Here is a 57,671-nt window from a genome sequence, read left to right on the forward strand (position 1 = left end):
TTTTAAAACACGCCCTAGTATTTCAGCTCTTGCTTTGTCATTTGGTATGCTTAATATGCCAATAACAACTATAAGTGCAGCCAATAATAATTTTAATATGTCTCAATATTATATGCAGAGCGACAATATGGAGAAAAAAGCCGACAAGAGTAAGGTCGTAGTAAGGGATGGGGCTGTTACAATAACTGCTACAAAAGAAGCTAACGAAGGGCCTCAATCCATTATTCTTCGTGATATTGTGGTCACAAGTAAGGAACAAAAATACCCTATTACTATTGATGACTCTTTATCTGATATACGTTCACTTGAAGTATCTCCTAACAAAAAATATGTAGCCATAGTAGGAAATGCTATGGATGGATCAAGATTGATCGTTTTAAATCTGACCGATGGCAAGTATAAATTAATCAATAATATTGTGAAAATGTTAAAAAACTCTCCTGATATTCCTTTTTGTAGTTGGTCACCAAATGGAAGTAAACTTGCTTTCACTTATGGAGATCCTGGAATTGGTAGAGTTGCAATTTATAATCTCTCTGATGAGACATTTACTTATATACCTAGGGAAGTAAATCTTATTGGAGCTATCCATATGTTTTGGAGTAAGAAAGGGGATACTCTGGATTATGTAGGCGAATATAAACCATCCCAATATAAACTATATCGTTACTCATTAAATACGAAAAAGGTTAAAACCATAACTCAATTAACAGAAAAAGAAGTCGATAACATTTGGGAATTAAATAAATTTTAATAAATTGTATCTTTATAAAAACACTTTTGAAAAAGATAAGTCAATTTGGAAATGAGGTAGATAGTTTGAATAGTGAAAATAAATTAGCTGAGCGCGCTTTGAAATGGTTTATAGAATCAAGTTATATCCTTATGCTATGTCGCTACAAGGGAGCTTTAGTTGCTTCGGATCTCGTTGAAACTCATCGTTTTGAATCTTTAGTACATCCAATAGTTCAAAGTCATGCTTTTTTTTTACGAAATGGTAAGGCCCCAGAGCGATTCCCAATGGTATTAGGTTTACAAAAGTTAGCTTATTTGAAAGATGATAGCTTGACACTAGAAGATCTGCAACTGACTCATATTGCAATGGAATCCCTTCCTTTTTTAATTGCAAGTGACTATGAAGATTTAAGATCATATGCGTATACTATTTTCGATTTTATGAATGAAGAAGAATATATCGATAGATTTAATGCTCACTTAAATAAACTAAGATGTGTGGAAGAAAGAGAAGGGTATCTCACATATGATCGGTTTAAGCAAATCACTTCACTTTAAATTTATATTAATTGGATTTTTGTTCATAATAAAATTATTATGTAACTTAATGCTTTTTTGGCGTCTCTAAATTGTGTCATATTACATTAAATAGAGGAGAATAAAGAAGATGAAAAAGTTACTTGCATTATTAGGGGTCACGACAACCCTGCTTTGTGGAAGTGCAACTTCAGCCATGGCAGCTTCAGATTATGTGCAGCGACCTATTCCTATAAATGTAAACGGACAATTTGTACAAACAGATGCGAACCCGGAAAAGATTAATAATCGTATTCTCGTGCCTATACGTGCACTCTCTTCCTTAGGACTTGAGTACAATTGGAATGGTGGTACGAAAACCGTTTCGATTACAAATGCAGATAAAAATCAGGTCAAGGTCACTTTAAATAGTAAAACATCATGGAGTAATGAGAAGAAACTTACACTTGATGTACCGGCTCAGATGAGACACGGGCGCGTCTATGTACCGATTCGTTTTGTAAGTGAAGCTTTCGGATCTCACGTTCAGTTGGAGCCGATTCGCCAAATTCTATTTGTCACTTCTGGAAACAACATCAATACAAAAGTGGATGAAGCCGGAAAAGATTTAAAAACAGAACGCCAAGCCGCTATTTCTCTTCCGATTCAAGCCGATTTTAAATTAATTAACTCACCCCAAAAATCATATATTGGAGAAGCGTATACGTTTCCTGCCGGTCAAGCTGATCAGTATACGTACACTGATCAACGTACTGCGACGGTCGTAAAAATTAAAGATGGAAAAGCGATTGCGGTAGGTCAATATTCGTATGGAGCTCTAGCTGATTTTTCAGCAGTAGCAGGAGAAATCAAAACCAATACAGATTCTGCACTTCGTCCATTTATAGCCGATCCAGTCAGTTTTCAAATAGAACCTTCAAACGAAATAAACGCTTTCTATATAGATGAAAAAGGAAATAATACACAGCTAAAAAACGGAATCTCCAAAATTTATACTGATTTGATCGTAACTCTCCCTAATAATAAATAAAAAAAGACTCCTGAGAGATCAGGAGTCTTTGATAAATGGAAAGATTAATTCCAGAAGTCTTATTTATTCTCTTGGGTCAGATCAAGAGTTTGCAGTTCATAGATTTCATAAGCATGTTCATTTACATATCTATCCCAAATTTCTACTTTATTGCCAACTTTAATATTACTAAAGTCTGCTTCTTCACGAACTTTGGTGTATTTTGTACTAGGATCTCCTTCTGTTCCAAAAGGCATCGGCGTATTAATGAAAAATGTAGAATTTTTGGTTACCGCATGACCAGATCCATCATCTAAAGTAATCCAGTAGTATAATTTTGCACCATCTATATTACTGTCTAACTTTTTTATCTTTGTAATCATACCATTATAATAAAGTTGCGCAGTAGAGGGTTTATCATTTTTGAAAAACAGCCAGGTTCCTCCAATAATGAGAGTTCCTATTAATACTGTAATCCATGGTTTATGTTTTGATTTCAACTTGTATTCATCCTTCCAATATATTGTATTTAATGTAAACGTAGAAGAAGAGTGAGAAGTTACATACCATTTAATTCTATTGAAATATCCACTCTTATAGGTAATGCCTACGGCAGTGTCTAAAGCACATGCAAAGTTACTTAATATTAATATGATTCTAAATTTAGAAAGTGTTTTTTTCTAACAATGAGAGTTAAATTAAGGAGATGTATATATGGAAGTAGGAATTTTAGGAGTCGTTCATGATGATGCATTGAGATTCCAGTACGATTTGACGCTTGAAGTAATTAAAGAATTAATTCTAGATTTCGATCCTGATGTAATATGTGGTGAGGTATTACCAACCAGTTTTGAGAAATACAAAGAAGATTCAGATAATAGAGGATACTGGGGTGAACCCCCAAGTGAGTATTATGAATTAATTTTCCCAATATGTAACCAACAAAAAATTAAGTTTGTTCCAATAGATTGGGTAGAATTAGATATATGGAATGATTTTGATCCTCTACGAGACTATAGTGGCCTTGAAAAAGAACATTTAGAAAAAGAATTGGAGATTTGGTGGGAAAAACAAAAGGAAGCAGCCATTAAAGGAGACATTCCATTTAATACAGCTTCCTTTGATACTGTTACTAAGCAAAAGTATCAGTGGTTAAAGAAACTTGATCAAAATTCGCATTTTATTAGATGGGAGTGTAGGCATTTGATTATGTTACAACGCATAAGAAATGCAATAAAAGATAATCCGAATGGGAAAATTTTATGCATTGTAGGAGCTGATCATAACCATATACTTAAGGAAGAATTAAATAATCTAAAAGATGTTCAAATTATATATCCACTGAGATAAAATTCCGTATAGTTGCCGTATCGGTGCAGATGTTCCATAATTCGATAGATAACTACTCTAATATCTGAATACTATGTAATAAAAGCAGAATGTCCCACCTGAAGATGGAGTGGGACATTCTGCTTTTTGGGTTTCTATTCTTATAACAAAGTAAACTTAACCTTGCAAGAATTCAATTAAGGCTGAATTGAATTTTTCATAATGAGTGGCATTAAATCCGTGTGGTCCACCTTCAACAACGACAAGATGGCTACCAGGGATAGATTCATGAGTACGTTGTCCGCTTACTTCCAACGGCACAATAGCATCGGAATCGCCATGGATCACCAATGTTGGAATATTAAATTTTTCCAAATCTTGACGGAAATCGGTTAGAGCAAAGGCAGCGATACAATCCAATGTACCTTTAGGTGAAGCTGCAGCAGCAATATCCCGGTTGTACAAGCGGAATGGTTCACTTACAAGATCAGTACGGTCTCCAGCAGCGAAGAAGTTACTTGTAAACCCATCCAGGAATGCCAGACGATCTGTTTTCACTCCATTTTGGAATTCTGCAATTGTCGCATCATCCAATCCGCCTTGAGGATTATTTTCAGTTATATAGAGATAGGGAGGAACAGCTCCTGCAAATACCGCTTTAGAAATGCGTTCTGTTCCATAGGTTCCTACATAACGTGCTACTTCACCGCCGCCCATAGAAAATCCGACTAATGTAGCATCATGCAGATCAAGATGAAGAATTAGCTTATGTAAATCCGAAGCAAAGGTATCATAGTCATAACCTTCCCAGGGTTGGGAGGACTGACCGAACCCACGCCGATCATACGTAATCACACGATAACCCGCTTCGATCAGTGCAGGAACTTGCTTTTCCCAAGACCGTCCACTTAAAGGCCATCCATGAATTAAAACAACAGGTTTTCCAGCACCATGATCTTCGTAATACAGTTCAATTGGTTGTGCATTTTCTTCGCCTACAGTTAATTTAGCCATTGAAAATCACTCCGTTAGTTGAATTTTTTATTGCCATCGAAGAATACATATCAATCCTGGGGTTATCTTTTATCCTATAAGTTAGGATGTGAATCATCTTCGTCGCTGCAGACAAGGATGATTCAGCTTTCAATAGAATAGCATGAATATTTCAATTACGATACACCGAGATTCGCTGTATAAGATTCGTTAATGTACGTTCAAAAAAAGAGTTGTCATTAAGAGCCCTGCTTAAAAGTAATCCTCCCTGAATGCCAACAATCGCTTCCTCTGAAATCTGATCGGCTTTCTCTTTGGGGACGTCTGCTCGAACGAGAGCTGCGCTTAATGCTTCAATCCATCTTACAAAGTATTGCTGAATAGCAGTAGTGAAGCGATCACGTGTCTCGTCTAAGGCAAATGCACCCATAAGGCATATGCGCTGACCAGATTGAAAATAAGTATCGACCTCTTGCCACATATGATCAATAGCCGACCAGGGTTCACTTTTTTCGAGTGGTTCAAATATATTACTGATAAACCATTGATCTACGTTATCAAGGATTACAGCAGCCATTTCTTCTTTTCCACCAGGGAAGAAGTGATACAAGCTGCCTTTCGATAAGTTGGTACGGGCTGTGATTTTGCTTAGAGATGCACCCTCATAACCCAACTCACGAAATACCTCGGCAACGAGAGGAATGATGTCCGATTTTTCAAAAACGGTACGAGTCATAGATTCAACTCGCTTAGGCTTGGATGGTCAGCAGGACGCGAGCCAAGAGGCCAGTGGAATTTTCGTTCTTCTTCTTGGATTGGCATATCGTTAATAGAAGCAAATCTACGTTGCATCAATCCATCCTCAGCAAATTCCCAATTCTCGTTGCCATATGATCTAAACCAATTACCACTATCGTCACACCATTCGTACGCAAATCTCACGGCAATACAGTTGTCTGTATATGCCCATAGTTCCTTAATAAGTCGATACTCTAGCTCTTTGGCCCATTTTCTAGTTAATAAAGCGACAATTTCTTCACGACCTGTTATAAATTCACTGCGATTTCTCCAAAAACAATCCTTTGTGTAAACAAGTGAGCAGCGCTCAGGATCTCGGCTATTCCAGCTGTCTTCTGCCATGCGTGTTTTTAGAATTGCTGTTTCGCGAGTGAATGGGGGAGTTAAATTGGTCATTACATTTCCTCACTTTCTATACTGTTTGTTTTACTATAAACCGATCGGTTTAGTGATGCAAGTATAAATTGGTATTTTTAAAAGATATATGTATAGATTTGGAGTTTATTAGGTTAAATTAGTTCATAACCATAGTATATTTCAGATCCATTTGATTATAGTTAAAGTACATTATCGCTAACACTATATACGAAGATACAGTATGGGAGAGTATCATGAGTAATTTGAATATCAATCGTAATCTGGGATGCATCCGTGGATCTTCAAAAGATCAAAGTGCAGATCGGTAAAGAGAAAGAACTGTTGCTGCAGATACGAAGACTGGAGTATTTTATTGCTCGCCAGGTAAAATATATCTATAGACGCTTTATAAAAATGTAGAATGCTCTACATAGTACGTTACTGTTAAATCGTCTTCAGTTTATTTTGCAATCAAGATCGGATAAAGAGATTGTAGTTGAAAAAGTAATCAATGAATTTCTAGATTGAATTGATAAATGAAGTAAGAGCGTATAGATAGTATGATCTTAAATTAAATAAAGGAGCATACAACATAGGTTTTTTATCAATAGAGCAGCATATATACATATGTACAAAATACGAGTTTTGTGATTATGTATGAAAGATTTGAAGTCACGTATGTTTTATCTTATTTTATATCTACAGTTATTACTCATATATTGTTTATCCCGTTAGCTTTTTATTATTTAACAATTGCTAATCTTAATTCTTTATTGCCGCTCTTTGATGATTTCAATATCTAAATTAAATAAACCCTGTACATTTTATTTTATCATGCCTACATAAGATTTATTTAATTTTATTGCTTACTACAGTTATTGTATTTGAATACTTATTTATTATTTACTTTAATTCATCTATTGATTCCAGCAAATTATTGATCATTTTTTCGATGATCTCGATTTCTTTATTAGATCGAGATTCTAGTAAAAATTGAAGTTGATTTAGTGCGTTACATTATTCTTTCTCTCTTTTTTTATTGGAAAATAATATCATATTAGACAAAGCTGCATATAGTTGAGCATCGGTTTTGAGGCTATCATTCCCTTTCAGGCGCACTTGTTCCTGATCCAGGTCATTCTCGGTATTCATATGTAATTTATACAAAGACCCCTTGTACGTTCAAAAAATGTACAAGAGGTCTCTCAAAAACTTGATTTAATAATTAGCTTACATCACGCAGTATTCAGACTTTGATTTTGCGACCTTTCCAACTCACGGAACGGAAAACATTTACCCTGATAAAAGAATATAAATAGATGCCTATAAAAAACGCAAACCATATCGGGTAAACAAGAAAAATCACTTTTTTGAAGTCCCCCACCCTACTGGCAAACCATCCTGTCTGAATGACATACAGAACATATAATATCCCGCTCAACAGGATCATAGCAGGATTCCATCCTATCAGAGAAGAAACTAGAGCGGAGGCAGCAATGAAACTGCCGGATATCCATAAGATGACCATCAACATGACAACTGGATGCGTCGATTTGGAACCGACGGCAAAACTTTTGCACCAGCCTTCGATCAGACTGCCAATGCCTTCAGGATACATGCGTAGAGATATAATACCTTTACCCCCTAGGCAGCGTACAGGAAGATTTTGTTCAAGAAACGCCTCTCCCAGTGCCAGATCATCCATGATGGCTCCTTCGATTATTTTATGCCCGCCGGACAAAAAATAATCGTCGCGATTGCATAAAATGCACGGACCGAACGAACCGGCCGTTTTAAACCGAGAACCCCAAACGGTAAATAGATTCATTCCGGTTACAACGATAATGTTAAAAATAACAGACAGATGTTCATACCAGTGCTCTACCGTATGAAAAGGCTGCAGCGCTGTAATACCTCTGGCTCCCTTTTCCTGATAAAACTGCAGCAGATGGTTTAGCCCCTCTGCGCTTTCGAATTTGGTATCCGCGTCCAAAAATAATAACCAGCTTCCTTTAGCCTGTTCGGCGCCGTACCAGCAGGCTGAAGATTTCCCCGCTCCTTCGTTCTGCAGCACCTTTGCGCCGAAACTTTCCGCTACAGCAGCGGTCTTGTCTGATGAATCGTCATCCACAACCAGAATTTCGAATGAAGTAAACCGCTGTTCCTGTAGGGACCGCAGCAAAGGCACAATCCTGCTTTCTTCATTTCTGGCAGGAATAATAATAGACAGAAACGGTAGATTGGTTGCCCCTCTGGCGGAGGCACGGGGCACAGGCAGCGACCAGAACATGAGGAAGCCGACTATCACTGTCCCTAATCCAATCGCCAGTTTGATAATGTCCAAAGCCGTTATAACATTCGCCCCCTTTCTTTATTTCACCGAATAATCAAACAGCTCGCCTGTATCATCCTGGATCAATTCCTGGGCGGCAATTTTGGCAGACAGAAGTACGATTGGAACGCCAGCACCGGGATGTGTACTGCTTCCCGTAAAGTACAAATTTTCGCAATCGCTCGCTTTGCTCTGCGGACGGTAGTGGTTGCTTTGTTTTAAAATAGGCTGCAAACCAAATGAAGCACCATTATACGCATTGAACTTGGAACTAAAATCCAGCGGTGTGATATGCGTTTCGGTCACAATCTCATTATCCACATTTTCAAAACCACGAATCTTTTTCAATTCATTTAAGATGTAACTGCGATAATAAGCAACCGTCTCCTCGTTCCACTCATAATTGGATTCGGCTGCATTGGATACAGGCATCAGAATATACAATCCATCTGTTCCTTCAGGAGCCATGGAAGGATCTGCTTTTGACGCGATATACACGTAAAAAGAAGCATTCGCCAGTTTTTTTCCATCAAAAATATCATTGAGATTCTGGTCCAGATCCTCATTGAAAATAAAATTGTGCACATGGTCCGTTTCTTCATACTTGCGGTTCATACCGAGGTACAGCAAAAAACAGGAGCAAGAATATTTCATGCTGTCGACTTTCTCGTCGGTATACTGTCCTTTGGAAGGCTTGTCTTGTACCAGATGCTTGATCGCATAAGGAAAGTCGGCGTTGCAAACGACATAATCCGAAGATATGTTTTGTCCGTCCACGACAATGCCTTCCGCTTTTTGATTTTGAATAGATATCTGCTGTACATCTTGGCCGTAATGAATGATTCCTCCAAGCTCTTTGAAGAGTCTTTCCATTGACAAAGCCATCGTATACATCCCGCCCTTAATAAACCATACTCCATATAAAAATTGAAGCATCGGAATCATGGTATAAAAAGAAGGGCTAGTTAGAGGTGAGATGCCAATATATAACGTTTGAAAGCTGATCATCTGTCTCAGCCTTTTGTTCTTGATATATCGACCGACAAATTTATCCGCGGTATCGTAAGGTTTTAATTTGATTGCCTTCTTCAGCATCGGGAAGTTATAAAAGTCACTCCTTTTACGGAAAGGTCTGGGAAGAATATAATTTTTAGCAATGATGAATTTTTGATAAATCTCATGCAGATACCGGAAAAAGCCTGCTGTATCTTCTTCACTGATCGCTTCGATCGTTTTGGTCAGCTTGGTCATATCGGAGGAAATGTCAAAAGGCTCATCAGGAATATCACTAAAATAAGCCCGGTAAATCGGATCTAGTTTTTCCATGGGAATATAATCGTCCGGATCGCGGCCGCATACTTCGAATAGTTCCCGATAGATTTCGGGCATCATCACGATGCTAGGTCCCAAATCGAATTTGTATCCTCCGTCCAGTTCGATCCGGTTCATTTTACCACCGGGTGTTGAACCTTTTTCGTAGATCTCTACTTGGTAGCCAGCAGCCTGAAGCCTGATGGCAGAGGCAAGACCCGCCACCCCGCTTCCGATGACAATTACCTTTTTACTCATACAAAATCCTCATTTCCGCATCCTGTTTCTTTGTTCCGATACTGGTCGTTTAAAGAATCCGCTTTCTCAACTTTTTCAAAGCTTTCATGTTTCGTTCCGAATAAGGCGGGAATTTGCCTGAAAAGCGTAGATAGTGATACGTTCGAACGCTCGTTTTTTCATAGCTAAAAGCCAAAAACCCGGCTTTGCCATGGTAAGCGCCATATCCGCTTTGGCCAACTCCGCCAAACGCAATATGAGGACTCGCCGCATGATGGATCACTTGATTGACACTAATCGTCGAGGAGCGCATGTATTCATTAAATTGCTCAATTCGATGTTTGTCAGTGCTGAATATGTATCCAGTAAGGGCATCGCGCTGAAGACTGCCGCTGGATAATAACGAATTCAAATCGGTATAGGGAATAACGGGAAGAACTGGACCGAAAATTTCTTCTTCCAGAACGGAACTTCCCGGTTCAATATCCGTCAACACGGTTGGAGCGATAAACCGGTCGGCTTGATCATACATACCGCCATACTCAACTGTGCCCTGTTCGATAAAATGGATCACCTTTTGAAAATGGGCTTCGGTACAGATTCGTCCATAATCTTCGCTTGTCTGAGGCTGCTCCCCATAGAAATCAGCAAGCACCGTAGAAATTTCCGCCAGCGTTTTTTCGTAAACGGAGCGCTGTACAAAAAGGGTATCCGGCGCAATACAAGTTTGGCCGGCATTGATGAATTTCCCCCATACAATGTCCTTAACAGCGGCTGGCGAAAAGCCCGTTTCGTCAAGGATACATGGGTTTTTCCCGCCGAGTTCCAGAATTACCGGCGTAAGCTGCTTGGCTGCCTGATCCGCCACCCGCTTACCGGTTTGCCCGCTGCCTGTGAAAAAAATCAAATCAAACGGTGATGCAGTCAGCTGGCTGGCGATTTGCGAATCTCCTGTGACCACGTGCAGTTGTTCAAGCGGAAATGCCTGATTGATGATTTCTTTTAGCAGCTCGGCCACTGCCGGCGCATATTCGGACGGCTTGATAATACAAGAGTTTCCTCCGGCGATAGCTCCGATCACAGGCATTAGGGTAAGCTGGACCGGATAATTCCATGAACCGATAACCAGTACGCTTCCGTACGGATGTCTCTTTTTCCGGAGTGATTCGATATAGCCTAATTTCAAGTGCCGGGAACGCCGGGTACGATTCCATTTAGCGATATGCTTGCAGACGTAATCGATTTCGTTCAACAGAACGGCAATCTCCGATGAAAAAGATTCAAATGCCGGTTTACCCAGATCGGAATACAGGGCATCCGTTAATTCTTTTTCGCGTTTCACCAGAATATTTTTCAGCTTTAAAAGCTGGTTTTTACGCATCTCGTTTGAAGAGCTGCCTTGGCGCAGTAATTCTTCACGCTGCTTTTCAGGCAAGGTCTTCAGAAAAGGATTTTCATTGTCCGGCATGTGCAACATCCCTCTGCACAATTTTTTTGCTGACCAGCTGGCCGCTTAACGTAACCATCGGCATTCCACCGCCCGGGTTTACCGTTCCACCTACAAAATAGAGATTGTTATAGCGTTCGCTTTGTTTGGCATGCTTGAATCCTTTATTTTTTTTGCGATTGGATACCGTTCCATAAATAGCACCGCGGTCAGAGCCATACGTCTTTCTGATATCTTCTGGTGTCCACATATCTCTAGTTACGATATTGGCTCGCAAATCATCTAAGCCCATTTTTTCCAGTTTGATCAGAACTCGTTCAGCAAATTGCTCATAGTCCTGCTGAGTGAACGGTTTCTGATCCCGTATGTAAGGAATATGGGGTAGTACTTTAATATTTTCATGTCCTTCAGGAGCCTGCGACGGATCGGTTTTATTCACGTTAACCAAATAAATGACTGGATCCTCCGGCAGGGTATGTTCATGGAAAATGGACTGCATTTGCTGCTTCATGTTTTCCGCGAAAAAGAAATTATGATGGCGAAGCTGAGGATAGCTTTTTTTCACGCCCAAATGCAGCACAAGACCCGAACTGGCCGGTTCGAATTTTTTCTTTAATTTGTCTACAAAGCGGTTGTCTTCTTCCAATAAACGTTCGTAAACCGGGATGACCTCCATATTGGAAACGTAATAATCTGCAGTCAGCTTTGTTCCGTCTTCCAAAAAGGCGCCCGTGATTTCGTCGTTGTTTTTTTCGAGTTTGACGATGGGTGTACCGAGATGGAAATGAACTCCCACTTCCTCGGCCAGCTTCACTAAACCATCTGCCAGTTTATTCAATCCGCCAGGTACGTACCATAGTCCCTGATCATGTTGCATATAAATCATCATATTCAAAACAGCCGGTGCGTCGTAAGGCGACGAACCCACATATTTGATAAAGTAGGACAGCATATCGCGCAGCTGTTTATTGCTGATCCGCTTGTCAATCGCTCCATGAACAGTAGAAAACAAATCGAAATTTTTTAACGCACCAAACAGGCTCGTATGCTTCATAATTTCTCTTGTGCTATCTACACCATGCTTAAAATAGGTTTTGTCCGTCATATTGTAGATTTTTTTGGAATATTCAAGCAGATTCTGATACTCGCGCATATCTTTTTCACTCAGGGAGTCGTTTTTCTCCTTCATGTCCTGCAGATTTTCATATAGATCGATGATATTTCCGTCAGGGAAAAAGGAACGCCATTGATGGTTCAGCTTTTCGATCGGAACATAGTCCTGCATGGATTTACCGCTGGCATTAAACAAATGTTCAAACACTCGGGGCATTGTCAGAATAGATGGGCCCAAATCAAAACCGAAACCATCCTGGTCCAGTCGGTTCAATTTCCCTCCGATGTGATTGTTTTTTTCATATAAAGATACCTCGTATCCTGCCTGTGCCAGCGAAATTGCAGCTGACAGTCCTCCGAGTCCGCCTCCGATAACCACTACGTTTTTATTTGTCGTTTTCACTTGTCTTGTTTCTCCTTCCATCAATCAAGAATGGTGTTCATTGTGGCTCTAAGCCGGCATATGCCTTACTTTATTCTGCATACCGCTCATTCGCCGTTTCTTTGATTTTACGTGCAATCATTTCCCAGGCTTCCTCCGCTTTTTCTTTTGGACCCAGGTGGGTAAAAGCGTGTTTGCAGTCTTTGAATACTTTTTCCTCAATATGTACCCTAGCTTCCTTTAATTTCTCCGCATAATATTCCGCTTCCGGTCTGAAAGCATCATGTTCTGCGATGAGAATAAGGGCAGGTGCCAAATGTTCGCTGACGACAGCGCGAACCGGAGAAGCAAGAGGATGTTCTGCTTGACCTTTTTCCGGGACGTAGCACATGTTCAAAAAGTGAGCGGCCTGGGGATATCGTGCCCGCCATTTGTCCGTTTCCGGCTTGTTGGCATGCGGAGTCGCAAAATCCAGCATCGGGCATGACAGCACTTGAAGCAGCGGTTGCTTTTCCTTTTTTTCCTCCAAATAGAGACAGAGCGCAGCGGCCAGATTGGCTCCCGAACTTTGTCCGCCGACCATTATTTTTTCCGTGTCGATGTTCAAATCGTCGGCTCTACTCTGAATCCATCGAAACACTTCATAGACCTGTTCGACTGGATTGGGAAAAGGGTACTCCGGCGCTTTTGCATACTCTACATTCGCAATGATGCATGCTGTCCGGTTAGCCAGGTAACGGCAGTACGGATCGTCCATCTCCTTTTCGTGCATGATGAACGCTCCCCCGTGAAAATTAATATACAGCGGGAATTTTTTCAGTTTGGATTCCGAGGGATAGTAGAAGGAAATATCCGTGAGTTTTACAGACGTCTCTACTTTCATCTCTTTTTTTTCCTTCACTGGCTCGAAGGGGAGCATGGGCGTCTTTTTCGCCTGATTAGGGAAAAGACGGAGTAACCTTGCAGCCATAAGGGTGAACATTAGGATAACCTCACTTTTTAACCGTTTAAACTGAAAATGAATCGTTTCTAGCATTAGTTCTCTAATGCTATTACCCTTTTTTCCTTTAAATGTACTAACTTTAAAAAAAAAGCGTCAAATACTGATTAATCAGCGTTTGACGTGACATTTTTGTGAAGAATATCTCATATTTATATTACGCATATGAGTTCTCCATTCAATCCCTATTTAGAAAACTTTATTTCCCGAAATAATACCCTTTCTTTATCTCGTCCAGCAGACCCGGGTGCTTCGCCTTCCATCCTAGCCTTTCACTTGTAAGTGTCGAGGATACAGGATTGTCTGCAGCAGCAAATGAACTCAGCCAACCGAAATGGTCTGCAGCTTGATCCGCTTTAATCGATTGGATCGGCAGACCGCTTTCCAAGCCGATCCATTCTGCAATATCCGCAAAAGGAATTCCTTCATCAGCAATTGCATGAAATCGGGATCCTGGAGTTCCTTGTTCTACAGCCAGTCTGAATAACCGGGCTGCATCGAGCCGGTGCACGGAAGGCCAGCGGTTGGCACCTTTCTCGATAAAAACGGACTTCTTTTTGGAACGTGCGATTTTAATGAGTGAAGGTAGCAGTCCGCCCTGATCTCCTTCTCCGTATACGATCGGCGGTAAGCGCACTATGGAAGCGCGAATCCCCTTTTCCGTCTGAATCAGCAGCGCTTTCTCCGAAGCCAATCGGCCGCCACCGACCGAATAGGGATCACCATCGTCTTCTTCCCTCGCCAATCTTCCCGCAGTAAGCGTCATCGTCGGCATAGCAATGACGAGCGCCCCTTGTTTTGCGGATAGTGCTGCGCCGAACGTTTCGATCGCGCGTTGCTCCATACGGATAGCCGCAGCCATGAACCGAGTAGACGCCTGACGGGGAGCCCCTCCAAGTGCAATACGCAGACGTGTCGACAGTCCGGCATGCGAAAATTTATGAAAAAACGCTGTATGGATTACCGTATCTGCTTTGTCTGCGGCTTTGCGCAAAAGTGCGGTATCCTCGACAGAACCTCGAATCGCTATTGTACCGATCGAAGTCAGGCGTTCGGCCGCCTCCTGCGAACGAACAAGACCAATCGTTTCGTGTCCATTCTCGATCAGTTCGCGAATAACAGCTGAACCGATAAATCCACTTGCTCCCGTTACTAGAATACGCATCATATTTCCTCCTTGTATGGTAACGCTTTTTCGATTGAACCCTTCGATTTATTGGAGTCTTTTGTGCTGGAACATTCCCTATCCTCCTGCTGAAGCTGCAAATTCTGAATACGGTACATGTTATTTACTATTTTAGAAAGAAAGCCGATAGAAAGTTTGACTATTTCACGCTTCTTCTTGCCTGATTCGAGATGTTTGAACGAATCGAGCGGTTAACCGTATTGGCTGCGCAAAAAGACCTGACACCCAAAGGGCAGCAGGTCTTTTTAAAGCAACCGACAAGATCTATAGAAGGTGATACGTTTAGGGAACCCTTTCTGTCCTTAGGCGAATACTTATAAGCTAAGCTGACAAATAGTCTCTACTGTCTCCATTTGGCGATGTCTCGACTCGGCGGACTACCGAAAAAACGGCTGTAATCACGGCTGAACTGCGAATCGCTCACATAACCGACCAACCGGCAGGCGGTAATCGCATCCCGTTCCCCGGAGAGCATCAGCCGCCTGGCTTCCTGTAGACGGAGTGCTTTCTGATACTGCAGTGGACTTACGGCGGTGACCGACTTGAAATGTTCTCGGAACGATGACTCGCTAAGATGGACCATATCCGCCAGCTCAGCAATTTTGAACGACTCCGTAAAATGATTCCTCAGCCAGTCAATTGCTTTAGCAACGCGCTGTATGCTCGATCCGGATAGTACCGTTTCTGCTACGTAGACCCCGATTGGACTGCGTAGCAGACGAATAAAAACTTCGTCTTCGGCCAGCGAGAGCAGCAGTCCGTTATCATCGAAATCGTCCAGGCATGCTACCAAGCGAGACATGGAAGCGATCAACGCTGGTTCGGCTTCCAATACATAGGCAGCACTCCGGTTTTCCATTATAGGCAGTCCGTCCGGGTAAACTTTCGGGACGAGCGCGGCAATTTTATCCGGATCAAGATAAATGCCTACACCCAGGAAAGGTTCGAATGGACTTGCCTGCACTGTCCGGATCGCTACAGGCAAGGCTACCGGAATGACCAGCAATTGGGCGCCAAAGTATTCGGCCGTTTCCTCGCCGATTCTAATGATTTTTTTGCCCTGTGCTGCGATTCCTATGGTTGGCCAATACATGGTATGCATGTAATCAGACGGTTCCGGCTGCGAATAACGGTTGAAATATAATCCAGGAATGCGCGCGGCAGAGGTTCCGTCCCGCGTCATATGTAGATCAATCAGTCGGGCCAAACGGGCCGTTTCCTCACGTGCCTGCTCTTGCTTGTGTCCCGGCGAATGCTCGCTCCATTTGTTCATGAACCAGTATGCAGCTCCTATCGGATAGATTTGATTTTCATCTTACCATATGAGGTGATTTAATTCCGTTCAAAAGAATAAGAGGCAAAAAAGAAAGCTCTTTAAAGGCTCTCTTTTGCCTCTATATTTTAAATGCCATAGAAAAAGATAAACGTAGAAAGCTTGTATTTATAATACTCAGTCCCTGCTTTGGGTACGAAAATATATGCAGGACGAACGGGCCTTCCGGGAAAGTAATACATTTGATCTTTGTAGGGTCCTTCCCCTTCCGTGAATTTGGTTAACGTCGATGTACCGATATCTACCGTATCAACGTACGCCCATTTTTGCCCGTACGCTTCGATTTCTGGTACGTGCGCTGCCCACCGCTTGACGGTAGAATATATCGTTGGTTTCACCTGGTACATCAGGAAAAGTTCTGTACCAATGTAAATAATGAATAGTGCTCCGATCGCCACTATCCATTTCAGCGCTTGTTTGCGCATATTCACACCTCTATTTCTGTATTAATTTTCGTTGCTATATACATGCGTTATGACATTTGTGTTCCGTGTCCCCCATTTGATATGAAAATCATCCAGATCTGAGTCCCAGTTCTTTTTAACAACGAGATATTTGGAGTTTGTTTCGAGTATTTTGCGAACATACTCTCTATATCCTATAACCGTAACAATAGTTCTCTTCCGAACTATTAGGTATTTCGGACGTTATGCCATGATCCGGATTAATGCATGTCAAAATAAAGGAACAAAACAGATTCGTCTCTGCTTTGTTCCTTTTAAATACGTATAAAGAAAAATCCTCTTGATTCTATTGAATCGAGAAAACTTCTTTCTTTAACAAGCCTTCCGGTTTCTTGCCGATCGGGTCCTTATGGAAGTAATCACGAATGACTCCATCTTGCAGATAATTGGCAATTGATACCATAATCATCCCTTGATCAAGTGCCAAGTAAGCTTTGGCCAGTTCGCCGGTCTCTACATTGACCGAGTCATAAAATCCGTACTTGCCAGCCATTTTCAATTTTTGCAGTGCTTTGATATTCTTCTGCGCTGCTTCTGGCGCATATTCCAGAGCCAGGAATGTAGCATGTGCTGTCACCGTGGAACTGTCCTTGTATCCTGAAGTTCCAAGCGGTGTCGCTGCAAATTCGCTGTATCCTGTCGGCGTTGCCGAAGGCGAAAATCCCCATGCAGGATAGCCCTTTTCTTTGGCATATTCAATCTGCAATTGGACATGTCTTTTATTATTCAATCCCAGCGCTTTGGTGCCCAGTTCTTTTTCATTTATGACGATACCCGGCATAAGCGCTTCGAACATGCTGCCTCCCCAGCTGGGTACGAACTTCTTGCCTTTGTATATATAACTTCCTTCAAACACCTCTACCCCATCGTAATTGACCACCTTACCTTGAGGAATCTGTGATTGCCAGTCGTATTCTGCTGGCATGGTACGATACATTTTCCACCAGTGTTCCTGTGGTACGTCTCCCTTACCGATTGCAATATAGCTTCCTACACGCGGTTCTGTATAGAACATGCCATAATGATGATCGGTTAGTGTCCCTTTGGCGACGTCATAGCCTCCCCGGAATTGACCCACTTCCGGATCGTACAATGTTGTGTAGTTCATATTGTCGACCATTTTGCTTGTTTGTCCATGCAGCTCCGGATACGCTTGACCAACGACGATTAGACCGGCTGACAACCAACCATTGTCTACCTGGGAGATGAACTGTCCCCAGTCTTTTTTGAGTGATCCGTCATCCGTGTTATACCAGTTATAGAACAGCCCGTTCCATTTATCCAGCTTCTCCAGTGTACCGATAGTTGTCTGCAGACGTGATACTGCCTCCTTCTTACTAATCAGCCCCATTTGCTGCGCAGATACAGTACTCATCATGTACATGGCAATATTGGTAGGCGAAGTACGTTTGGCTTCTTCGGTCCCTTTATCCGTAGTTCTGACCTCGTCGTAAGTGAGCCCAGTATCAGGATCTGTATAATCGGTAAAGTATTTATATGTCTTTTTTGCAATCGCTTTCAATTCTTTGCTGAATCCGGATGCTCTTTTGGAATCCTGACCTGCTGCAAAGCCAGACGTAGATATCAGATTAGCTAGTAAAGCAAAAGCTAACATTAGACTGAGTATTCGTACTTTTCTCATGATATTGCCTCCTTTTCATCTATTCGAAACGTTTCGACATTATGATAGCATGAATTTTCCAATCCGGTAAAGATCGAATAGTAAAAGCTTACAATTATGAAGAAAGAGCAAGCAAGTTATCTGTTATTCATAAAACAGCTATCTTGCTTACTCCCACGAAATCGGTTGTAATTACCTTTTCTATATACTCAAGGATTAACACGAAAGGTCAACAATGAAGTATATAGAACCAGTCAAAACATCAAAACTCAAATAGTTCGCTTTAGCATGCCCTTTACTCCCTAATCCGACAATCTCCCATAACTTCAGGTTGATAACGCATACTGTCTGACTCGGTAATGGTTCGGATCACTTTACATGGAACTCCAGCTGCCAAGGAATGAGCTGGAATATCTCGTGTCACTACACTTCCTGCGCCGATTACACATCCGTCGCCAATAGTCACGCCACCACATACCGTTACATTGGCAGACAGCCACACATTATTGCCGATCGTCACCGGTTTGGCATAACATAATGAATTGACTTCTCCATGCTGATCAATCATCTGCTGGCGTTCCGAAGCAATCAACGGATGCACCGGAGTAACGATAGTAACATTCGGTCCGAAGCTCGTATAATTGCCTATTTTTACCCTGGCGTCATCCTGAATCGTTAAGTTGTAATTGGCAAAAAAGGAACTGCCAATCTCGGTGTGAGTCCCATAGTGAAAGAAAATAGGACCCTGCAAAAAGCACTTTTCTCCTCGTGCACCCAGTAGCTGCTGAAGAATCTCTTCTCGTTCCTCCACTTGATCCTCGAACGTAAGACTATATTGATGGCTAAGCTTGTGCGCTTTGGCTTTGATTTTTCGCAGATCGGCATGACCTGGATTGAACAATAACCCATCAAAAATTCGTTGTTCTTCCGTCATCGTGCACCGCCTTTTCAAAGGTTGAATCAATTGGTATGGCTCCGAATATACGTATCCAGATAAGCATTGCTGAATTTCCCGGTAGGATCATACTTGTGAATCAATTCCTGAAATGCCGGTAGCTGATCAAACTGCTGCTGCAATGTCGCCGCTGGAACAGTGAACAGCTTGCCCCAGTGCGGACGCGCATGAAATGGTGCGAGTGCCTTTTCAAGCAGTGGCAGTACACGTTCCACACCCTCCCAATCGTCTTTCCAGGTAAAGTGAAACGCGACCGATGGCTGATTGTAAAACGGACTCATCCACAGATCATCTGCAGCGATTGTACGTACTTCACTCACAAATAATACTGGTGCCAGATGCTCTCTCAGTTCATGCACAGCCAAGCTCGCTTCGTACATATGCGCACGAGCCATCAAATACTCGCTCTGCAGCTCCTTGCCGGCACTTGGTGTAAACTCCATTTTGAAATGGGCAAGCCGCTCATGCCACATTCCTGGCTTGCCCAGCTGCTCGGTACAGTTCTCGGCATGCATATCCGGGAGCGGATGCAAGGGAACCGTCGCAGGTACTGCCCCATAAAAGTCGGCACGTCCTTCGTAACTTGGTCCGTCTTCCTCTCTGCTTTTGGTCCATACCTGGTGAAAGCGCAACTGCTGCCAATCGGTGAACAAACTGACACTGTAGGCGCTTGCAAAGATCTTTTCACCATTATGCTGAAGCTCGGATACCGGCAGATTCTCATATACAAACTGCCTTACCTTATAAGTAGGCACTACCTTCAGCGTGAGCTTGGTAATGATGCCAAGAGCGCCCAGATGGATAACGACACCGGCAAACTCCTCGTCCCCTCGGTTAAACGTATGCAGCTGACCGTTTGCGTCAATCAGTTCAATCCCTTCGACAGCCGCTGCCAGGCTGACATTGCTGCTACCCGATCCATGGGTCGATGTCGCTATCGCGCCTGCAATAGTGATATGCGGCAAAGATGCCAAATTATGCAGCGCGTAACCGGTCTCACTAAGCTGCGCACAAAGATCTCCATAGGTAGCACCGGCTTCTACCGTTACTGTACTGCGTTCTTCGTTCAATTCCAGCATACGGTTCCAATGACGCAACGATACGAATACACCGTCTGTATCGGTAACCGAGTTGAACGTATGACCGCTGCCCAGTACTTTGATCTTTTTATGATTTTGGATCAATTGCTGCAGCTGGTCGATACTTTCAGGATAGATCATTTCAGTAGCACCGTATGTATAGTTACCGGCCCAGTTTTGATAACTCACTATAAATCCTCCCTTATTCCCCAATATGAGGTTGCCATGTTGATTCCTCTAATATAGCAAACTTCCTGTCTATAAATCCAGAACTCATACAGATTAACAATGGGCTTATTTAATTGCATAATCGTATAAAATTCAGTCCAAGCGAAAAAAGTAGGGTCCATTTAATCCATTAATTCTAAACCGGTGTTCATCCAGCCACTGCGGACTTCTATCATCGAATATCTCTTTATCAGAGTAGTTGGAATCCTCCGGTACAGTAATCGTAATAACATGATCGCTTAACCTTTTCATCAAAAATCCATGTTTTTGTTGAAATAATCTATAGTGCGATATTCTCGCTTCCCACAAATCCTTTCGCTTTTCTATGATAATGCCATTCTTGTGAGAAGGAGAGTATTGGTATACAAACTCATAAGGATGAAAAAGTGCAGTGGCTGAACCCTGGATAAACAAAATAAAACTGATGATAATGAATACAATCAGCCGTCTGCGTTTGGTCGAATTTTCTTTTGCAATAATATAAAGAATAAAATGATATTGGCTCCAATCAGCGGGAGATAATAGGTCTCCCGCAGCCAGATAATATGATCCCCTCCCAATAATAAATACAAAACAGCCGCATCGAGAGTGAAAATTGTAATTTGAACGTATAGCAGGATTTTTTGCATCTTTGAGTATATATTTTCCAGGGTACTCCCTTGTGAATAAGATCTATCCTTTTGGATAGATCTTATTCTAACGGCTATATGGAGTTATTTGGAATTTAGGGGTACTTCCTCGATCAACTCTGCATTATGATTGGCCACATTGCCGACGGATTTGGAAACCGGATATTTTATCATCTCCTTATCCGGATACGCGACCAAAAGCTTTTGCAGATGGTCTTTGTCTATCATCTCCGGGTCGAGCCAGGTATTCAGCGCCTTGGCGGTTAAAATGACCGGCATCCGGTTATGTACCTCGGCAGCCATCGTATTGGGCTCTGTCGTAATAATCGTACAGCTGCGGATTCGTTCCCCATCCTCCGGAGATTCCCATTCGTCATACAATCCGGCAAAAGCAAAAGGTTCCTTCGATTGCAGTTGAAAACGGTACGGCTGCTTTTCTTTGCCTTCTTTTTTCCACTCGTAGTATCCATCCGCTATAATAGCTACCCGGTGTCTTGCAATCAGCGAGCGAAAGGAAGCCTTGGTGCTCAGTGTTTCTGCCCGGGCATTGATCATTTTGTAGCCGATCTTGGCTTCTTTGGCCCAGGAAGGAATCAGACCCCAGCGGAAACCCTCCAGGCTACGCTTTTCATTGTCCTGATGCAGAACAGCAATATCTTGCCCGGGAGCAATATTGGTTCGTGCCTGTAGATCGTATTGAACGCTGGTAATATGAAAGGCTTGCTGGATCTGATCGAGATCTGACAGCAATGTAAATCGTCCGCACATCAAAATGACCTCCTTAAGAAATGGTATAAAAATGAATACCCTCTCCTACCATTCAATCAACCACTGCCTGTCGTATAGGATCAAATGTATCTCATATATGCCTGTAAATAAGAGGCTGAAAAACATAAAATAGTCGTACTTTATAATATGTAGTATATTTTTACAAATAAGGATATTAATGAGGTGTAAACTGGTATATACTCTAGTTGTGTTCCACTATATTATCCTGCATCAGGAACCTTTTACATACATACTTATGAATGTGGGATGTGGATACTCAAAATGTATAGCACTTCTGCTGTTCACGTATTACCGCACGATCATAACTGATATGGGAGGTTTTTTTATGTTCAAATGGTCTACCTTTATGTTGTCCGCGTCCCTTCTTGCTGTGACTGCAAGTTCATCATCCGTATACGCGGCTGAGGTCGAGAAGTCTAGCTCTGTCTCTTCTACCGTTCCAAGTAGCTATGAGGCTGCAGCCGTGCAGTCTTCGGGTTATCAAGGGGTTGAGAATTATCACAGCGTTCGGTTCTCTATTGATTTTATGGATACGATCATGGCAGGAGGCAGTGAGCCGCGGGGACGGTTTTATCAGGCGCTTCAAGAAGCTATTGGTGCACGGGTCATTTTTTATGACTTCTGGAGTGACCATATTATCATCAAGGTTATCGACAAGGAATTGACTCCCGAAGAAGCCAAGGTAGTCAAAGACAAGATGAATAGCCTGCAATGGCTGCATGAGACCTACGGTGTTCCGATGGATCAAGAAATTATTACCGATATTTACTGGTTTGACCGCTGGGCATAATGATCCCAAGCGTCTGCATGTAACTCTACCAAACAAGCCCCAAACGACCCTGTATATTTTTCAGGATTGTTTGGGGCTTATTACATTACAGGTGAATTGGATAATTGAACGTCCAGCTTAGTAAATCGAAGATTCCGAATACATGAATCCACTCTCTACAGCATAAGCCATTAATTTGCTAATATACTCTCTATCCGGTACGGGATAGGTAAAGCCGATCCTTTTCAGCACGGCCAGCGTACGCTCTACATCAATACGAATATTCACTGGCTCATCCGATTCAAACAAAGTCGTTACAATCCCCGCCAGCATCTCATCGGTAGACTGTAGCTTTTGCTGCTGGCTCTTCATTTCTTCCGAGCTCATGATCTTTGGCTTGAATCCATAGGGTGTCCAGGACGTACAAATCTCCCCATAGCTCACATAATGCGGATTATGCAAATGAAATACTCTTTCCTGTACGCCTGGAGTATGGATCAGCCGGACAATGGCCGCCGCGCAGATATCGACCGGCGTCAGATCAACCATTTCCTGCATAACAGCAGATTTGGCTCCTTCCATAAGAGCCAGTGCTTTGAGCGAAAGATAGAACATATTGTCCTGTATGTTCTCCTGAAACTGACCATCTGCATAACGACCGGTCAGATTACCTACCCGGTAAATAGATACGTCAAGTCCGGAGTGCATCTCCTCTATTAGCAGCGCTTCGGCTTCAAATTTACTGCGCAGATATACGTTGGACTGATAGTCCTGACCGATATACAGATCCCTTTCTGTAAATACCAGGTTCTCGCTGCTCTCCGGCGCATAGGATCCAGATACACTGAGTGTAGATACATAATGAAGCGGCAAATGAAACTGCTGGCAAAACTCAGCTGCATAACGAGTTCCCTGAACATTCACACGTTCGAACTCTTCGTAGAATCCATAATGCTTCACTAGCGCTGCCATATGGATTACTGCGTCTATCGATTCGCCCAGCGACTGCATTTCCTTACTGCTTAATCCCCATTGATGCTCGGTCATATCTCCATGACGAACCTCTACCCGATTCATCCACTGAGCCAGCTTGCTGTTATCATATCGGGATGACCAGTAAAATTGCAGCTTCCGGTTCAATCGATCCTTCGCCTGCTGTTCATCTTCAGCACGAATCAGACAGATAATCCGAGCGGTGGTTGTAGCCAGCAGTTCATGCAGAATATGAATACCGAGGAAGCCGGTTGCTCCCAGCAGCAAAATCGATTCCGGTGGAACCATTCTGTCCTGAATAGGTACATCGGGAATCGGTACAGGGTTACCCGGGGTGAACATTGGTTTTGACACTTCTTCGTCCCTGGAATCCAACTCTCCGGCATCTATTTTATAGGCTAATTCGGCAAAGGAACGGTAAATATAGAAGTCCTTCATTTCCAGCTTCCAGCCGATCGTATGGGATTTGCCAATCATTTTCAGAATGCTGAGCGAATGACCGCCAATATCAAATAAATTATCATTCATACTGATCTGTTCCGGTTGCATCTCCATCACTTCCGCTACCAACTGGATCAGGCTTGTTTCGGTAATTGTATGCGGAGCAATCATCTCCCGGTCCCCATCTGTATGAGGGACAGGCAGTGCCCGTTTGTCTACTTTACCATTGGGTGTAAGTGGTATCTGGTCGAGCGCAATGAAACGGGAAGGAATCATATAATCCGGTATGCGTACCCCCAGATGAGACCGCAGTTCACTGATCGTCCATTCTTCGTTGGCTATGATATAAGCACACAGACTGGAATAAGCATGATCTTTTTGAAGAGCGATAACGACAGTCTCCTGGATAGACGGATGTTCCAGCAGTGCTGCTTCAATCTCGCCCAGCTCGATCCGGTTGCCACGGATCTTGACCTGCTCATCAATTCGTCCCTTATAATCCACATTGCCATCCGGGAGCCAGCGGGCCAGATCCCCTGAGCGGTACATGCGCGTCCCGGGTATCCATGGGTTATCGATAAATCGCTCTGCTGTAAGTTCCGGACGCCGCAGATATCCCAACGATACGCCTTCCCCACCGATCCAGAGTTCGCCGGTAATACCGACCGGCTGTGGCTGCCCGGATGCATTCAGGATATACAGGGATGTATTATGAATCGGTCGACCGATCGGCAGCTGTCCCTGATCCAGTAGCATCTGATTCACCGGCCATACTGCTGCACATACAGTCGTTTCTGTAGGTCCGTAGACGTTGATCAACACATCCTCTCCCAGTGTACGGATCGCTTTGTCCACATGGGCACGTGAAGCCTGCTCGCCTCCAAATAGCAGCTTGCGCAGACCGGTTAGACCATTCAGGTTCACTTCTACAAGGGTATTGAACAGCGCAATGGTCATTAGGGTTACCGAAATCTGCTGGCTGCGCATGTAATCGATCAGGGATACCGGATGAAGCAACTGTTCACGGGTGACCAGTACCAGTGCTGCACCATGGAGAAGAGTTCCATACAGATCAAATGTAGAACCGTCAAAAGCATAATTGGACAGCTGCAAAACCCGATCCTGTGGTGTAATATCCAGGAAACCATTGTTGATCACGGTTTTTACAATATTCCGGTGCGTAACCATAACTCCTTTGGGTTGTCCGGTCGAACCTGAGGTATACATAACATATGCCAGCTGCTCCGGCTGTGTCATGATAGGCGGAGAATATACCGGTTCTGCCTGACCCGGCTGATCCGATAGATACAATACCTCACCATCATAGCGATTGGAATCCGTCCACAGCTCACGATGCTGTGAAATTACATAAGATGCTTCACTGTCAGACAGCATACGCAGGATGCGCTCTGCCGGATGCGTCGGATCGATCGGCAGATACGCAGCACCTGCTTTGAGAATAGCCAGAATAGCAATAATCATCTCCGGTGAACGTTCAGAGAGCAGACCGATGATCTGATTCTTACCTGGGTGGTATCCTGCGCCGCGGCGGATCAGCGTATGGGCAAGCTGATTGGCTTGCTGGTTCAGTTGATCATATGTCAGCTGCCGCTCTCCCATGATGACTGCCGGACGATCCGGATGTAGTCTGCACTGCTGCTCGAACAGCTCTTGAATACATTGCTCTTTCGGATACTGGGCAGCTGTCTGGTTGAATGTGATTGTCAGCTGCTCATACTCGGCAGAACTCAGCATATGGAGTTCGGCATGACTTTGCTGCGGATGAGCTACAATCTGTCTCAGCAGCTCGGTATAATGTTCCGCCATCCGTACAATCGTAGAAGATTGGAACAGGCTGGTACTGTACTCTACAGTAATTTCCAGCATCTCCCCTTCCAGTACGGTCCAGTTCATCGCGAACTTGGATGGATTCCAGTCCGGATCGACAGAAAGGATATCCAGACCCGGCAGACGAAACTCGGGTTTGGTAAAATTCTGCACGGTAAACAGTACATCAAACAGCGGATGCCGACTTACATCGCGCTGAAGTCCAAGCTGTTCTACCAGTTCTTCAAAGGGATAATCCGAATGGGTATATGCCTCCAGGATCGTCTCTCTGCACTGTGCCAGATAATCGGTAAATACCAGTTCCGGTGCAGGGCGTGTCCGCAATGCCAGCATATTGACGAACATTCCCGGGATGGACTGTACATCCGCATGAGAACGGCCGGCGATCGGAGCACCGGTGATGATATCCTGCTGATTGGTATATTTGGATAGCATCAGCTGGAATACAGCGAGCATCAGCATATGCAGAGTGACTCCCTGATTCAGACAGAGCTGCTGCATCTGGCTATGCAGCTCTTTATCTATATGGAATTTCCATAGGGCACCACTATAATCCTGAATAGCAGGACGCGGATAATCAGTGGGTAGCTCCATAACTGGTAGTTCTCCGTTCAACTGCTGCATCCAGTACTGCTTGTGTTCTTCCCACTTCAACCTGCCCATCTCCGATTGTTGCCAGACAGCGTAGTCCTTGTACTGAAGCGCGAGTTCGGGCAACACTTCCCCCTGGTACAGCTTCAGCAAGTCCTCAAACAGGATGCTTGTGGATACCCCATCCGAGATAATATGATGCATATCCAGCAGGAGCAGATGATGATCCTGTCCGAAGCGGAATAGACCTGCGCGGATCAGCGGAGCCCCGGATAACTCAAATGGACGGATAAAAGACGGCAACATCATCTGCTGTTCAGCTGCTGCAGTCTCATGAATCTCCATTTCCCACGATATATCCTCATGAATATGCTGCATCAGCTGCCCGTCAATCATATGAAAAGAAGTCCGCAGACTCTCATGCCGAGCGATCAATCTTTGCAATGCGCTATTAAGTCTTGCGGGGTCCAGATGTCCCTTCATTTCGAAAAGGAGTGGGATATTATAAGCTGTAGTCGCTGTATCCTGAATATGCTGAACCATATACATACGCCGCTGCGCGGATGAGACCGGGTAATAGGTTTGCTCTGGCGCCCGCGGGATGCTGCGGAATAGATTGTGTTCGGCTTGGTCCATAAAATCGGCAAGCTCGTGTACAGTCGGTCTTAAAAAGATTTCATTCAGCGGAATATCAATATTCATTTCCCTGTGAATTCTGGATACCAGTGTCATCGCTTTGAGAGAGTGACCTCCTCGTTCAAAAAAGTGATCATGAATGCCGATTTGCCGAACACCCAGTATCTGTTCGAAGAGGACAGCAAGTGCCATCTCGTTATCGGTTACCGGAGGCGCGAAAGAAGCGGACGAATAGGCTGGCGGATCGGGCAGCGCCGATTTGTTTACTTTGCCATTGGCAGTTAGCGGCAGCTGATCGATCTGTATAAAATAGGCAGGAATCATATACTCCGGTAATGCACGAAGGATATGTTCACGCAGTTCGGTCGTTGTCCATGCTCTATCGGAGACGATGTATGCGCAGAGATAGGCATATCCTTCTTGATCCTGCTTGGCAATGGTGAGCGATTCACGAACAGCTGGATGCTGCATTAGCTGAACATCGATTTCGCCGGGTTCAATACGATAACCACGGATTTTGACCTGTTCATCTTTTCTACCTTTATATTCAATCTGCCCATCCGGCAGCCAGCATGCCAAATCTCCGGTATGATAGATTCGCTCTTCGAGGAACAAGGGATGACGGGTGAATTGCTCTGCCGTCAACTCCGGACGATACAAATATCCGCGTGCCAGCCCGCTTCCAGATACACACAGCTCTCCCGTTACACCAACAGGCTGCATCTGTCCGGCATGATCCAGGATCCATACCTGATGATTGCTGACCGGTCTGCCAATCGTAAGTACAGGAGAATCCGCATCCAGCGAACCACTGGTCGTTACCACCGTATTCTCGGTAGGTCCATAATTGTTAATCACTTGATACGACTGCGGCTTGAACTGCTGGATGCGCTCTCCTCCAATCAGCAGCAGACGCAGACCAGGATGATCCAGCTCCATAAATTGAACAGCCAGCTGGGTAGGCAGAAAAGCAATCGTAATATCATGCTCTGCAAAATACGATTGCAGTGCGTAAATATCACCGCGTATTCTCTCGTCGATAATATGTACCGTCATACCAGCCAGCAGAGTCGGAAATGTCTCCCATACCGAAGCATCAAATCCAAAGCCTGCCAGCTTGGTACTGCGATCCGCTGGAGAAGTCTGAAAAGCCTGATTATGCCAGCTGCACAGATTCACAAGTGCCTGATGCTCGATCATTACCCCTTTGGGCTGTCCCGTGGAACCGGATGTATAAATGACATATGCCAGATGGTGATCTTCATGCAGCGACTCGATGTTATGGTCTTCTTCCTTTTCCCATACCGAAGGGTCAAGCAGGATGGTCGTTCCTGTATAAGACTCGGGAAGAGCCAGATCCGGCTGAATTAACAGCTGCGTCGTAAGGCTGTCTTCCAGCATATAAGATACTCGCTGTACCGGATACGAAGGGTCTATAGGCAGATACGCAGCACCGGACTTGATAATGCCCAGTACACCAATGAACATCTCCAGTGAATGATGGGCCATAATGCCAATAATCTGCTCCGGTCCCGCTCCTCTCCTGCGCAAAATACGTGCCAATTGATTCGCTCTGGCATTCAGTTGCCTGTAGGTAAAGGATTGTCCGTTACAGACAATCGCTACAGCATCCGGCTGCAGCTGGACACATTCCTCGAAAAGTTCATGTACTGTCTTGTCTGCAGGCAGGTCTATAGTTTGTCCACGGAATGTATGCATAAGTTGATACTGCTCTGCTGCAGTCAGCATGGAGAAAGTATGCACAGGCAGATGGGGATGCTTCATAACTGCCTCGGCAATCTGGGAGATGTGCTGACAGACCGCCTGCACACGATCACGATCATATACGGCAGGATTGTATGAAAAAGAGATATGCAGGGTCCGATCCAGACGGATATGGATGCTGTAGTGAAGATGCTCCTCTTCTGAACCTGAATCCACAAAGTAAGATTTATCAGGATGGTTTCTTGTAGATGATGAAGATGATGCTATCTCGTTCTTGCTGTCTGCCGAATAAGCAGTATCTAGCATGTCATGCTCAAATACAAGCACATGATTAATCAGCGGATGAGAAATATCCGCAATCTCCTGAAGTTCTATCGGGTTATATAATGGTTGGTTGATTATCAATGCCCAGGATTGCTGAACTTCCCGGCAAAACTCGTGGAAAGTTGTGGTACGGGAAGTCTTTATGCGAAGTGGAAGAATACGACGCTCCGGTACAGCAAATGAACCCTGTTCCTGATTGCTGCCGGAAAATTGCATGCCCAATACAGCCTCTTCGCTGTTATTGTATTTCTGCAGTACAATGCCCCAGATCGTCTGCAGCAGTGTAGTCAGCGCGATTTCGCTGCTGCTGGCGTATTCCATCAGGGAAGCAGTGAGATCCTGACCAAATGAGTAGACTACCTGCTCATACTGCTCGGGAATGGAGGCATAGGTATCCCGATTTTGCTCTATACTGGTGAAGCGCTGCGGCAGAATAGAAGCTTCTGTAATCCCTCTCAAATATTCTTGCCAGAACTGCCGGGACTCTTTCTCATTTTCCGCATGGTTGTGTCTGCTCGTCATTATATAGAGCTCCCTTCGCCTGTACTTGATTGGATGGTATGGATAATATTTATTTCCTTGTATTTCTTAAAATTCTTTTTATTACCAACACAGCATCTTTACCAGTATACAATGGAAAAGAATAACGTGCTAAGCACACATGATTAGAGATGGGAATACGAAAAAAAGCAGCCACCGGAGCAGCTGCTTCTTAATTTGAACTTTCTAAAGGGAGAACGTAATCATCTACATATCTTTCAGAACTCTTTTGAAAAACCAAAAATATTTTAGAGCGAAATCTGTTCGATAGCTTGGCTGATATCATAATCCTCGATTGTAATATCCAGGTCCATCTCCAGCGCCAGCTTGGCAAGCTGACTGCCCAGATATGGCCCTGCCGTCAGACCGGATGCTCCGAGCCCATTGGCCGCCAGCAGACCTTTCCAGCCAGGTATCCTGCCGATCACAGGCAGAAATCCTGGTGTGAATGGACGGAATCCTACCCGTACTTCCTGAAAAGTACTGTCCATCAGTCCCGGTGCCAGCTCCAGGCCTTTGTTGAGTACCTCCTGCATGCCCCCAGCTGTAATTCGGGTGTCATATCCTTCTACATCATTCTCATGAGTAGCTCCGATCACGATCTTCTGATCATCAAAAGCCAGCAGATACTGATCCGTAGGCGGAATTACCACCGGCCAGCTGCCGGTATCGGACTGATTCGTCGTCTGTAGATGCATAATCTGTGCTTTTTGGAAGCTGACTTTGAAATCAATACCCAGTGGTCGCAGCAGCGAATGGGCCCAGGCTCCTGCGCAGACAGCAACTTCATCTGCCGCATACCTATCCGTTCCAACCTGAACTCCAGTAATACGATTCGCTTCCCATTGCAAGACTGCGTCTCCTTGAATAAATGCAGCTCCATTTCGCATGGCTGACCGAATCAGCGCATCCCGCAAAGCACGTCCATCGATACGAGCTGCGCCGCTGATATGTACAGCCTGATAACCTTCCTGTAGTAGCGGGAACTGCTGACGGGTCTGCTCTTCATCGAGTATAGTGATCTCCCCGATCTCCGGCGCATTATCTCTGCGCGAGCGCGCCCGTTCTTCCATTTTGCCGATTTTACCGGTATCGGTATGAATACTGAGTGCGCCTACCTGCGCATACCCGGTATCGGTCTCTCCCTCATTTTCGAGCTCCTGGATCAGCTCCGGATAGAACTGTGCTCCGCCTCTTGCAAGACGATACCAGGCCTGATTACGACGCTGGGACAGCCACGGGCAGATAATGCCGGCTGCCGCATCGGTAGCTTGCCCCTGATCCTGCCGATCGATCAAAAGCACCTCTGCTCCGGACTGGGCGAGCTGATACGCTGTCGAAGCGCCCAGAATTCCTGCTCCGATTACAATTACTTTCTTCATTGCTGTATTTCCTTTCCTGTCTTCTCTATGGTTACACGCTATACTATCTTAGCATGAGTGGCAATGAAGTCCATGCCGAATTCCCGGGAAACATTTACAAGATAGCAACAAGTTCGATACGATATAGATACGATGAACTGGCATAATGAATAAAGTTTATGTAGAGGATAGGATTTATTGCACACACTGCAATGCGGCTATCATCCGCGCCGTATGCAGACGAGATGCTTTTGGAAAAGGAGAATAACAAATGATAAACAAAAAAGGAATTGTGATGGCAGCGATCAGTACGATCTGCCTGTTGTCTGCCTGCAGCAGCAATAGTACGAACGCACAGCAGCCATATAGCCCAGTTTCTACTCCGGTACATACCGCCACGGCTCCTCTCGCTAAAACACCGAGAGAGTCCGCCAATACAGTCAACACTTCCGCTTCGCCCGTCTCGCTCCGTCCGACAGCCAGTACCGGTACGGCGATGAAGACGGTTACTCAGCCGGAAGCAATTGATGTACTGGTTAACAAGCAGAATAAACTGCCGGAAAAGTATACGCCAGCAGATCTGGTGTATGCCGATGTACGATTTACATTTAAAGAGAAGATCGAAAAGCGCAAAATGCGCAAAGAAGCAGCCGCTGCGCTGAAGCAAATGTTTGCTGCAGCTGATCAGGACCATGTGCCGCTGGCCGGCGTCTCTGCGTATCGTTCCCATGCTCGTCAGAAAGCGATCTTTGAAGCTTATGTACGCCGGGATGGTGAAGCCAAAGCTCGTACCTACAGTGCGTATCCAGGTACCAGTGAACACGAGACCGGACTTGCTATCGATGTAAGCGGATCGAACGGCCGCTGCGCAGCCACCGGCTGTTTTGCCGGAACCAAGGAAGCCAAATGGCTTGCTCAACATGCCTCTTCCTATGGATTCATTATCCGTTATCCCAAAGGCAAGGAAAGTATTACCGGCTACACCTACGAGCCATGGCATCTGCGCTATGTTGGTAAAACAATAGCAGGTGAGATCACGAGCAAGCAGCTGACGCTGGAAGAATATAAACAGCAACAACAAGCTTCCTCTTCCTGATTGCAACCTGACGCTGTCTGCATATTCTGGCTGTGGGCGTGTAACCTATACCTGAATGCAGGAAGATAAAACCTTCCGGCAACGAAGGGCAATTTACAAATGATTATGGATACCAACGATACAGAATAATCAACTCTATTATGGATCAAATATGGATATATTCCGTGCCGACTATAACAATAAAGACCTTCTTTCCTTGGCGGAAGAAGGTCTTTATTGTTATAGTCATATCTTTGTCTGGAATAGCCTGATCGTATATAGAGCCATACATCATAGTACTGCTCAGGATAGTCGACCATACATAACCAAATGCAATGGAATCAAATTAATTAATTCCCAGCTTGGAAGGCCAGTTGCCATACCATGCATAACCGGTACGTCTCTCCTGATCAATATCCTTAAGCTGATATTTCACTACACCATCACGACCAACAAAGATTGGTTTGTTGGTGTTCAGTTCGTAGAAGCGTGCCCAGATCGGTGTAGTTACACTTGGATCGCTAACTACCGTTACATCAGAGCTTGTTTTTACAACGCGGATGCCGGTAATTTTGACTGCTTTGAACCAGTCTTCCGCTGCTTTGATCGATGCTGTGATCTGGGAAGTAGCAGGTCTTGTTTTCAGAAAGGCTACGATACCCGAACTTTCGCTTGCACTCAGAGAAGGTACTTCATAGATACGAGCGCCTGCCGGTTTCAGCGTAACAGAGTCATGTTGTTGTCCCCATGCAGTTAGTTTACCGCCGGATACAACCTGTGTTTTCAGGATGCAGTCGATACCTTTGTCTACAGCCTGCTTGCTTTTGCCAGCCAGGGTATTGTCGATAAAGGAAAAGTCGCCTTTTTTGTTGGCTACTTCATCCAGCAGCGTCATTACACTGACCATTGCATTGTCGTTATATGTGATGTGCTGATGATAGCCGGAAGCTTTGTATACCTGAGGCCAGCCGCCGTTGGCATACTGCATAGTCAAGAGGAAGTTGATACCTTTGATAGCTGCAGCCGAGTACTGGCTATTACGGGTTTTGGTGTATTCGGCAGCCAGTCGGCGAATTTCCGTATATGTAGCCTTATTGTCGATCGTTGACTTGGCCCAGTCTCCGCTGTTTTCGTCATAGTATTTTTTCCATCCGCCATCCGCCTGCTGATTTTTCAGAATGTCAGATATGCTGGCTGTGGTACCGTCACCATCAGCAGCATGAACCGTAGAGAAGGTTGGCAGTACAAGTGCCATAATCGCTGCCAGACTTACAATTTGAAGCAGCAGCCAGAGTTTGTTTTTTTGCATAATCATTTCTCCTCGTCAAATGGATTGTATTACAAAATACATGTCTGATTCCGGCATTCTGCAATGTATTTTCCAAATGGTTAAATACAATGCATTATTATGTAAACGCAATCAAACATGTGGTAATTTTACATATTATGCATTTTTGTGTCAATGATTTTGATTCTCTTTTTGTGTAATTACATATATAATAATCAGGAATTACTACATAAAAAACCTCCAGCTTCATGGGTATGAGCTGGAGGTTAAGTAAGCGAGAAAATGGCAATCCAAAAACACAATTTGTATATCAAATTATAATACCTATTTGCTTATAGATAGGATTAAACGCTAGGCAGGTCTTAATTTCTGATTCACGCGTTCTGCAAATAGCAGCATAAGCAGAATGTAAGCAAGAACAACGAACGGGAACCATCCTACATGTACGTAAGCAGCAATCAATCCGAATAAAGGCGGCAAAATAGTAATACCCACATACGCCATAGCCAGCTGATAACCCATTAGCCGAGCAGCATTCTTTTCTCCAAAACGGGCAGGTGTCTCATGCAGCAGTCCCGGGAAGATTGGGGCAAATCCGATACCAATCAGAATCAGACCGCTCATTAGTAGAACCGGCGGTAGGGGCATAAGCAGCAGAATTCCACCTGCAACGGCAGCCAGCTGCCCAATCAGGATTAGCTTGCGGTTACTCATACGCAGTGTCAGGAAGCCTGTGATTAGTCGTCCCAGTGTAATACCGGCAAAATACAACGACACCCAGCCTGCAGCCATTTCGGGAGTCACTCCCCGCGCTCCAACGAAGAAGCTGGCTCCCCATAATCCTACTGTTGCTTCTGCTCCGCAGTAGAACAGAAACGTCAGCAGTGTAAAATTCACGCCAGGGATTCGCAATAAATTCACTTTGGTGGCAGGCGTAGCGGAAGAAAGATCGGTATCCGATATTGAATCTGTTGTATGTAACTCGGAGTCAGATTGGGTTTGCTTCTCACGCTGCTTGGCTTCCTGCTGAATCGAGGCTACTTTTTTCCAGAGCGGCAGCGTGAACAGTAGGATAACAACCAGCACCATCTGTATAATGGCTACGGCCTGATAACCGCCTCTCCATGAACTTTCCGTCCCCATATAGTAGGCCATAATAATAGGTCCTGTAGTGGCTCCTACACCCCAAAAGCAGTGCAACCAGCTCATATGATGGGCTTTATAATTGGAGGCTACATAATGGTTCAGCCCGGAATCGACCGCACCTGCACCAATTCCGAGCGGAATTGCCAGTACTGCCAGCCAGGTCAGCGACGGAACAAAAGCAAAACCGAGCAGTGCTCCGGCAGTCAGGCAGCAGCTGATCAGGGTGACCAGTCCGGTGCCCAGCTTGTTCAGCAGGGTCCCACTGACTAGACTGGACAGGATAGTACCTACCGATGCGATAATCGATAATGTACCCGCTGCTCCAAATGGCGCCCGAATATCCAGATGCATCACCGGCCAGGCTGCTCCCAGCATGGAATCGGGAATTCCCAGGCTGATAAAGGATAAATAGATGACAATCAGAAACAGTGTAGCCATAGGTGCAATAACCTCCATCTTTGGAATATCTGCTGATTCAGCATCTATCATATCATCAGAGCAGAACTTTTTAAAACATTTATTAAAAGTAATTTCATTTCATCGCATCTACGGTCTGATACCTGCTGTCAGAACACGCTGAATCGCGTCTTCGATAGTCAACTGCTCACGTATACCCGTGCTGCGCTCCATGTACTCTACTTCGCCTGCAGCAGCTCCTTTGCCGATAATAAGGCGTATTGGGATGCCGATCAGATCGGAATCTTTGAACTTGACGCCGGCTCGTTCTTCCCGATCATCCAGAAGTACGTCATGATGAGCCTGGATCAGTCTCTTATACAGCTGGAGAGCTACACTCATCTGCTGCTCATCCTTGGTAGAGATCGGAATCAGATGTACCTGATAGGGAGCTATCGCAGCAGGCCAGCATATCCCCTGCTCATCATGATGCTGCTCTACGATCGCAGCGACCAGTCTGGATACACCAATGCCATAGCAGCCCATTTGTATAAATTGATCCTGACCGGATGAATCCGTATAGGTAGCATTCATCGCAGCGCTGTATTTATCTCCCAGCTGAAACACATGTCCCACTTCGATCCCACGCTGAAAATGAATATGTCCTTCCTGACAGCGCGGACAACTGTCCCCGGTACGAACATTGCGGAAATCGCCGATATGCAGGAGGTTAAGGTCACGTTCCACATTGATATGACGATAATGATAGTCCTCTTCATTGCCTCCGGCGATAGCATCCTGCAGCGGGAGGATGGAGTAATCAGCCAGCCAGGTCAAATCGTTAGATACAAGCCCATAGGGTCCGACAAATCCAACCGGAGCGCCTGTTATACGTTGAATCGTGTCTGCATCAGCCAGAATCAATTCATCCACCTGCAGATAATTCTGGACTTTGATTGCATTAATCTCTTCATCTCCACGAATCAATACAGCAATTGGCTGTTGATCCGCCAGGAAAATGACTGTTTTGATGATGTGATCTGCTGTAATTGATAATGCCTGGGTCAGCTCAGTGATCGTTCGCCAACCTGGAGTATGAAACTTCTCAGGCTGTAATCCATTCCCGACTTCAGTTGTCTTTGCAGTCAAATGGGACACATGGATTGGAGTGATCTCTGTATCTGCATCTGCTTCATGCGACAAGACTGCTATGGCTGTAGCATTGGTATCGAACCCAGCAACCGATGGGATTACCGCAGATTCTGCCTTTTCCAGATTGGCAGCATAATCACAATGGGTACAGACAGCAATCGTGTCTTCTCCAGCCTCGGTCATAACCATAAACTCATGTGTATTGCCCTGTCCTCCGATCGATCCTGCATCTGCTTCCACAGCGCGGAAGTCCAGTCCGCAGCGCTGTAAAATACGATGATAGGCATCATACATTATTTTGTAGGACTGCTGCATAGTGACTTCATCCATGGCAAAAGAATAGGCATCTTTCATCAGGAATTCTCTTCCGCGAAGCAGACCGGATCGTGGACGGCGCTCATCCCTGAACTTGGTCTGAATCTGATACAGGGTAACCGGCAACTGACGATAGGAACCGATCTCGCTACGAATCAGGTCGGTTATGACTTCTTCATGCGTAGGTCCGAGCACAAAATCCCGCTCGTGTCGATCCTGAAGACGGAGCAGTTCTCTACCATACCGATCATAGCGGCCGGACTCCTGCCATAGTTCGGCAGGCTGTATCGCTGGCAATAGCACTTCCTGGGCACCACTCTGATCCATCTCTTCGCGGATCAGTTGCTCCAACTTGCGCAGCACCATGCGTCCAAGTGGCAGATACGTATAAATACCTGCTGCAAGCTGGCGAATATAGCCTGCCCGCAGCAATAAACGGTGACTTGCTGCTTCTGCATCTCCAGGAGATTCACGCAGCGTGACGGCTAGCAGTTGACTCTGTTTCATACCTGAATTCCTCCCTAATCAATGTATGGAAAAACAAAAAAGACACATCCGTCAGGGACGAATGTGTCGTGGTACCACCCTAATTTCGATTACCAATCAGCAGCAACATGATTCTGCAGCAAGCAGAATACATACGATACGTCTGCGATTATGTAATCCTTCAGCCGTTAACGGAGGCAGCCGGCAATAATAATACAGTTCAGAGGTAGCATTCTCTGCCTGCATATTGCAGCTCACAGGATAGGGGCCGGATTCAATCGCAGCGGGAAACCTTGCAGCCGGTGGATTTCCTCTCTGTACAGCGATGGAAGAACCAAGGGGTCCTGATCATAGCTATTGATGATTAGCAAGATGAAGTATAGTGCATACCATATTTGCTAAAATAAGTTAGTATAGAGATTACTCGATCTGCTGCGAACCTGTCAAGAGTGATTCGCCTGGTTTGGATTTACTGGCATACGATTCCATCAGCTCAATTTTTTGTTCCTGGAGATCAATCTGCCGGGCCAATTCCTGCTGACCTGCAGCGGAATCTTCTGCCGAATTTCTAAGCATGTCCAGTTCTTGCTGCAGTCGTTTGGCTTCCTGGTTGAGTATACGAATCTGCTCTTCATGTTGAATCTGCTGATGCATGGGAAGCAGGATCAATTCATATACAGCGGCTCCCTCCCGTTCTCGTATTCTCGCATTGATCAGAAATGGAACTTCGGTACCGTCTCCTGACTTGATCGCCAACTGAAGAGCTTCAATATTGGTATTCAGACGAATTCTTGGAATAAAATACATCTGGTAGAAAATACGACTGGCCCGGGTAAGAATCGATTCAAAATGACAGCCATAAAGTCCGTTCTGATTATAACCCAGCAGCTCCAGCAGCGTTTCATTTGCAGCTGTAATAAGATGCCCGGAAGATAATGACATATAGCCACAGAACACCTGGTCCAATCGTTTATTCATCAGCGTGACATCTCCATTCCCGTAACTGACTGAGTCAGATATTCCTCAATCAGGGAAATTGTCTCGTCCGGATGACTCATATGGGGACAATGTCCTGTCGCTTCCATTAGCTGAAAGATGCTGTGCGGGATCTGCTGATGCATATAAGCCCCTACTTCCAGAGGGGCAATATAGTCCTGATCACACTGTAAAATAAGTGCCGGTGCTGTCACATGCCGGAGTTCGGAACGATAATCCGACATAAAGGTAATCTCGGCAAATTGTTGTATAATGACTGGATCGGACAAGCAAAAACTCTCATGCAATTCAGCAGTCAGCTCCGGCTGATCCGGATTTCCCATAGCGATTGGTGCGAGAAAGCTTGCCCAACCCAAATGGTTTTGCTGCATTAATGAGAGGAGTTCTTCAATATCCTTTTGTTCAAAACCGCCTATGTAATCGGGTAAATCATTGATGTATCGCGGTGAAGGTGCAATCAGGATCAGATTTTTGAAATAACCCGGCCTCGATAGTGAAGCGAGCAGACCGATCATCCCGCTGACCGAATGGCCAATAAATATGGGACTTTCCAGCCGAAGCTCATCACAAATCTGGAGCATATCCTCCGCATAACCGGTAAGCCGATTATGATGGTCGGCATCATATGCCTGAAGATCGGATTTTCCGGAGCCTATATGATCAAATAAGATAATCTTGTAATTTTCTTCAAATGCAGGGGCAACAAATCGCCACATACTTTGATCGCATCCAAAACCATGAGCAAAAACAATGGGCTGACTTCCTTTCCCTGTAACTCTTACATTATTTCGACTCAGGATGGTAGACATATCAAGCTCCTTTCTTGAAGCTGCCATATAGACTATAGACTATAGACTTCAGTATATCTTAAATATCAAATATATTGCATAAAATTTTAATTAATACATTAGATTGAGTATTCTATACCCATCCGGATTTGTAATGATAAAGCTGATGCAATCGGGTTATTATGCAAAATAGAGAATCGAATGCCTGCCTTTTACTGAGCCGTTACATATAAATAGGGACAACAGCTTCATGGGCTGCTGTCCCTATTTATTATTGATCAGCGAAGCAGATTGGTCTTGGCCAGATCAATCAGTTCATCGCCACGTCCGTTCATAATGGCTCTCGCCATCCAGAGGGAGAATCCTTTGGCTTGCTGCAAGGTAATGGTTGGTGGCATGGACAGTTCCTGACGATTGACCACTACATCGATCAGGGTAGGACCATCATGTGCCAGCGCACGCTGCACTGCATCCTCCAGTTCTTCAGGATCTTCGACACGAATACCCAGAATACCAAGGGCGTTTGCTACCGCTGCAAAATCGGTCTGATGCAGATCCGTACCGGATTCCAGGTAGCCTCCCGCTTTCATTTCCAATTCCACAAAGCTCAGTGCACTGTTATTGAAAACAACCACATTTACCGGCAGATTATGCTGCTTGAGTGTAATCAGATCGCCCATCAGCATGCTGAGACCTCCATCACCCGAGAGTGAAATGATCTGGCGTTCCCGCTCTGCTGCCTGCAGTCCGATCGCCTGTGGTAGTGCATTAGCCATCGTACCATGGTTAAAGGAACCAATCAGTCGGCGTTGTTCACTCATTTCCAGATAACGGGCTGCCCAGACGGTAGGTGTGCCCACATCACAAGTAAAGATAGCATCTTCTGCAGCGGCATCACTGACGACTTTGGCCAGATACTGGGGATGCATTCCTTTGCGTCCGGTACGTCCTTTGACTGCCATCTCGTCGAGTTCTTCACGTACTTTGGCATAACGGTCCGCAGATTTGCGTAAATGACCGGAATCATGCTCCGTGGTCAGACGCGGCAGGATCTGCTGTACAGTGGATTTGACATCTCCACATAGGCCGAGTGTGATATTGGTTCGTCTGCCCAGACGGGAAGGATCAATATCCAGCTGGATAATCGTTGCATCTTCCGGATAGAACTGCCGATAAGGGAAATCGGTTCCGAGCATTAACAGCAGATCGCAATCCATCATCGCATGATAACCCGAGGAATAACCGATCAGTCCGGTCAGTCCGGCAAAATAAGGATTGTTATACTCCAGATGTTCCTTCCCGCGCAGAGCAATAACCATTGGAGATTGAAGCTTCTCACACAGCTCCATCAGCTCGGCATGAGCGCCTTTGCAGCCTGCCCCACAAAGCAGAGTGATTTTTTTGCCCTCATTCAGATATTGGGCTAGTGTCTGCAGTTCTTCTTCCGAAGGCAATACGACTGGCTTGGCTGCATGGTAGACCTGCTCCGGAATAGGATGAGTCGATTCATCCAGACTGGCAATATCCCCCGGAAGAACAACAACAGATACGGTAGAACCAGCAATAGCTGTCTGAATCGCCATGGTCAGTGTACGTGGCATCTGCTTCTCGGTCATAATAACTTCACAGAAATCACTGCACTCCTGAAAAATAAGTTCGGGATGCGTAGCCTGAAAATAACCGCTGCCGATCTCGTCACTCGGGATATGGGCTGCAATCGCCAGTACCGGCACCCGGTTACGATAACAATCATACAATCCGTTAATCAAATGAAGATTACCCGGTCCGCTGCTGCCTGCACAGACTGCGATCGTACCGTTCAATTCGGCTTCGGCGCCTGCTGCAAACGCAGCTACTTCTTCATGCCGAACATGAATCCATTCAATTTTACCGGAGCGCCGTACAGCATCAATAATCGCATTCAGCGAATCGCCTGTAATACCAAAAATGCGCTTCACCCCGGCTTTCACTAGCGTCTCTACAACGGAATCTGCAATTGTCTTTTTCAAAATCTCTACCTCCCGTATCCATTGGCTCGTATTTTACAACAATTCTCTACAAATTTTGCGTACTTCTCTCTGTCTCTTTACCCCTATTCACCTTACACTTAACAACCGACCAATAAATTAATTATCTTATTTATTATGTAACTATAATTATATAAATCTTCCTTTCACCGCGATTAAAAGAGATATCATTTCGTGTACTGGTAATACTGTATGCATAAGAAAAGCGCCTGGACATCATCCAGGCGTTTGGCATAGAACCTCAATCTGTATATCTAGATCATCTGCGGCTCAATTAGACGCTTAATAGCGCATCCATACATCTTCGTATTGGGAATGACGCTTGAATTGGGCCAATGCATAGGAACATGTTGGCAGAATTTTTTTATTTTCTGCTCTGGCTGCTTGAACGACCTGATCCAGTAATCCCTGTGCAATTTTGCCGCCCCGGTACTCTGGATTTACATACGTATGGTTCAGTGTCCATGTATCACTTTCCGGTCCGGGAATATAAGTGATTTCTCCAACGATTTCTTCTCCTTTTTTCAGGAAAAAGGCAGTACCTTCCTTGATCAACTGTCCACCTTCAATTAGTTCTGCTCCCGGATTCTCATACGCTGGCGTAATCGCGGTAGCTTGCGGTGGCTGCATGGCAGGAAGTTGACTGTCCGAAGATGGTAAAGTTCTGGATGCGCTAAGACGGTTACTCCCTGTTTGCTTCGTCTGCTCTTCATCTGCTGCAAATCCGCCGCCGGGTGTATTGAATTCTTCTTTGACAATCGTAACGCTCTGCTTCACATCCTGTGTTGCCGAAGACAGATTATTACGGGTATCCTGTACCGCCGTTTTGCTGTTCTGGATTCCACTTTTGAGCTGATCAGTGGAGGCTTTAGCTTCTTGAGAAGTTTCTTTGGCATGCTCCATAGTATGCTGCAAATTTTGCTTGGCTTCATCAACGTCGCTTTTCACATCATTGAGTGTAGCCTTGATTCCATCCATCGCCTGTTTGGCTTCGTTAATGCTATCTTTAATGCCCTTTAATTCTTTAATTGGATTTTTCATTATTTATTCCTCCATTCCTTGCTGCATGCCAGTCATCCGGCATAGAACAGCTGTCTATTTGGATAGATGAGTATGTACTGCTCTACCTCATCCTCTTTTGTTATATAGTTATTACCCAATCTCTAGAGCTTTTCTCTTGCGTCCGCATTTTTACTTTTTTTTTACATAGATGATCTTTTTATTTGGTGGATGTAAACGGGAGAAGGTATATAAATACAGGATAAAAAGGATAGTTTGAGCTGCCTTTTCACCGTTTTATAACGAAATAACTAAGAAAAAGAAGGAAAAAGCTGGAATTCAGAGCATGCATGATATATTTTATCCTCATGCGATTTTACACTCGCTTAATCAATTTTATAGCGTTTTCATTTTTGGAACATCGGGAGTATGATGTAGTCATCACCAACAAGCAACAACAAACAACGCTTCAACATCAAGCATTAACGGCGTTGTCAGGTGATTCCCTCCAATTCTTTTTATCAGGAAAGGAGAGATCGTCCAATGGAGTAGGTTAGCAAAGCATACTGGTTCAACTGCAGAACAATCTGGCATCCGTGAAAATGCCCATGATCGCAGATTGCAGGTATGCGGGACATCAATCTAGCTCATTAGACGAAGCAAGAAGGAACAAGCTTTTTCAAGCAAGCATCAACTACTTGCGGGAAAGGAGCAGGATTCCGTTGGAAAAAGGTAGCGAAGCATACTAGCACAATTTCACGCTAGGAAAGCGTAGTGACAGCGTTTTTCGTGGATATTGGAGTATGCGGGAAGCAATCGGCGGTACAGAGTCAAATTACGACAGAAAGTAGGCTCGGAATGAACTGTTTTCAAGCAAGAATGACCAATACTTGCTAAGAAGGGAGCAGGATTCCAATGCAATAACGTAAGCGAAGCATATTATAATCGGCTGCACACCGGAAGGTGTACGTGAAAACATCTTTCGCAGTTCGTGGATATGTGGGAACTCATGGAGATTGATCTACAACGAATTTATGTATGAAGCAGTAAAGTCAAGGAAATGAAAAAAGCTGTACCTGCATTAAAGAAATGATTGCAAGTGTATGAAATGGATTCGATATTGAATGGTATGATGCAAAGTAAGAATTTTTAAAACGTTTTAAGCTTTTAAATGTTCAGTAAATGCTAAGGATTTAAATTTTTAAAATGCTTTAAATCTCTACTGTTACGCTTTAATCTTTATCTGTTAAAATGAATAATTTGTAGAACGAATGAAAGTATGTTCTTCATTTTGAATATGATGAAAGGCTGTGAACAGAGGAAAATGCTATTTTCGAACAATGTTGAATTGACTTGTTAGGAAGGGAGCAGGATTCCAATGAAACAGGTTAGCGAAGCATACTAGATCGGTCTCACGCGGGAAAAGCGTCAGTGAAAACGTTTTTCGTGATATCGTGGTATGTGGGAACTCATCCCATATGCAAGGACATGGATGATTCATTGTAAATGTGCGGACGAACTTTCTTCACCGTAAATCAGGTGAAAACCCATGAACCGTCTATTGAGCCCGTCGAAAAGGGAAATAACGGACATGCGAAGCTTTTCGGATAAAGCTTCTCCAAAATGAAATCGATGAACAATCGCTAAACGATTGTCTGCGACTGCAGAGCTTGGACAATCGGCAGCATGGATCGGTGCAAGTCTATACCATGTCAAGCATGTGGATTGTTGTATAGGAGGATAGGTTACAATTGAATATTGCTACTAACGATTAAACCCCCACAGCCTTGTTAATTCAAGTATGTGGGGGATTTATATTTGTGTACATATACAGATAAAATGCATACGAAAGACCTGGGCAGCTGCTCCCCAGGTCTTTCGTATCGTCCAATTTACACGCTTACACGCCGAGTACTTTGTTAATAGCAATTTCTACACGGTCTTTTTGAAATGGCTTGACGATAAAGTCTTTGGCACCGGCTTGAATAGCATCTACGATCATTGCCTGCTGGCCCATTGCGGAGCACATGATAATTTTGGCACCAGGGTCCGAACTGCGGATAGAACGTACAGCTTCGATTCCATCCATCTCCGGCATGGTGATATCCATCGTCACCAGATCGGGCTTGTTAGCTTCATACGCTTTGACTGCTTCCAGTCCATTCCCCGCTTCTGCTACAATATCATGTCCCAGCCCAGCCAACATATCCTTTAGCATCATTCTCATAAATGCAGCGTCATCCACTACCATAATTTTAGCCATTTGTTTATTCCTCCAATAATTATCATTCATTTAGACATCCATTTGATATACCTGTCTGAGTCGTGCAGCAGCCTGGCGAATCGCTTCCTGTGTCCGATCCAGTTGACTCATTGTGACAAAGCCATGAATCATGCCATCATAACAGAGATATTCGACTTCTACGCCTTCTTCTTGCAGCCTGCGGGCATATTCGGCACCACTATCCCGCAGTGGATCATATTCTGCTGTAATGATCATCGCTGGCGGTAATCCGTTAAGGTCACTGCTCAGCACGGGTGAAGCATAAGGATGATTTTCATCATCCGGCTGTTCAAAATAACATTTGCGAAACCAATTCATCATATCGGCTGTCAGCAGATAGCCCTGACTGTTTTCCCGATAGGAACGTGTATCTGTCCCATTTCCTGTCGAAGGATAAAACAGCAGTTGATAACAGACAGAAGGTCCGCTTTTATCCCGGGCAATTATACAGGCAACGGTTGCCAGGTTCCCACCGGCACTATCTCCGCCTACTGCAATCTGCTCCGCATCAATACCATACTCTCCCGCATGTTCTGCAATATAATGCAGAGAGTCATACGCATCCCATACAGCTGCCGGAAAAGGGTGTTCCGGAGCCAGTCGGTAATCGACAGAGATGACGACACATTCCGCTTCACGAGCAAGCTTCCTGCATAATTCATCATGGGAATCCAGACTTCCCAACACCCAGCCTCCTCCATGGTAAAAAACAAGGGCAGGATGAACTTCAGCATCTGTCGGTGTATACAGGCGAACCGGAATCTGCCGGTCCTCTAGAGGAATAGTCCGATCCTCTACCCGGTATATATCGGTTTGGGAAGCGATTTGTTGTAGAGCTGAATTTTGTTCCATGGCACGAATCATTTTTGGATCGATGGAATCGAGAGCAGGCATCTGATACTGGTTATACATATTCAGGAAATCTTTGACTTGTGGATCAAGTGGCATAAGCTTCTCCTCTCCCTTTGATGATCAGATTTATGTGGGTTCTATACGGTCTATTCCCCATTTTTGCCGAATGACACGAGCAATCTCAGCCAGACAATCTTCTGCCTGCGGATAATAACCGAGTTTATCTACAAATGCGTGGTCCACCCCTTGATAGTGGAGCACAATGATCCTTTTATAAAAAAGGCAGACATTCTCTACTTGCCATAGAGTTATGCCTGCCTCGTATCAATCATAAGTACTTACATATGGTATTACTTCATCTTCTCGATGTAGTCACTCACGCGTTCTACTACTTCATCAATGGACATGCCTTCAATGCTTACAACCGGGAAATCATACAGATCCGTATCTCCATCATTCTGAACACGGATTACACCAAGGTCATAACCGGTCAGCTCCTGATCACTCTCTACCAGATCGACCTGATGTCCCTTTTCTTCCAGTGCTTCCTTTACATCATCAAACGGTTTTTCGACGGCGATTTTAGCCATAATAATAACCTCCCAAGATTCGATATGATTGTTTCGCTCTTTCTTTGCTTCCCCAACTTTGGCGATAATGAAACGAATACAGGAACTTGATAGTCGATATGAATGCTTGTATGCATGCATAGCATACGATGTGATGCCGTTAATTAAAGTACGTGCAATATCGAATCTAGGAGGTGCATCATACTATTAGCAATAAGATTTCATATTATTCGATCTGGATAGTCAATCTCATAGGGGCTTCCATATGATTACTAAAGTTTATTACTCATCAAATCCTTCCACTCCGTTCAGTATGAATTTAATCTTTTATCGGCACTTAGTTTACATATAAATTATTATGTAAACCAAAGAGATTATTATTTATCTTTTATCGCATTACATTATGCTTATTCGAGCTAAGAAAGCTGAACGACAGCCAAAAACCGTACCCCTGATTTGGCGGTACGGTTTTGTAGAATAATTTCCCGAATAATGTAGACTACGTTAGCAAATTTATTTATTACCGGCTTTACGCGAAGCGTAGAACTCGGCAGCTTTTTGCAGCATTTGCTGGAGCGAGCTGAATTGCGTATTCTGGCTCAGTTGATTATCCATTTTATCTTTGGGAACCAGCATTACCTGGGTAGCTGAATCATTATTGGAGCCAAGCCCCATCTTTTGCAGCATTTCACCTACTGATTTAAAGGATGTATACTTTTGCATAAATTCGGGAGTGAGCAGCTTCTCCAGGGGAAGTTTCTGAATAATCTTGTCCAGAGGCAGTTTGTTCAGCAGATCGATGATTCCGCTGCCACCTGACCCCTGACTTCCTTTGGTTTTTGTATCCAACAGCCCTTTTAGATTGTGTAAATTGAATCCCATTATAATTCCTCCTTTAGAATAATATTTATATGTTAAAAAAAGTAATATCGAAATAAATGCATTTTAGTTTACATAATTATTATTATGTAATTATGTTGCGCATTTTCCATTTAGATAAATTCCAGTATATTCTCCCAGGAATTAAGATAATCCAATTCTTGTTCGATCTGCTGTTGTTCAGCCTCTGCAGCTTCAGCAGTACAGCAATAATGCTGAAGACAAGATTCAGTGATTGGCTCTGCTGACGGCATCAGGGATAACGACTCCATATAAAAATAGTGTTCGGTCGTCTGTGTGATCGTAAACGTATTACCATGTTCCTCATTATTCATACATTTCATCCTGACCCTCTCCTTGTAATACAGGAATTATCTATCTGCTATCATGTTATTACAATTCGCTACTCTACAAATCAGCTTGAAGGATGAATTGTTTTCGGCGTTTCCTCCGCCTAGAGGTTGACTCTTCAGAAGACAAACATAGCAAAAAGCGCAATCTCCCTATTTTCAGGTTCGGAGATTGCGCTTTTAGGCTTATATGTGATTACTGAGAAGTGCCGGTTAACTGGTTCAACAGTCGCTGAATGATAGCGGCGCTCTCGGCACGGGTAAGATTTTTGGTGGGTTGGAATTGCCCTTTGGCATTGCCATTGAGCAGTCCCGAAGCGCTCAGATGATCAATCGCCGGTCTCGCCCAGGCGGCTGCCTTCGCGGTATCGGCAGGAGGACTACTGGAGACGGTGGCGTTCGCTGCTCCTGTATAATGCAATGCGCGCTCCATCATGACAGCCATCTCCTGCCGCGTTATTGTAGCATTCGGACGAAAACGTTCGCTGACATCGCCCTGGATCAGGCCCGCATGAGCAGCAGTACGCACGCTATCTTCATACCATGCCGAATTATCGATATCACGGAATGAGGTACTGCCGTTCTCTACGCCAGACAGACCCAGTGCTCTTACCAGAAGAGCAGCCATCTCGGCCCGGGTCACAGCAGCATCCGGGCGGAAAGAACCTTGTACCGTTCCTGTAATTACCCGCTGATCTGCCAGTCGGCTAATATCTGCCTGTGCCCAATGGCCGGATACATCATTCAATTGAACTGCTGAATTTAGAACAGCATACGTACTGTTGCTGCGGCTAAATAGAGTGACTGCTCCGTCCTTGGTATTGAAAGGTACCGGAGTATAGGTAGTACGGCCGTTAGTATCTGTCTCCACCCGTACAACAGCAATCCGGGCGGCAGGCACCAGACCAGCCACTTGCAGGGTGCGCCGGATATAACGATCCATCTGCTGGATCGGTTGTTTGTTCTCATTGGCATCCAGCGTATACAGATTGTATTGTACAGCGCTGCGTACTTGATAACCGCTGTCTTCTGCTTGCTGCATAGCGGCCGGGTCTGCTGACATTTCCAATACCAGACGCTTGGAAGCGCTATTGGAAGCTTGCAGCCAGTTGACTGGTATATCATAACTGCCTATCGGCGTTGTGACCGTGATTTGCTTAATACGATCCTGTTCGGTTAACAGCTGCTGCGCTTCAGGCTGCCATTGCAACCGATAGGTATCGGTAGCCTGTGTGGACTGCAGCCGGACATTCAGTGTCTGTGCTTCTCCTGATTGGGTGAGCATGGCTGCGGTGGCATCTGCGCTTAGTCCAGCTGCAGCTACTGCAGCCTCACCGTCTGTACTTTTAACAATTGGAAGCGACCAGCTGGAGACTGTACCATCTGTTGATGCACCAGCTGCAATTGGCATGGAATCGACTGCAGCTGGCGGAGTTGGAGTTACCGGCGGCGTACTGCCACCCGCTCCTGAATTTCCATTATTGCCTGAGCTGGTACCATTTCCAGGGATGCGACCCGGATGATCTTTGTCATCGTTCTTGTCGTTATTGGAACGGTTGGAGAAGTCAATCCGTGCCAGTAGCGGATCATGGTCACTTACTCGTCCATCGGCTTCCATGAAATCAGCATTGAGATGTACGATGTCCAGCTGTGCACGAGCTGCCAGACCACCAGTCATCAGAATATGATCCAGTGTCTGGGAGTTACCCTCATATACATAGGAATATCGTTCATTTTCCGGCAATGTATCTACCAGATTGGTTAGTACATTCCCTTTGAGAATCTGCAGGGTATTGGAGAATTGATAATCATTAAAGTCGCCGACCAGCACGATATTCGCGCTGCTGTTCTGCGCGAGCGTATCCTGAACGAAACGGTTGAGCAGCGTAGCCTGCTTGGCGCGCTGTACTTCACTGATTCGCTGAGGCGGCTGTGCAGCACCATATAGCGCCTGATCGCCTCCTTTGGAATTGAAGTGATTGGCTACTACAATAACCTGCCGTCCATGGAAGACGAACTGGGCAGCCAGCGATTTGCGGGAATTGGCAAATGCTTCGTTGCCCGGCTCTATCCTTCCCGGATTGTAGGTAAGTCCTTGCGGACCGTAGGTGACTGCTGTGACCGAATCTCCTTTTCCTCCAGCAGCCTCTGCCAGGGTTACACGAGCGGGATTATACAGGAAGCCGACACGGATATTGCCGCCGGGTGCTCCGCCGTCCTCATTATTTTGTGGAGCAATACTCGTATACCGATATTCCGGACCGCCAGCTGCGCGAATCTCGCGAATCAGCGCGTTGAAGCTGGTCTGGGCATCGGCAGTTCCATCATCTTTCTCTCCGTTATTATCCTGAACTTCCATCAGTCCGATAATATCCGGCGTATGCAGATTCTGAACGACATTCTGTGCGATTCGCCGGGTCTTCTCCTGATTAGCGGGATCATCCCAGAAGTTCTCCACGTTAAAAGAAGCAATGGTTAGCTGCTCAGTACCGTTATGCAGCGCTGACACTTCACGTTTTAGTCCACCGCTGACGATAGAAGGCAACCCTTTTTCCGGCAGGATTTTGAAATTACTATAGCTGTAGCTCATGATTCCATAGAGAGGGCCTTCGAATCGGTCGCCTGTCTTCACCGGCTGCTTGGGCTTCTCCCCGATCAGCAGACGGTTTGGATTAAACTGATTATTGGCGATTACAAGGCCTCCTGCAGGAGTTACATTGGGGCCGGCCTGCATATCCACCGTAACCGGAATCTCATACGTATAGGGTCCGATAATACTGGCATTATTCAATTGAACGCGCATGCCCTCCAGACTCTCATACAGATCTATACTGTAAGATGCCGGGTCAAAGGAAGCCAAACCTTCTGCAGAAGCAATCTGTCCCGGAATAATGCGACCGCCCTGCCCGATAATCGTAGACTGCGGTAGCGGCTGATTCTCGGCGAGACGATTGATTGACGAAGCTGCGATCTCGGTAGTCGTCAGATCACTGGCATCGCTATAGCCAGTCTCCTTGTACTCCTTCACCACACCATCTACACTGACCCGATCGCCTACTTTCATGCCATGAGCGGATTTGTATACCATAATGGCTTCGGAAGTACGATCATCCTGATCGGCCAGTGCATCTTCGGTCTGCATATAAAAGGTAGTTTTTCCTTTGACCATGGTAACGATTCCCTCTACTTCGCGTACTTCACGTCCTTCATAGGGAGAGCGCTGGGCTGTGCCCTGAATATCATGAATCGATAGTTGGATCGGTGGCTCGACTACCGGCGGAACTGCACCGGCAATATCCTCGACAGACCGTGGAATCAGCTGGATGCTGTCATTATACCGGGACAATACTCCTGTAACCGAGTCATAAGATTCTCCGGCAGTCAGCCATGGACTTTTACTATATACCGTAAAGCTGCCGCTGCTGTCCTCAAGTGTATAGTTATTACTGCTTTTGCCGGTTACGATGACTTTATTAATCCGGATAAGCTGTCCTTCATAGGGAGTATCCGCTGTAAAGTCTGCGGCTGTAATCGTACGTGCAGACACAGTCTGAGGCGTCTGTACCCGGATGTAGGTATCTGCTGCACTCGCTTCAATCTGCAGCAACTTGCGGTATTCGCTCAGCTTGCCGGTCGTCTCAATCTCCTGTCCCGGTTCGCCAGGCAAATTCTGTCCGCGGATCACGATGCCGGCACTTCCATCTTGAATGTATAGATTACTGTAATTACTTCCTGTGTCTTCTCTGTATGTAATCCATCCCCGGGCTGTTACCCTGCTGCCTGTACTTTGCTTCCGAATCTCTGATAACGCATATGTATTTGCACTGACAGAGACTGAATGAGCTGCCTGCTCTACAGATATTGGAGCTTTCTGCAGAGCAGGAGCAACCTCTGTCTGCAACTGTTCTGCGTAGATGCTGCTCGTTATTGTTCCTGCGGGAGCGATAGCCGAGGCTACCATAATGGCGGCTGCACTCAGACTGACCTTTTTCTTCCACTGCTTCATATGTATGATCCTCCAGTTCGGTAGTCAAAATCTTGATCGCTCCTAACATATCATATCAATGTAAAAATAAAAGCCTTTCTCTGTAAAAATCATACTTCTTCTCAAATACCTTGATTATTCCATACTTCACATACAAGAGTTCCTTATGATGAGAAATAGGCATTTATTGTTTTTAAAGTGAATATGTAGTACATTGTTAACGGTAGCTGTCCACTTATAGAAGCGAACTATATTTTTGTGAATCATATTAAGTTCATGACAACGAGAATAAGACAGCTTACCTTATTCTATGGATCTGGAGGGATTATATTGATAAAATGGTCGGTCACCCGCAAATGGAGTATACTCGGCATGATTGCCACCCTAAGTCTGGTATGGTTCGCTCTGCCAGCATCAGCTGCCTGGAATGATACATATAAAGGCTATGCGACTTATACCGGTTCCGGTTATTCAGGCGGAGCTGTGCTGCTTGATCCGATTCCTGCCAATATGGAAATTACTGCACTCAATCCGGCACAAATGAATTATGGCGGTGTCAAAGCAGCACTTGCCGGTGCCTATCTGGAAGTACAAGGTCCCAAAGGGAAAACGGTCGTCTATGTCACTGATCTGTATCCGGATGGTGCCAGCGGTGCACTAGATCTGTCTCCCAACGCTTTTGCCAAAATCGGAGAAGTAAGCAAAGGTAAAGTAGATATTCAGTGGAAAGTGGTCAAAGCGCCGATTAGTGGCAACTTTAGCTATCGCATTAAAGAAGGCAGTTCACGCTGGTGGGCAGCTATTCAGGTCAGAAACCATAAATACCCGGTTATAAAGCTGGAAGTGCAAAAAAATGGCAGCTGGGTAAGCCTGCCGAAGATGGATTACAATCATTTTGTCGGTGAACAATTGGGAAACAAGACGCTTCAGGTACGTATTACCGATATCCGCGGTAAAGTAGTAACAGATACGATTCCTGCACTTCCGGAAAGCGGTACTTCCAACGCTTATATTGTAGCTGGTCACACCCAGTTTCCTAATTAATATTGATTGTAATCACAAAATAGATCGACTAGGTATAAGGAAATATTCCGGAGTTCTTCGGTACACAGTAAGGCGGCTGCCTCTATAAAGAGACAGCCGCCTTTTACAATTCTGTGTTTTTTATAGATCAGATAATAAATTCGATGCTAAAAGCAAGTGATTTCTGGAATTATGAAATTATTGTCCACCTTTGCGGGCGGCATAGAATTCGGCTGCTTTTTGCAGCATCTGCTGCAAGGAACCAAACTGCGTATTCTGGCTAACCTGGCTATCGACCTGGTCGGTAGGCAGCTCTTTCACTTTCTCTGGTGAGTCAGTATTTGAGCCCAACCCTGTTTTTTGCAGCAGCTCGCCTATCGATTGAAACGGTGTATGTTTTTGCATGAATTCCGGAGTCAGCAGTTTGTCGAGCGGAAGCTTCTGAATAATCTGGTCCAGTGGAAGCTTGCTGATCATGTCCATGATTCCACCCGATGAACCATTATTGTTACCGTCTCCTTTATTGTTAAGCAGACCTTTCAAATTATCAAGATTAAAACCCATAATCTATTCCTCCCTATCTCATCTCGTTGCTATAGTATTGCTGCTCTGTTACAGGAACAAAAGCAGTCGTTCTTACTTCTTACCCGTAATTCAGGCAACTGATAGCCCGGAATGATAGGAACTACACGTGCTACTGTTCATGGCTGACTATGAATCCCATTGCTTTTGCAGCCTGACGCAAAGTCTTGTCGGCTATCATCGAAGCTTGCTCTGCTCCGCGTCGCAATATCTGATCCAGCTCACTGCTGCCGATAATCTCCGAGAAACGCTGTTGAATGGGTACCAGCTTCGCTACAACCACTTCAGTTAATTCCTTTTTGAATACACCGTATCCCTGCCCTGTGTAGCGTTGTTCAATCTCTTCTACCGGTTCACCCGAGAAGACAGCATAGATCTCGATCAGATTACTGATTGCCGGCTTTTGTTCCCAGTCGTAGCGTACCAGTCCTTCCGAATCGGTAACTGCGCGGGCTAGTTTTTTGCGGATACTTTCGGGTGAATCTTGCAACAGAATGTAGCTATTCTGGTTGGGATTGCTTTTACTCATTTTGCGAGAAGGATCATCCAGACTCATAATACGGCTGCCGATCTCGGTAATAATAGGTTCAGGCAGAGTAAATGTATGCCCATATCGGTTGTTGAACCGCTGAGCCAAGTCGCGGGTTAGCTCCAGATGCTGCTTCTGATCATCTCCGACAGGTACATGGGTCGCTTGATATAACAGGATATCAGCTGCCATAAGCGCTGGATAGGTAAATAACGCAGAACTGACGCTATCCTGGCTGTCTGTCTTTTCTTTGAATTGGGTCATTCTGCCGAGTTCCCCATAGTGTGCCTGCGTCTCCATCAACCATCCCATCTGGGCATGAGCACTTACCTGGGATTGCAGGAAAATAGGTGATTTATCATGATCAATACCGGCAGCGATGTAATAAGCCGCGATCTCCCTGGATCGTTCGTGCAGTTCTCGCGGATCCTGATATACCGTAACAGCATGCAGATCGGGTATAAAGAAATAGCTCTCGTATTCATGCTGATACTTTACAAACTGACTCAGTGCTCCTCCATAACCTCCAATATTCAAATCACCGCTGGGTTTGATGCCTGACAAAATCCGTTTCATTCCAATTCCTCCTTCATGAATATTATTCGTCTCCTGTAACAAGCGCCCGGAACGCCAAAAAGCACTTCATCCCTATCAACAAGGGACGAAGTGCTTGATTCTCCGCGGTACCACCCGAATACGGCCATATGGCCGCTCTCTATCCTGTCACAACGACTAACAGGTCTCCCCGAGATAACGGAGGGATGCCGTCAACGCCTACTAACCATCTGGGATCGTGTTCGGATTGAAGCGAATAGACCCATTCACTCAGCTTCCATGTACCGGACCTCTCACCAATCGCCGGCTCGCTTGGACAATTCTGCTAAGTTACTCCTTCTATTCATAGCTTTGATATGGGTGACGTATAATTGATCTTATTTTAGCGAATGATATCGTAATCGGCAAGATTTATTTTATATGAAGCAGTGAAATGGTAATAAAATAATAGAGAGTGTAGTGAAATAAAATACAGATTAAGAATGCGAAATCATTTTAGTTTACATAATAATAATTATGTGAATAATAAAAGAGAAAATTTTATCATAGTAAAATAATAGCCAGCAAATCGATAATTGATTTGCTGGCAAGATAACATCTGTATGATGCAAAAAGTATAGTATGGAAGGACAATCTAATAACATAGGGTTCCTTTGGTTTGTTTTAACGATCTTTCTGCTTTTGCTCTGCGACCAACTGCCCCTTTTGCTCCCAATGAAGTGGTATTTTGATGGTAGTGCTTTTTCGTTTGGGAGATATGGCATCAGATGTCCCATCAGAAGCTATTTTCGGTGGGTCGTTGAATATAATTTTTATATATTTGGGATGAGGATTCTGAAGTGTAAAAGGGTCAAATCCTCTAATTATTTCTCCCGATGATCCTCCCCCACCTGCTGGTGCCAATACATGGCCCTGGTCATCCATTACTTGAATCATAGGTTCCCAGTAAGAAGACAGCGAATCTCCTGTAATAGTAATCTGATTGGATACGGGACCCAGTATTAATTTTTTCACTTTTAGTGTACGTCCATTCATTGTAAAAGGTAGATCAGGATACATGGTCTGGGTGTAAGGTTTACTTTTTTGCAGAGAAATAGGGATCGTTAACTTCCAATCCCCTCTCACATCCGTGATCCGCTCACAGAAAAGAGTAACATTCATCTTATCGGGAAGACTGTCATCAATAAAACTGATGATAGCCACACCTTCGAGGTGATTCGAATCAATCAATGTATTTGTAGGTTCGGTCATCGCTCCATTACGATTGGCTCCATGAAAGTCATAGTCCAACCACGGCCCCGGATTACTTCCCTTGATCCGCTGCTTGCCTTCCTTGTCGATCACTTCATAGCTAATCAGGATATTGACCCCATCATAAAACACATCATTTACCGTCAAAGAAATCCCCTGGTCTGTCACGGAATCATTGAGGGAATCGGCAAGCTGCTTCTGTTCAATACGTTGATATTCCGGATTCGTCAAACCACTCTGATATAAGCGGTTAACAAAGGATATACTGCGTAACGCTTCACCAATCGAAGGGAATAATGCGGCTGTGAATAGTACTCCCACACCAAGTATAAGTGTACATAGAATAGCGATTTGCCATTTAGGGCGATTCCTGAGCTTGGCATATCGAGCTTCCTTTTTGGAGTTGGAAGTATGATATTCTGACCAGATCCGTTCAAAAGAAAGCGATGTTTTCCATTCCTGTTCGGATGAGGTGATCTCGCTCTGAATACTTGCTTCTAATTCCTCTAATTCCCGATTGGAGAGCTTATCATGTCTTGGGTGATTCATGATCGATCCTCCTTTATAACAGGTTTTGTAGAGCTGTTTTTATTGGAGTAAAGTATTTCTTCGTCCAAGGCCAATTCTCTTAATTCATGACATTTTCTTAGTTTACACAGACCGGCGTGAAGTCTGGATTTGCAAGTACCGGGAGAGATATGGAGAGCTTCCGCAGCTTCGACCAGTGATAATTCGGCATAATAATGAAGTACAATGACTTCACGTTGTTTGAGAGAGAGCCGCGAGACGGCCGTCCATAACATATGTCCTCTTTCCTTTTGCAAAATGATCTGGTCGGTATAGTCTTCTCCTGTTTGTTCAGGTAATCGACCTAATAGCACCTGCCACTTCCTTTTACGATAATAGCCACGAATCAAATTTACTGTTATTCGCGCAATCCATGGACGGATAGGCTGGTCGTTATTATATAGATGATATTTGCGAAATAGCTGAATAAAAACTTCCTGCGTCATATCGTCGGCTAATATACGGGAGCGGGTCATAACCAAAGCAATACGGAATATGTAGTGAGAATGCTCTTCAAATAAATGCTGCGCTTGCTCTTGAGATAGAGACTCATTCAACGGTTCATCCTCCTTTTTGTATATATATGCTTTTAAAAGCCAAAGTGTTCGGTATTTACAATAAATTAGTATATAAAGCATGGTGGCACATATATTTTTCTTTCTTACAATTGAAAACAAATAATGGGTCATTCTAATGTATTTCTAATTTTGGTTACGTAACAATAATTATGTAAACTAATTTGAATTGTGTTTGCCAGAACAAAATATAAGCTTGTAACGTCTATATATTTATACCAAATTTATCTTTAAGGAGTACTTAGATGAAAAACAAATTCACAACTTTACAGAAAATATCTCTTCCACTCCTGTTTGCGTTGACAATAGGGGCGGTGCCGTTCATTTATGCTCACGGAACGCCTGCGTATGCTGCAGATCAACTCGGTGATCCAGCACCAACGGGTTCTACCTTTCAACAATTAACTCCAGACTGGGAGAAAACAATTCGCAAACCTCAATATGGTTTTGATGCAGAAATAAGTACCTATGCAAATGGACGCGTGTACTACAAATTAAAAGAGCAAATTGCCGCTGCTGAAGTAACAAGCGGGAAAACAAAATGGACGGTTCCGGTCACTATGGCTGCCCCTCCGGTAGCGGATACGACCGCGCTGTATGTGATCAATAAGCAGAATCTGCTATACAAGCTAGATCAGAAAACCGGTAAAGTATTGTGGAAATCGACGATCCCTCATCCTGAAACGAAAAAGAACCCTGTGCCAGTAAACGTTCTTGTACAAGGGAATCTCGTTATTACTAGCGACTCGCATACATTAAGTGCTTTTGACCGTGTCAGCGGGAAATTGAAATGGCAGGACAGTAAAACGTCTAATGCAGGTTACCGGGTGGAACAAAGTGGTAATACAGTCATTCTGGCTATGCCGGATCGCCCTAACTGGCAGCGCGGTAATCCTTTTTATGCATATGACAGTCGCACAGGTCGGCTTCTCTGGAAAACAGCAGCTCGATATAATAAAGCAATCACCGTCCAGGATGGGTATGTATATAGTCAAAAATACAAAACCGAAGAAACTCCCGGTTACACAGTCAACATAGACAAAATCGATCTGCAGACCGGTAAAGTGGTTCAGACTTTTGGATATCTCATCGATAAGGAAGCTTGGTCCGGTTGGGGCGCTTCTGTTGATTATTATGATGGAGATTTTTACGTTATACGCACCATCAGTTATGAAGATCGTCAATGGGGATTGTTCCGTATTCCTTTAGGTACACTTTCCGGTTCCAAACCAGTAGCATCGTATAGTTTCTACACACCGATCTACCAGGTTAATTGTAGCGGAAATGTATTGGCAGTTGCTCTCATGGACGAGCATGTATATTTTCTGAATCGGCAAAATGGTCAGCAGCTCGGTGTCTCTATTTTTGAATCGAATTTCTTCAATACGACCCTAGACGCCGAAACCCATTTTCTTATTCAGACAGCCGGCAAAATATCGGCAGTAAGAATTCCGGAAATTCCTCTTGATGATAAAAAATCCAAGAAGTAAGTACGAGTGATTACGTTTGGATATAATATACATTTATTGATTAATATAGTTATTTAGAAGGTGCATAAGTGCTCGTATATCAGTAAAATAAGCCCTTAAAATAAAAACAGCGTATAATTTATATTATACGCTGTTTTTTAGAGCGAATATTCTATAGATTCTAGATTAGCTATTTTGCAAAGAAAAGGGGTTCTTTCCGTAGTATCTTCTCACTCTCTACATCTCTTCCAGTAAATCATCTGCATACTGTAAGCGATACTTCGCGAATTCAGTACGCTCTTTAATATGCCCTGGACTACAATCAATTAAAGTGATCAATGTTGAATCATCGTCTATTTCGTTATCGTTTTGCCCAGTATTGGAATAATCCCATCCGTTGCTTGGCCCCAAAAGCTCAACGCGATTGAATGAACCATCACG

The 57,671-nt window shown here is 44.5% G+C and carries 43 protein-coding genes and 1 other annotated feature; of the genes, 8 read left to right on the forward strand and 35 right to left on the reverse strand.

Annotation, left to right across the window (positions count from 1 at the left end; translation table 11 throughout):
- The 3 genes from H065_RS27985 to H065_RS26515 form a co-directional block, all read left to right on the forward strand.
- On the forward strand, window positions 1–754 hold a 754-nt coding region (locus H065_RS27985; RefSeq protein WP_017815039.1), incomplete at its 5' end, for a hypothetical protein.
- A 65-nt stretch (window positions 755–819) separates the two neighbouring features.
- On the forward strand, window positions 820–1,293 hold the full coding sequence (locus tag H065_RS0120895; protein ID WP_017815040.1) for a hypothetical protein: 474 nt from the start codon (window positions 820–822) through the stop codon (window positions 1,291–1,293).
- 109 nt (window positions 1,294–1,402) lie between these two features.
- A complete protein-coding gene (locus tag H065_RS26515; protein ID WP_017815041.1) occupies window positions 1,403–2,302 on the forward strand; it encodes a copper amine oxidase N-terminal domain-containing protein in 900 nt (299 codons plus the stop codon).
- Between the two features lie 59 nt (window positions 2,303–2,361).
- Here the strand turns inward: H065_RS26515 and H065_RS0120905 are convergent, their stop codons facing one another.
- Complete coding sequence (locus H065_RS0120905) at window positions 2,362–2,781, reverse strand: hypothetical protein (RefSeq protein WP_017815042.1); 420 nt, start codon at window positions 2,779–2,781, stop codon at window positions 2,362–2,364.
- A gap of 214 nt (window positions 2,782–2,995) precedes the next feature.
- Between H065_RS0120905 and H065_RS0120910 the strand changes: the two genes are divergently transcribed.
- On the forward strand, window positions 2,996–3,631 hold the full coding sequence (locus H065_RS0120910; RefSeq protein ID WP_017815043.1) for a hypothetical protein: 636 nt from the start codon (window positions 2,996–2,998) through the stop codon (window positions 3,629–3,631).
- A gap of 156 nt (window positions 3,632–3,787) precedes the next feature.
- On the opposite strand, the gene H065_RS0120915 is transcribed toward H065_RS0120910, so the two are convergent.
- The 15 genes from H065_RS0120915 to H065_RS0121000 all read right to left on the reverse strand — a co-directional run bounded on the left by H065_RS0120915 (window position 3,788) and on the right by H065_RS0121000 (window position 21,843).
- Entirely contained in the window at window positions 3,788–4,624 is an 837-nt protein-coding gene (locus H065_RS0120915) for an alpha/beta fold hydrolase (RefSeq protein WP_017815044.1), read from the reverse strand.
- A 151-nt stretch (window positions 4,625–4,775) separates the two neighbouring features.
- A complete protein-coding gene (locus H065_RS0120920) occupies window positions 4,776–5,339 on the reverse strand; it encodes a TetR/AcrR family transcriptional regulator (protein WP_017815045.1) in 564 nt (187 codons plus the stop codon).
- A complete protein-coding gene (locus tag H065_RS0120925) occupies window positions 5,336–5,797 on the reverse strand; it encodes a nuclear transport factor 2 family protein (RefSeq protein ID WP_017815046.1) in 462 nt (153 codons plus the stop codon). Before H065_RS0120925 ends, H065_RS0120920 begins: the two co-directional genes overlap by 4 nt.
- Before the next feature lie 1,207 nt (window positions 5,798–7,004).
- Window positions 7,005–8,048 carry a glycosyltransferase gene (locus H065_RS0120940; protein WP_238558007.1) on the reverse strand — a complete coding sequence of 348 codons (1,044 nt, stop codon included), beginning with the start codon at window positions 8,046–8,048 and terminating at the stop codon, window positions 7,005–7,007.
- Between the two features lie 81 nt (window positions 8,049–8,129).
- On the reverse strand, window positions 8,130–9,659 hold the full coding sequence (locus H065_RS0120945) for a phytoene desaturase family protein (RefSeq protein WP_017815050.1): 1,530 nt from the start codon (window positions 9,657–9,659) through the stop codon (window positions 8,130–8,132).
- 49 nt (window positions 9,660–9,708) lie between these two features.
- Window positions 9,709–11,106, reverse strand: coding sequence for an aldehyde dehydrogenase family protein (locus tag H065_RS0120950; protein WP_017815051.1), 1,398 nt, complete (start codon window positions 11,104–11,106; stop codon window positions 9,709–9,711).
- Window positions 11,093–12,601: a phytoene desaturase family protein gene (locus tag H065_RS0120955; protein ID WP_017815052.1), complete on the reverse strand. Its 1,509-nt coding sequence runs from the start codon at window positions 12,599–12,601 to the stop codon at window positions 11,093–11,095. The genes H065_RS0120950 and H065_RS0120955 overlap by 14 nt, the downstream gene beginning before the upstream one ends.
- Window positions 12,602–12,671: 70 nt before the next feature.
- Complete coding sequence (locus H065_RS0120960) at window positions 12,672–13,616, reverse strand: alpha/beta hydrolase (protein WP_238558005.1); 945 nt, start codon at window positions 13,614–13,616, stop codon at window positions 12,672–12,674.
- Window positions 13,617–13,779: 163 nt separating this feature from the next.
- Window positions 13,780–14,748, reverse strand: coding sequence for an SDR family oxidoreductase (locus H065_RS0120965; RefSeq protein ID WP_238558006.1), 969 nt, complete (start codon window positions 14,746–14,748; stop codon window positions 13,780–13,782).
- 358 nt (window positions 14,749–15,106) lie between these two features.
- The gene (locus H065_RS0120970) at window positions 15,107–16,039 is read right to left on the reverse strand and encodes an AraC family transcriptional regulator (protein ID WP_017815055.1); all 933 of its coding nucleotides are present in this window, start codon (window positions 16,037–16,039) and stop codon (window positions 15,107–15,109) included.
- A gap of 128 nt (window positions 16,040–16,167) precedes the next feature.
- Window positions 16,168–16,524, reverse strand: coding sequence for a hypothetical protein (locus tag H065_RS0120975; RefSeq protein WP_017815056.1), 357 nt, complete (start codon window positions 16,522–16,524; stop codon window positions 16,168–16,170).
- A 325-nt stretch (window positions 16,525–16,849) separates the two neighbouring features.
- Window positions 16,850–18,205 carry a glucoamylase family protein gene (locus H065_RS0120980; protein WP_026136371.1) on the reverse strand — a complete coding sequence of 452 codons (1,356 nt, stop codon included), beginning with the start codon at window positions 18,203–18,205 and terminating at the stop codon, window positions 16,850–16,852.
- A gap of 274 nt (window positions 18,206–18,479) precedes the next feature.
- The gene (locus H065_RS0120985) at window positions 18,480–19,118 is read right to left on the reverse strand and encodes a sugar O-acetyltransferase (RefSeq protein ID WP_017815058.1); all 639 of its coding nucleotides are present in this window, start codon (window positions 19,116–19,118) and stop codon (window positions 18,480–18,482) included.
- Window positions 19,119–19,144: 26 nt separating this feature from the next.
- Complete coding sequence (locus H065_RS0120990; RefSeq protein ID WP_017815059.1) at window positions 19,145–20,407, reverse strand: FAD-binding protein; 1,263 nt, start codon at window positions 20,405–20,407, stop codon at window positions 19,145–19,147.
- A gap of 752 nt (window positions 20,408–21,159) precedes the next feature.
- Complete coding sequence (locus H065_RS0121000; RefSeq protein ID WP_017815061.1) at window positions 21,160–21,843, reverse strand: SOS response-associated peptidase; 684 nt, start codon at window positions 21,841–21,843, stop codon at window positions 21,160–21,162.
- 346 nt (window positions 21,844–22,189) lie between these two features.
- On the opposite strand from H065_RS0121000, the gene H065_RS0121005 reads away from it, so the two are divergent.
- Window positions 22,190–22,654, forward strand: a complete 465-nt coding sequence (locus tag H065_RS0121005; RefSeq protein ID WP_017815062.1) for a hypothetical protein — start codon at window positions 22,190–22,192, stop codon at window positions 22,652–22,654.
- A gap of 117 nt (window positions 22,655–22,771) precedes the next feature.
- On the opposite strand, the gene H065_RS0121010 is transcribed toward H065_RS0121005, so the two are convergent.
- A complete protein-coding gene (locus tag H065_RS0121010; RefSeq protein WP_017815063.1) occupies window positions 22,772–29,713 on the reverse strand; it encodes a non-ribosomal peptide synthetase in 6,942 nt (2,313 codons plus the stop codon).
- A 266-nt stretch (window positions 29,714–29,979) separates the two neighbouring features.
- Window positions 29,980–31,113 (reverse strand): NAD(P)/FAD-dependent oxidoreductase, encoded by a 1,134-nt coding sequence (locus tag H065_RS0121015; RefSeq protein ID WP_017815064.1) that lies wholly within the window; start codon window positions 31,111–31,113, stop codon window positions 29,980–29,982.
- A 250-nt stretch (window positions 31,114–31,363) separates the two neighbouring features.
- Here H065_RS0121015 and H065_RS0121020 point away from each other — a divergent pair, with 250 nt between their 5' ends.
- Window positions 31,364–32,188, forward strand: a complete 825-nt coding sequence (locus tag H065_RS0121020) for a M15 family metallopeptidase (RefSeq protein ID WP_017815065.1) — start codon at window positions 31,364–31,366, stop codon at window positions 32,186–32,188.
- 325 nt (window positions 32,189–32,513) lie between these two features.
- Here H065_RS0121020 and pelA read toward each other — a convergent pair whose 3' ends face one another.
- From pelA to H065_RS27205, 13 genes are all read right to left on the reverse strand, one after another.
- Complete coding sequence (pelA, locus tag H065_RS0121030) at window positions 32,514–33,476, reverse strand: pectate lyase (protein ID WP_017815067.1); 963 nt, start codon at window positions 33,474–33,476, stop codon at window positions 32,514–32,516.
- 330 nt (window positions 33,477–33,806) lie between these two features.
- Window positions 33,807–35,039, reverse strand: a complete 1,233-nt coding sequence (locus tag H065_RS0121035) for an MFS transporter (RefSeq protein ID WP_017815068.1) — start codon at window positions 35,037–35,039, stop codon at window positions 33,807–33,809.
- A gap of 108 nt (window positions 35,040–35,147) precedes the next feature.
- Complete coding sequence (locus H065_RS0121040; RefSeq protein ID WP_017815069.1) at window positions 35,148–36,971, reverse strand: proline--tRNA ligase; 1,824 nt, start codon at window positions 36,969–36,971, stop codon at window positions 35,148–35,150.
- A gap of 399 nt (window positions 36,972–37,370) precedes the next feature.
- Window positions 37,371–37,928, reverse strand: coding sequence for a nitrogen regulation protein NR(II) (locus tag H065_RS27195; RefSeq protein WP_017815070.1), 558 nt, complete (start codon window positions 37,926–37,928; stop codon window positions 37,371–37,373).
- Window positions 37,928–38,755, reverse strand: coding sequence for an alpha/beta fold hydrolase (locus H065_RS0121050; protein WP_017815071.1), 828 nt, complete (start codon window positions 38,753–38,755; stop codon window positions 37,928–37,930). Before H065_RS0121050 ends, H065_RS27195 begins: the two co-directional genes overlap by 1 nt.
- Before the next feature lie 257 nt (window positions 38,756–39,012).
- Window positions 39,013–40,743: a ubiquinone-dependent pyruvate dehydrogenase gene (gene poxB, locus H065_RS0121055; protein WP_017815072.1), complete on the reverse strand. Its 1,731-nt coding sequence runs from the start codon at window positions 40,741–40,743 to the stop codon at window positions 39,013–39,015.
- Window positions 40,744–41,043: 300 nt separating this feature from the next.
- The gene (locus H065_RS28360; RefSeq protein WP_017815073.1) at window positions 41,044–41,802 is read right to left on the reverse strand and encodes a GNAT family N-acetyltransferase; all 759 of its coding nucleotides are present in this window, start codon (window positions 41,800–41,802) and stop codon (window positions 41,044–41,046) included.
- Between the two features lie 1,858 nt (window positions 41,803–43,660).
- Complete coding sequence (locus H065_RS0121065; RefSeq protein WP_017815074.1) at window positions 43,661–44,023, reverse strand: response regulator; 363 nt, start codon at window positions 44,021–44,023, stop codon at window positions 43,661–43,663.
- A 30-nt stretch (window positions 44,024–44,053) separates the two neighbouring features.
- Window positions 44,054–44,992, reverse strand: a complete 939-nt coding sequence (gene lipP1 / locus H065_RS0121070) for a LipP1 family hormone-sensitive lipase (RefSeq protein ID WP_017815075.1) — start codon at window positions 44,990–44,992, stop codon at window positions 44,054–44,056.
- Window positions 44,993–45,246: 254 nt separating this feature from the next.
- Complete coding sequence (locus tag H065_RS0121075; RefSeq protein WP_017815076.1) at window positions 45,247–45,486, reverse strand: YkuS family protein; 240 nt, start codon at window positions 45,484–45,486, stop codon at window positions 45,247–45,249.
- A gap of 492 nt (window positions 45,487–45,978) precedes the next feature.
- The gene (locus H065_RS0121080; RefSeq protein ID WP_017815077.1) at window positions 45,979–46,347 is read right to left on the reverse strand and encodes a hypothetical protein; all 369 of its coding nucleotides are present in this window, start codon (window positions 46,345–46,347) and stop codon (window positions 45,979–45,981) included.
- A 110-nt stretch (window positions 46,348–46,457) separates the two neighbouring features.
- Window positions 46,458–46,688: a hypothetical protein gene (locus H065_RS0121085; protein WP_017815078.1), complete on the reverse strand. Its 231-nt coding sequence runs from the start codon at window positions 46,686–46,688 to the stop codon at window positions 46,458–46,460.
- 202 nt (window positions 46,689–46,890) lie between these two features.
- Window positions 46,891–50,700 (reverse strand): S-layer homology domain-containing protein, encoded by a 3,810-nt coding sequence (locus H065_RS27205; RefSeq protein ID WP_017815079.1) that lies wholly within the window; start codon window positions 50,698–50,700, stop codon window positions 46,891–46,893.
- A 351-nt stretch (window positions 50,701–51,051) separates the two neighbouring features.
- On the opposite strand from H065_RS27205, the gene exlX reads away from it, so the two are divergent.
- Window positions 51,052–51,723 (forward strand): expansin ExlX, encoded by a 672-nt coding sequence (exlX, locus tag H065_RS0121095; protein ID WP_017815080.1) that lies wholly within the window; start codon window positions 51,052–51,054, stop codon window positions 51,721–51,723.
- 177 nt (window positions 51,724–51,900) lie between these two features.
- Here exlX and H065_RS0121100 read toward each other — a convergent pair whose 3' ends face one another.
- The 4 genes from H065_RS0121100 to H065_RS0121115 all read right to left on the reverse strand — a co-directional run bounded on the left by H065_RS0121100 (window position 51,901) and on the right by H065_RS0121115 (window position 55,743).
- Complete coding sequence (locus tag H065_RS0121100; protein ID WP_017815081.1) at window positions 51,901–52,266, reverse strand: hypothetical protein; 366 nt, start codon at window positions 52,264–52,266, stop codon at window positions 51,901–51,903.
- A gap of 130 nt (window positions 52,267–52,396) precedes the next feature.
- On the reverse strand, window positions 52,397–53,389 hold the full coding sequence (trpS, locus tag H065_RS0121105) for a tryptophan--tRNA ligase (RefSeq protein ID WP_017815082.1): 993 nt from the start codon (window positions 53,387–53,389) through the stop codon (window positions 52,397–52,399).
- A 78-nt stretch (window positions 53,390–53,467) separates the two neighbouring features.
- Window positions 53,468–53,724: a binding site (T-box leader), on the reverse strand.
- Between the two features lie 307 nt (window positions 53,725–54,031).
- On the reverse strand, window positions 54,032–55,168 hold the full coding sequence (locus H065_RS0121110; RefSeq protein WP_017815083.1) for a DUF4179 domain-containing protein: 1,137 nt from the start codon (window positions 55,166–55,168) through the stop codon (window positions 54,032–54,034).
- The gene (locus H065_RS0121115; RefSeq protein ID WP_017815084.1) at window positions 55,165–55,743 is read right to left on the reverse strand and encodes an RNA polymerase sigma factor; all 579 of its coding nucleotides are present in this window, start codon (window positions 55,741–55,743) and stop codon (window positions 55,165–55,167) included. Before H065_RS0121115 ends, H065_RS0121110 begins: the two co-directional genes overlap by 4 nt.
- Window positions 55,744–56,006: 263 nt before the next feature.
- Between H065_RS0121115 and H065_RS0121120 the strand changes: the two genes are divergently transcribed.
- Window positions 56,007–57,251 carry an outer membrane protein assembly factor BamB family protein gene (locus H065_RS0121120; RefSeq protein ID WP_017815085.1) on the forward strand — a complete coding sequence of 415 codons (1,245 nt, stop codon included), beginning with the start codon at window positions 56,007–56,009 and terminating at the stop codon, window positions 57,249–57,251.
- Window positions 57,252–57,671: the final 420 nt, after the last annotated feature.

The organism is Paenibacillus shenyangensis, assembly GCF_000346635.1.
GTDB lineage: Bacteria > Bacillota > Bacilli > Paenibacillales > Paenibacillaceae > Saccharibacillus > Saccharibacillus dauci.

Coding starts and splice junctions, on each gene's coding strand:
- H065_RS0121015 (WP_017815064.1), bottom strand. CDS start 31,113: ATGAAGAAAGTAATTGTAATCGGAGCAGGAATTCTGGGCGCTTCGACA.
- H065_RS0121085 (WP_017815078.1), bottom strand. CDS start 46,688: ATGAAATGTATGAATAATGAGGAACATGGTAATACGTTTACGATCACA.
- H065_RS0120975 (WP_017815056.1), bottom strand. CDS start 16,524: ATGCGCAAACAAGCGCTGAAATGGATAGTGGCGATCGGAGCACTATTC.
- H065_RS0120960 (WP_238558005.1), bottom strand. CDS start 13,616: ATGCTAGAAACGATTCATTTTCAGTTTAAACGGTTAAAAAGTGAGGTT.
- H065_RS0121050 (WP_017815071.1), bottom strand. CDS start 38,755: ATGTCTACCATCCTGAGTCGAAATAATGTAAGAGTTACAGGGAAAGGA.
- H065_RS0120970 (WP_017815055.1), bottom strand. CDS start 16,039: ATGAACAAATGGAGCGAGCATTCGCCGGGACACAAGCAAGAGCAGGCA.
- H065_RS27205 (WP_017815079.1), bottom strand. CDS start 50,700: ATGAAGCAGTGGAAGAAAAAGGTCAGTCTGAGTGCAGCCGCCATTATG.
- H065_RS0120950 (WP_017815051.1), bottom strand. CDS start 11,106: ATGCCGGACAATGAAAATCCTTTTCTGAAGACCTTGCCTGAAAAGCAG.
- H065_RS26515 (WP_017815041.1), top strand. CDS start 1,403: ATGAAAAAGTTACTTGCATTATTAGGGGTCACGACAACCCTGCTTTGT.
- H065_RS0120965 (WP_238558006.1), bottom strand. CDS start 14,748: ATGATGCGTATTCTAGTAACGGGAGCAAGTGGATTTATCGGTTCAGCT.
- H065_RS0120925 (WP_017815046.1), bottom strand. CDS start 5,797: ATGACCAATTTAACTCCCCCATTCACTCGCGAAACAGCAATTCTAAAA.
- H065_RS0121075 (WP_017815076.1), bottom strand. CDS start 45,486: ATGGCTAAAATCGCCGTCGAAAAACCGTTTGATGATGTAAAGGAAGCA.
- H065_RS0121000 (WP_017815061.1), bottom strand. CDS start 21,843: ATGTGCGGACGATTTACATTGCTGTCAGATCTCGATCAGATCCAGCAA.
- H065_RS0121010 (WP_017815063.1), bottom strand. CDS start 29,713: ATGACGAGCAGACACAACCATGCGGAAAATGAGAAAGAGTCCCGGCAG.
- H065_RS0121100 (WP_017815081.1), bottom strand. CDS start 52,266: ATGGGTTTTAATCTTGATAATTTGAAAGGTCTGCTTAACAATAAAGGA.
- H065_RS0120920 (WP_017815045.1), bottom strand. CDS start 5,339: ATGACTCGTACCGTTTTTGAAAAATCGGACATCATTCCTCTCGTTGCC.
- lipP1 (WP_017815075.1), bottom strand. CDS start 44,992: ATGCCACTTGATCCACAAGTCAAAGATTTCCTGAATATGTATAACCAG.
- H065_RS0121080 (WP_017815077.1), bottom strand. CDS start 46,347: ATGGGATTCAATTTACACAATCTAAAAGGGCTGTTGGATACAAAAACC.
- H065_RS0121110 (WP_017815083.1), bottom strand. CDS start 55,168: ATGAATCACCCAAGACATGATAAGCTCTCCAATCGGGAATTAGAGGAA.
- H065_RS0120980 (WP_026136371.1), bottom strand. CDS start 18,205: ATGAGAAAAGTACGAATACTCAGTCTAATGTTAGCTTTTGCTTTACTA.
- pelA (WP_017815067.1), bottom strand. CDS start 33,476: ATGCAAAAAAACAAACTCTGGCTGCTGCTTCAAATTGTAAGTCTGGCA.
- trpS (WP_017815082.1), bottom strand. CDS start 53,389: ATGAAACGGATTTTGTCAGGCATCAAACCCAGCGGTGATTTGAATATT.
- exlX (WP_017815080.1), top strand. CDS start 51,052: ATGATTGCCACCCTAAGTCTGGTATGGTTCGCTCTGCCAGCATCAGCT.
- H065_RS27195 (WP_017815070.1), bottom strand. CDS start 37,928: ATGAATAAACGATTGGACCAGGTGTTCTGTGGCTATATGTCATTATCT.
- H065_RS28360 (WP_017815073.1), bottom strand. CDS start 41,802: ATGAAAAATCCAATTAAAGAATTAAAGGGCATTAAAGATAGCATTAAC.
- H065_RS0120940 (WP_238558007.1), bottom strand. CDS start 8,048: ATGTTCTGGTCGCTGCCTGTGCCCCGTGCCTCCGCCAGAGGGGCAACC.
- H065_RS0120985 (WP_017815058.1), bottom strand. CDS start 19,118: ATGACGGAAGAACAACGAATTTTTGATGGGTTATTGTTCAATCCAGGT.
- H065_RS0120945 (WP_017815050.1), bottom strand. CDS start 9,659: ATGAGTAAAAAGGTAATTGTCATCGGAAGCGGGGTGGCGGGTCTTGCC.
- H065_RS0120915 (WP_017815044.1), bottom strand. CDS start 4,624: ATGGCTAAATTAACTGTAGGCGAAGAAAATGCACAACCAATTGAACTG.
- H065_RS0121020 (WP_017815065.1), top strand. CDS start 31,364: ATGATAAACAAAAAAGGAATTGTGATGGCAGCGATCAGTACGATCTGC.
- H065_RS0120910 (WP_017815043.1), top strand. CDS start 2,996: ATGGAAGTAGGAATTTTAGGAGTCGTTCATGATGATGCATTGAGATTC.
- H065_RS0121040 (WP_017815069.1), bottom strand. CDS start 36,971: ATGAAACAGAGTCAACTGCTAGCCGTCACGCTGCGTGAATCTCCTGGA.
- H065_RS0121005 (WP_017815062.1), top strand. CDS start 22,190: ATGTTCAAATGGTCTACCTTTATGTTGTCCGCGTCCCTTCTTGCTGTG.
- H065_RS0121035 (WP_017815068.1), bottom strand. CDS start 35,039: ATGGCTACACTGTTTCTGATTGTCATCTATTTATCCTTTATCAGCCTG.
- H065_RS0121120 (WP_017815085.1), top strand. CDS start 56,007: ATGAAAAACAAATTCACAACTTTACAGAAAATATCTCTTCCACTCCTG.
- H065_RS0121065 (WP_017815074.1), bottom strand. CDS start 44,023: ATGGCTAAAATTATGGTAGTGGATGACGCTGCATTTATGAGAATGATG.